Annotated in this window: 42 protein-coding genes and 4 pseudogenes; 23 read left to right on the top strand and 23 right to left on the bottom strand. The window is 70.1% G+C overall.

All coding sequences use genetic code 11. The annotated features are described in order from the left end of the window. The first annotated feature begins 202 nt into the window (after positions 1-202). Positions 203-502 (top strand): helicase associated domain-containing protein, encoded by a 300-nt coding sequence (locus IE260_RS42920; RefSeq protein ID WP_308434742.1) that lies wholly within the window; start codon positions 203-205, stop codon positions 500-502. Positions 503-532: 30 nt separating this feature from the next. Here IE260_RS42920 and IE260_RS38800 read toward each other — a convergent pair whose 3' ends face one another. Together IE260_RS38800 and IE260_RS38795 are read right to left on the bottom strand one after the other, a co-directional pair. Then, entirely contained in the window at positions 533-1075 is a 543-nt protein-coding gene (locus IE260_RS38800; protein WP_189880619.1) for a GNAT family N-acetyltransferase, read from the bottom strand. Beyond that, on the bottom strand, positions 1072-1266 hold the full coding sequence (locus IE260_RS38795) for a hypothetical protein (protein ID WP_189880626.1): 195 nt from the start codon (positions 1264-1266) through the stop codon (positions 1072-1074). The genes IE260_RS38800 and IE260_RS38795 overlap by 4 nt, the downstream gene beginning before the upstream one ends. 103 nt (positions 1267-1369) lie before the next feature. Between IE260_RS38795 and IE260_RS43295 the strand changes: the two genes are divergently transcribed. From IE260_RS43295 to IE260_RS38775, 4 genes are all read left to right on the top strand, one after another. Beyond that, the gene (locus tag IE260_RS43295; protein WP_189880624.1) at positions 1370-1633 is read left to right on the top strand and encodes a hypothetical protein; all 264 of its coding nucleotides are present in this window, start codon (positions 1370-1372) and stop codon (positions 1631-1633) included. Between the two features lie 169 nt (positions 1634-1802). Then, positions 1803-2720: an NADP-dependent oxidoreductase gene (locus IE260_RS38785; protein WP_189880618.1), complete on the top strand. Its 918-nt coding sequence runs from the start codon at positions 1803-1805 to the stop codon at positions 2718-2720. Between the two features lie 244 nt (positions 2721-2964). Then, positions 2965-3438 carry a VOC family protein gene (locus tag IE260_RS38780; protein WP_189880616.1) on the top strand — a complete coding sequence of 158 codons (474 nt, stop codon included), beginning with the start codon at positions 2965-2967 and terminating at the stop codon, positions 3436-3438. A gap of 68 nt (positions 3439-3506) precedes the next feature. Continuing rightward, on the top strand, positions 3507-4976 hold the full coding sequence (locus IE260_RS38775) for a dihydrolipoyl dehydrogenase family protein (protein WP_229881742.1): 1470 nt from the start codon (positions 3507-3509) through the stop codon (positions 4974-4976). 55 nt (positions 4977-5031) lie between these two features. On the opposite strand, the gene IE260_RS38770 is transcribed toward IE260_RS38775, so the two are convergent. From IE260_RS38770 to IE260_RS38750, 5 genes are all read right to left on the bottom strand, one after another. Next, complete coding sequence (locus IE260_RS38770) at positions 5032-5679, bottom strand: RraA family protein (RefSeq protein WP_189880614.1); 648 nt, start codon at positions 5677-5679, stop codon at positions 5032-5034. A 31-nt stretch (positions 5680-5710) separates the two neighbouring features. Continuing rightward, on the bottom strand, positions 5711-5983 hold the full coding sequence (locus IE260_RS38765; RefSeq protein ID WP_189880613.1) for a DUF6510 family protein: 273 nt from the start codon (positions 5981-5983) through the stop codon (positions 5711-5713). Between the two features lie 66 nt (positions 5984-6049). Continuing rightward, positions 6050-6802, bottom strand: coding sequence for a ferredoxin reductase (locus tag IE260_RS38760; protein WP_189880611.1), 753 nt, complete (start codon positions 6800-6802; stop codon positions 6050-6052). After that, on the bottom strand, positions 6772-7371 hold the full coding sequence (locus tag IE260_RS38755; RefSeq protein WP_188181269.1) for a sulfite oxidase-like oxidoreductase: 600 nt from the start codon (positions 7369-7371) through the stop codon (positions 6772-6774). Before IE260_RS38755 ends, IE260_RS38760 begins: the two co-directional genes overlap by 31 nt. 97 nt (positions 7372-7468) lie before the next feature. Then, a complete protein-coding gene (locus IE260_RS38750; protein WP_189880609.1) occupies positions 7469-8677 on the bottom strand; it encodes a cation:proton antiporter in 1209 nt (402 codons plus the stop codon). Positions 8678-8833: 156 nt separating this feature from the next. Here IE260_RS38750 and IE260_RS38745 point away from each other — a divergent pair, with 156 nt between their 5' ends. The 3 genes from IE260_RS38745 (at position 8834) to IE260_RS38735 (ending at position 12391) form a co-directional block, all read left to right on the top strand. Continuing rightward, a complete protein-coding gene (locus IE260_RS38745) occupies positions 8834-9739 on the top strand; it encodes an NmrA family NAD(P)-binding protein (RefSeq protein ID WP_189880608.1) in 906 nt (301 codons plus the stop codon). A gap of 646 nt (positions 9740-10385) precedes the next feature. Then, positions 10386-10544, top strand: coding sequence for a hypothetical protein (locus tag IE260_RS38740; protein WP_373303464.1), 159 nt, complete (start codon positions 10386-10388; stop codon positions 10542-10544). Positions 10545-10618: 74 nt separating this feature from the next. Then, positions 10619-12391: an MOSC and FAD-binding oxidoreductase domain-containing protein gene (locus tag IE260_RS38735; protein ID WP_189880606.1), complete on the top strand. Its 1773-nt coding sequence runs from the start codon at positions 10619-10621 to the stop codon at positions 12389-12391. Positions 12392-12462: 71 nt separating this feature from the next. On the opposite strand, the gene IE260_RS38730 is transcribed toward IE260_RS38735, so the two are convergent. Continuing rightward, on the bottom strand, positions 12463-12681 hold the full coding sequence (locus tag IE260_RS38730; protein ID WP_373303466.1) for a DoxX family protein: 219 nt from the start codon (positions 12679-12681) through the stop codon (positions 12463-12465). 66 nt (positions 12682-12747) lie between these two features. Here IE260_RS38730 and IE260_RS38725 point away from each other — a divergent pair, with 66 nt between their 5' ends. Then, entirely contained in the window at positions 12748-13215 is a 468-nt protein-coding gene (locus tag IE260_RS38725) for a nuclear transport factor 2 family protein (RefSeq protein WP_189880602.1), read from the top strand. Positions 13216-13376: 161 nt separating this feature from the next. Here the strand turns inward: IE260_RS38725 and IE260_RS38720 are convergent, their stop codons facing one another. Then, positions 13377-14426: a hypothetical protein gene (locus IE260_RS38720; RefSeq protein WP_189880601.1), complete on the bottom strand. Its 1050-nt coding sequence runs from the start codon at positions 14424-14426 to the stop codon at positions 13377-13379. 300 nt (positions 14427-14726) lie between these two features. On the opposite strand from IE260_RS38720, the gene IE260_RS38715 reads away from it, so the two are divergent. Further along, positions 14727-15491: a DUF3592 domain-containing protein gene (locus tag IE260_RS38715; RefSeq protein ID WP_189880600.1), complete on the top strand. Its 765-nt coding sequence runs from the start codon at positions 14727-14729 to the stop codon at positions 15489-15491. Between the two features lie 28 nt (positions 15492-15519). Here IE260_RS38715 and IE260_RS38710 read toward each other — a convergent pair whose 3' ends face one another. The 3 genes and pseudogenes from IE260_RS38710 to IE260_RS38705 all read right to left on the bottom strand — a co-directional run bounded on the left by IE260_RS38710 (position 15520) and on the right by IE260_RS38705 (position 17550). Next, positions 15520-15858 carry a hypothetical protein gene (locus IE260_RS38710; protein ID WP_189880598.1) on the bottom strand — a complete coding sequence of 113 codons (339 nt, stop codon included), beginning with the start codon at positions 15856-15858 and terminating at the stop codon, positions 15520-15522. 85 nt (positions 15859-15943) lie between these two features. After that, positions 15944-16221: pseudogene (locus IE260_RS42305) on the bottom strand (IS5/IS1182 family transposase); the annotation flags it as partial. Positions 16222-16551: 330 nt separating this feature from the next. Then, positions 16552-17550, bottom strand: coding sequence for a GlxA family transcriptional regulator (locus tag IE260_RS38705; protein ID WP_417847141.1), 999 nt, complete (start codon positions 17548-17550; stop codon positions 16552-16554). A 147-nt stretch (positions 17551-17697) separates the two neighbouring features. On the opposite strand from IE260_RS38705, the gene IE260_RS38700 reads away from it, so the two are divergent. After that, positions 17698-18582 (top strand): NAD(P)-dependent oxidoreductase, encoded by an 885-nt coding sequence (locus IE260_RS38700; RefSeq protein ID WP_189880594.1) that lies wholly within the window; start codon positions 17698-17700, stop codon positions 18580-18582. A gap of 196 nt (positions 18583-18778) precedes the next feature. On the opposite strand, the gene IE260_RS38695 is transcribed toward IE260_RS38700, so the two are convergent. Continuing rightward, positions 18779-19702, bottom strand: a complete 924-nt coding sequence (locus IE260_RS38695) for a LysR family transcriptional regulator (protein WP_189880592.1) — start codon at positions 19700-19702, stop codon at positions 18779-18781. A gap of 301 nt (positions 19703-20003) precedes the next feature. On the opposite strand from IE260_RS38695, the gene phnA reads away from it, so the two are divergent. The 3 genes from phnA to IE260_RS38680 all read left to right on the top strand — a co-directional run bounded on the left by phnA (position 20004) and on the right by IE260_RS38680 (position 23888). After that, positions 20004-21248, top strand: a complete 1245-nt coding sequence (gene phnA / locus IE260_RS38690; protein ID WP_189880590.1) for a phosphonoacetate hydrolase — start codon at positions 20004-20006, stop codon at positions 21246-21248. Between the two features lie 124 nt (positions 21249-21372). Further along, positions 21373-22686, top strand: coding sequence for an MFS transporter (locus tag IE260_RS38685; protein WP_189880589.1), 1314 nt, complete (start codon positions 21373-21375; stop codon positions 22684-22686). 68 nt (positions 22687-22754) lie between these two features. Beyond that, entirely contained in the window at positions 22755-23888 is a 1134-nt protein-coding gene (locus tag IE260_RS38680; protein WP_189880588.1) for a TIGR03364 family FAD-dependent oxidoreductase, read from the top strand. 55 nt (positions 23889-23943) lie between these two features. Here IE260_RS38680 and IE260_RS38675 read toward each other — a convergent pair whose 3' ends face one another. Continuing rightward, positions 23944-25401, bottom strand: a complete 1458-nt coding sequence (locus IE260_RS38675) for an aldehyde dehydrogenase family protein (protein WP_189880587.1) — start codon at positions 25399-25401, stop codon at positions 23944-23946. A 455-nt stretch (positions 25402-25856) separates the two neighbouring features. Here IE260_RS38675 and IE260_RS38670 point away from each other — a divergent pair. Next, a pseudogene (locus IE260_RS38670) lies at positions 25857-25988 on the top strand (IS5/IS1182 family transposase); the annotation flags it as partial. A 9-nt stretch (positions 25989-25997) separates the two neighbouring features. Here the strand turns inward: IE260_RS38670 and IE260_RS38665 are convergent. Then, positions 25998-26897, bottom strand: coding sequence for an aminoglycoside phosphotransferase family protein (locus IE260_RS38665; protein ID WP_189880586.1), 900 nt, complete (start codon positions 26895-26897; stop codon positions 25998-26000). Between the two features lie 268 nt (positions 26898-27165). Between IE260_RS38665 and IE260_RS38660 the strand changes: the two genes are divergently transcribed. Then, positions 27166-27624, top strand: a complete 459-nt coding sequence (locus tag IE260_RS38660; RefSeq protein WP_189880585.1) for an SRPBCC family protein — start codon at positions 27166-27168, stop codon at positions 27622-27624. Positions 27625-27643: 19 nt separating this feature from the next. Here IE260_RS38660 and IE260_RS43290 read toward each other — a convergent pair. The 3 genes and pseudogenes from IE260_RS43290 to IE260_RS38645 form a co-directional block, all read right to left on the bottom strand. Further along, positions 27644-27853, bottom strand: a pseudogene (locus IE260_RS43290) (hypothetical protein); the annotation flags it as partial. A 621-nt stretch (positions 27854-28474) separates the two neighbouring features. After that, the gene (locus IE260_RS38650; RefSeq protein ID WP_189880583.1) at positions 28475-28711 is read right to left on the bottom strand and encodes a chaplin; all 237 of its coding nucleotides are present in this window, start codon (positions 28709-28711) and stop codon (positions 28475-28477) included. Between the two features lie 586 nt (positions 28712-29297). Beyond that, positions 29298-29477 (bottom strand): hypothetical protein, encoded by a 180-nt coding sequence (locus tag IE260_RS38645; protein ID WP_189880582.1) that lies wholly within the window; start codon positions 29475-29477, stop codon positions 29298-29300. Positions 29478-29610: 133 nt separating this feature from the next. Here IE260_RS38645 and IE260_RS38640 point away from each other — a divergent pair, with 133 nt between their 5' ends. From IE260_RS38640 to IE260_RS38630, 3 genes are all read left to right on the top strand, one after another. Next, positions 29611-30366, top strand: a complete 756-nt coding sequence (locus tag IE260_RS38640; protein ID WP_229881740.1) for an IclR family transcriptional regulator — start codon at positions 29611-29613, stop codon at positions 30364-30366. Between the two features lie 186 nt (positions 30367-30552). Then, positions 30553-31809 carry an MFS transporter gene (locus IE260_RS38635; protein WP_189880578.1) on the top strand — a complete coding sequence of 419 codons (1257 nt, stop codon included), beginning with the start codon at positions 30553-30555 and terminating at the stop codon, positions 31807-31809. Positions 31810-32252: 443 nt separating this feature from the next. Further along, positions 32253-34910 (top strand): SpoIIE family protein phosphatase, encoded by a 2658-nt coding sequence (locus IE260_RS38630; RefSeq protein ID WP_229881739.1) that lies wholly within the window; start codon positions 32253-32255, stop codon positions 34908-34910. A gap of 817 nt (positions 34911-35727) precedes the next feature. On the opposite strand, the pseudogene IE260_RS38625 reads toward IE260_RS38630, so the two are convergent. Then, a pseudogene (locus IE260_RS38625) lies at positions 35728-36224 on the bottom strand (transposase); the annotation flags it as partial. Between the two features lie 97 nt (positions 36225-36321). After that, positions 36322-36708: a hypothetical protein gene (locus IE260_RS38620; RefSeq protein WP_189880574.1), complete on the bottom strand. Its 387-nt coding sequence runs from the start codon at positions 36706-36708 to the stop codon at positions 36322-36324. Positions 36709-36905: 197 nt separating this feature from the next. On the opposite strand from IE260_RS38620, the gene IE260_RS38615 reads away from it, so the two are divergent. Continuing rightward, a complete protein-coding gene (locus IE260_RS38615; protein WP_189880573.1) occupies positions 36906-37904 on the top strand; it encodes an ArsR/SmtB family transcription factor in 999 nt (332 codons plus the stop codon). A 146-nt stretch (positions 37905-38050) separates the two neighbouring features. Here the strand turns inward: IE260_RS38615 and IE260_RS38610 are convergent, their stop codons facing one another. Both IE260_RS38610 and IE260_RS38605 read right to left on the bottom strand, forming a co-directional pair. After that, complete coding sequence (locus tag IE260_RS38610; RefSeq protein ID WP_189880571.1) at positions 38051-39082, bottom strand: ankyrin repeat domain-containing protein; 1032 nt, start codon at positions 39080-39082, stop codon at positions 38051-38053. Positions 39083-39686: 604 nt separating this feature from the next. After that, positions 39687-40136, bottom strand: a complete 450-nt coding sequence (locus tag IE260_RS38605; protein WP_189880569.1) for a universal stress protein — start codon at positions 40134-40136, stop codon at positions 39687-39689. Between the two features lie 288 nt (positions 40137-40424). Here IE260_RS38605 and IE260_RS38600 point away from each other — a divergent pair, with 288 nt between their 5' ends. Next, positions 40425-41003, top strand: a complete 579-nt coding sequence (locus IE260_RS38600; protein ID WP_189880567.1) for a dihydrofolate reductase family protein — start codon at positions 40425-40427, stop codon at positions 41001-41003. Here IE260_RS38600 and IE260_RS38595 read toward each other — a convergent pair. Continuing rightward, entirely contained in the window at positions 40985-41695 is a 711-nt protein-coding gene (locus IE260_RS38595) for a helix-turn-helix domain-containing protein (protein ID WP_189880565.1), read from the bottom strand. The genes IE260_RS38600 and IE260_RS38595 overlap by 19 nt on opposite strands. A gap of 169 nt (positions 41696-41864) precedes the next feature. Here IE260_RS38595 and IE260_RS43285 point away from each other — a divergent pair, with 169 nt between their 5' ends. Continuing rightward, entirely contained in the window at positions 41865-42545 is a 681-nt protein-coding gene (locus IE260_RS43285; RefSeq protein ID WP_189880564.1) for a transposase, read from the top strand. Between the two features lie 271 nt (positions 42546-42816). Next, a complete protein-coding gene (locus IE260_RS38585; RefSeq protein ID WP_189880562.1) occupies positions 42817-43632 on the top strand; it encodes a S1 family peptidase in 816 nt (271 codons plus the stop codon). Positions 43633-43850: the final 218 nt, after the last annotated feature.

Here is a 43850-nt window from a genome sequence, read left to right as displayed (position 1 = left end):
GCCGGAGTCCACCTCGCCGCACTCATCCTCTGGCTCCGCGAACCCAACCAAGATCCTTTGTCAGACAGGACCTAGCCGGTCCGGAGAGTTCGAGAGGGGAGCCGTTCCGCTTCGGCGGTGTCCGAGGGGCGACCGCGGCGGCGGGCGAGGAGCTCCTCCAGCGCGAGGACCTCGGAGGAGGCCGAGCTACGGCCCGTGCGGCGTGCGCAGAGCGACCGACCTCGCCGCGGCCCGTCAGTTCCACGCCCGCGAAGGCCACCTCCGAGTGCCCCGCAAGCACGTCGAACACGTCGGCGGGGAACCGGTCCGGCTGGGCTCCTTCCCGGACAACAGCCGCAGGCGCGCAGCGCGGCTGGGCGAGCAGCGTCGGACCGATCTCGATGCCCTCGGCATGCGCCGGCAGCAGTTGCTGGACGATGCGGGGCCCGCACTCGGGTTTCAGGGCCCCTCTGGCCCTTGCGCATGGGTACCAGTCGAACGGATCCCGCTCGCGTGCAGCTGAGATCACCGGTCGAGAGCGTATCGACGGTGGTCAAGTCCTGTGGATCGTTGAAGTTGTCGCCCCACTACTCCGGTGCCATCGGATCTCGCCTTCGTGCCATTCGTCGGTGGGTATGAGCCCGGCGGCGGTGGCGACAGCAGCGGAGGCCCGATGCTCCGGGTGGATGTGGGCGATGACGGTCCGCACCTGCTGCCCGCCGAGCCAGTCGACGAGTCCTCGGGCAGCTTCGCCGGCGATGCCTCTTCCCTGCCACGGGGTCCCCACCACCCAGGCAATCTCTGCGATGAGTCCGTGGCCGGAGGGGCCGACCGTCGCCTGGACGGTGCCGGTCGCACAGGACTCGTCACGGAGCCGGATCACCCAGTTCAGCCAGGAGACGGCCGGGTCGGGAGAGCCTGCGGTCAAGCGCTGGTAGCGCGAGCGCAGGGCTTGCGGGGATTCCGGCGTGCCGCCGATGAAGATGTGCAGGGCGGGGTCGGACAGCACGGCGGCCATCTCCTCGGCGTGCTCGACGCGCAGCGGCAGGAGGTCCAGTCGCCGGGTGCTGATGGCCTGGGCCGCGAGGGGGCTCACGCCGTGACCGCCTCGGGGCGTTCGACGAGCCGGCCGCGTTCGAAGAGGGCTCCGGCCCGGAGGAGGTGGACGAGGTGGGGTGCGTTTCCAAGCGGGGCGGCCGGCATCCACCATGCGCCCTCCCGGACGATCTCATCCGGCAGCGAACCGCCGCTCGGTGTGGTGCCGTCCTCGTCGACTGCCGTAGGCACGGGCGCGCCTTCCCAGCCGACGCGGCAACGTCGGCCTTGCTCGATGGCGTATCGCAATACTGAGCATTGCTCGGGCGTGGCCACCCGCGACCGCGCTTCCCCGGTGACCTACCGTCAGAACACACCCTCGGAACCTGGTCTGACAACGGAGCAGTGTCCGTGTGCTGTCCCCACACGACGCCCGCGAGCATCACCGCGGCCCCCCATCGCTCCCGACCTCGGCGAGCGCTACCTCGACACCACCTACCGGACCAACTGGCTGCAGGACGTCTACGACGACCAGATCCTCGCCCCGGAGCAGATGACCGCCACGATCAAGACCGAGGAGCCTGCGCCCCGGGATCCGGACCGCCGCGCGCAGTCGTAGCCCTGGCCGGCCGCGGCCCGGCGGCCTCCCGTCGAGGACGTGCCGGATGTGAGTCCCGACGGCTTCGGGGCGGCCGGATCGGAGGTGCGTCGTCCCGGATCGCCCCGAGGGCGCCACGCCCGCATCCTGGAACGGTAGGGGTACTCGCTCGCTGCCGGAAGGAGGGGCGATGAAGGCCGTACGAACCCACGATCGTGATGCGGCCGTGGACAGCCTGGTTGTGGAGGAGGCACCGTACCCGTACGCGGGGGAGGGCGACGTCGTCGTAAGGGTGCGTGCGGCCTGCTTCACCCCGGATGAGCTGGCCTGGCCGGCCACGTGGGTCGACCGGGGCGGCAGGGATCGAGCGCCCGTCATTCCGGGACACGAGCTGTCGGGCGAGGTGGCCGAGGTCGCGGTCGGCACGACCGGGCTTTCGGTCGGCCAGCGCGTCGTCGGACTGACCGACTGGAACCGCGACGGCACTCTCGCGGAATACACGGCGGTGGAGGCCCGCAATCTGGCGCCGCTGCCCGCGGGAATCGACCACGTGCAGGCGGCGGCTCTGCCGATGCCGGGCCTCACCGCCTGGCAGGGCCTCTTCGTACACGGAAGGCTGGAGGCAGGGCAGAGCGTGCTGGTGCACGGAGCGGGCGGCGGTGTGGGCATGGCCGCGACGCAGCTTGCCCGTGACGCCGGGGCGCGCGTGCTCGGGACGGGGCGCGAGGGGAGCCGGGACCGGGTGCTGGAGCTCGGTGCAGAGGTCTTCATCGACCTCGGACAGCCGGCGTGGGAGGAGGCGGTGGGCCGAGTCGACCTCGTCTTCGACGCCATCGGCGGGGAGGTGCTCGACCGCTCTGCCGCCGTGCTCAGGCCCGACGGCACCCTGGTGACCATCGCCCAGCCCCCGACCGTGCGTCCCGAGGACGGCCGGGCCATGTACTTCATCGTCGAACCCAACCGTGATCACCTCCTGGAGATCATCGGCAGGCACCGAGGGGGCCGGCTGCGCCCGTTGGTGGGGGCCGTCCATCCCCTGGACCGTGCCCCGGAGGCGTTCCGCGCGAAGAAGGGAACAGTCGGCAAGACCGTCGTCCAGGTCGCGTGAGTGCCGCCCAGCCCGCCACGGGACGACGTGGCCTCCCGGAGCTCGACAACGGACCGGAGCGTCGCTGCGGAGTCGCACATCGTGCGTGCCTCGTTCGGCAGGCCCCCGTGGCGGCGCGCGGTCGGACCTTCTCCGCCGCGTGGCCCGGGTGACAAGAGCGCCCCTCAGACCGTGACCACTTGTCGAACCGTGACGCCCAGCACCCAGGCACACCGTTGCCGAGAAGAAGAAAGACGGACCTGACATGGATCTGAAGCTCGAACTCATCGTGCTGCCCGTCTCCGACGTCGATCGGGCCAAAGCCTTCTACGAGGCCGCGGGATTCCGCCTGGACCTCGATGCCGCCGCCGGTGAGGACTGGCGTGCGGTGCATTTCACGCCGCCCGGCTCGGAGTGCTCGATCATCTTCGGTAAAGGGCTCACGCACCTGGCGCCGGGCTCCGTCCAGGGCCTGTACCTCATCGTCTCCGACATCGAGGAGGCCCGCGCGGATCTCGTCGGCCGCGGCATCGAGGTGAGCGAGGTCTTCCACGACGCAGGAGGCATCTTCCACCACGGCCACGACGCCGGACGGATCGTCCACGACGGCCCGGGCCAGGAGCGGGTGGCCGGCCCGCACCCCGATCGCGACTCCTACGGCTCCTACGCCACCTTCAGCGACCCGGACAGCAACGGCTGGGTGCTCCAGGAGGTCAAGCAGCGGGCCCCCGGCCGCTGACGCCACCTCAGACACCGGACTCCGCTCCCGCCGAAGTCCGGAACACGCATCGAGGCACAGGAACAGCGATGAACCGACCAATGACGAACGAGGACCGGCGCACCTACGACGTGATCGTCCTCGGCGCAGGCCCGACCGGCGAGAACGTGGCCGAACGCACCCGTGCCGCCGGGCTCAGCACCGTCATCGTGGAGCGCGAACTGCTGGGCGGCGAGTGCTCGTACTGGGCCTGCGAGCCCAGCAAGGCGCTGCTGCGGCCGGTGCTGGCCCGGGCCGACGCGCGACGCGTGCCCGGGCTGCGTCAGGCGGTGGGCGGGCCACTGGACGTCGCGGCGGTCCTCGCCCACCGCGACGAGATCGTCTTCCACTGGAAGGACGACAGCCAGGTCGGCTGGCTGGATTCGGTCTCCGTCGACCTGATCCGCGGCCACGCACGGCTCGACGGTCCCCGGCAGGTGGCGGTGCAGACCCCGGACGGTGACACGGTGCTGCTGACCGCACGACACGCCGTCGCCGTGTGCACGGGGACCGCCGCGGCAGTGCCCGACATACCCGGGATCGACTCGGTACGTCCCTGGACCAGTCGTGAGGCCACCGGCGCCGGTCGGGTACCGGGCCGACTGGCTGTGGTCGGCGGGGGTGTGGTGGCCGTCGAGATGGCCACCGCCTGGCAGGCGCTCGGTTCCCAGGTGACCATGCTGGTCCGCGGCGACGCCGGACTGCTGGCGAGGATGGAGCCGTTCGCCGGCCACATGGTCGCGGACGGTCTGCGCGAGGCGGGCGTCGACGTCCGGCTCGGGGCCTCCGTGGCGTCCCTGGCGCGCGAGGACGGCGAAGTGCGGATCACGCTGGCGGACGGCGGGGAACTGGCCGCGGACGAGATCCTCTTCGCGACCGGCCGGGTCTCCCGGACTGCCGACCTCGGCCTGGAGACCATCGGACTCACACCGGGCGACTGGCTGACCGCGGACGGCACATGCCGCGTGACCGCCGTCGCCGACGGATGGCTCTACGCGGTGGGCGATGTCAACCACCGGGTCCTGCTGACCCACCAAGGGAAGTACCAGGCCCGCATCGCCGGTGCCGCCATCGGGGCCCGGGCCAGGGGAGAGCAGGCCGACGAGACACGGTGGGGTGCGCACGCCGCGACCGCCGACGTCGCGGCCGTGCCGCAGGTCGTCTTCACCGACCCGGAGGTCGCGGCCGTCGGACTGACGACGCGTGAGGCGGAGCGGGCCGGGCGCCGGGTCGAGGTGGTGGACTACGACATCGCAGGCGTCGCGGGTGCTCACCAGTACGCCGACGGCTACCGCGGCCGTGCCCGCCTCCTGGTCGACGCGGACCGTGGCACCGTGGCGGGTGTGACATTCGTCGGCCCCGGCGTCGGGGAACTGCTGTACTCGGCCACCGTCGCGGTCGTGAGCGAAGTACCGCTGGAGAGGCTCTGGCACGCCGTACCGGCCTTCCCGACGATCAGCGAGGTGTGGCTGAGGCTGCTGGAGACCTACCGGGACCGGCAGCAGCCGGGCCCGTCATGACATCGCCGACGAGCGCGGGCAGCGCGCCCGTCGGCCGCAGCGCGCCTCGATCCGGCTACTCGGCGGCGGGGGTTTCGTCACGGACCCTGTCGACGAACGCTGCCTCGTTCTGCGCGATACGGTCGGCTTCTTCGAACACGCTGAGGACCTGTGCGGCAGGGATGACGGCCGCGCCGGATGCGTCAGCGAACACGTAATCACCTGGGCGGACGGTCACGCCGGACACGACGACCGGCCGGTTGGCCTCGTAGGGTGTCACGGTATCGCCGCCCCACTTGGCCGTCTGACCCGAGCAGTAGGCGGCGAAGCCGTAGTTCGCGATCTCGGGGAAGTCCCGGAGACGCCCGTCGGCCAGGACGCCCGCGAGACTGTGTGCCGCCACCAGCGAGAGCTTTGTTCCGCCTCCGAGCGATACCCCGGGATGTCCGTTGCCGGCCAGGACCAGCACCCGCCCCCGCGCGCCGTTCTCGATGGCGTCATGGAACAGCCGGGAGAAGTTGTATTGCTCGGGTGGGAGTGCCTTCTCGCAGGAGGGAAGGAACGACATCGTTATGGCGGGGCCGAGGAGGACACGGCCCGGGGTCGGGGTCACCAGGTCATCGATGTGACACCGGTGGCGGTGCATCCGCCCCATGGCATCGGTGACGTCGGGGGTGCGTACTCGCGAGGCGAGACGTTGCAGGAGCTCTTCCTTGTCTGCCATGAGGCCTCCAGTCCGGTCGTGCAGACGTACGTCAGGCCGGTGCGGGCATCGTGACGTAATCCAGTCCGCCGGCGTCGAGCCACACCTGGGTGGGGGAGTGGACCAGGCGCAGCAGGACGCCCTCGCAGCCGGGGCAGCGCAGCACCATCCCGGGACCACCGAGGTAGGCGTGCGTCTGGGCCAGCATCATCTGCTCGCCGCACCCACGGCATCGTCCGGAAGCCATGGTCATGTCGGTTCCGAAGAGGAACTCGAGATCCCCGGCGGCCGCGTTGCCGTCGAGGAAGTCAGGCGTCAGGGTCATGGAACTCACCTTCCGTTGGGCCGACGCACCCGAAGAGTCCTCGCCACCGCAGACACCTGCCCTGCTTCATCTGCTGGGTCCGAAACGCTCGGTTCGGATACGACCGGGGTGGTGGCCGAGGGCCACGAGCAGTCCGGCGGCCCTTTCGACGAAGCCGGTGGAACCACAGACGTAGCAAGTGGGTTCGAAGTCCGGTGGCCACCCGGCACCTGACAGGTCGGAGGCGGTGAACCGCCCGGGGGGCCGCGGCCACTGCGGTGGGGTGGAGCGGGAATAGAGGTACGTCTTGTCGAGGCCCGGGTCGTCCCGCCTCAACTCCGAGCCGAAGAGCTGGTACTCAGGGCTGCGCACGGAGTACACCAGCCGGAAGGGTGTACGATTGCCGATCGCTCGGCGCATGCGGATCACCGCCATGAGTGGCACCAGGCCCGAGCCGCCGGCCACGAGCAGAATCGGCTCCTTCTGCTCGGGACGCCACACGAACCATCCGCCGACCGGTCCGCGCAGCTCCACCACGTCGCCCACGGCGAGTTCGTCCGTCAGGTACGGGGAGACCTCGCCGTCATCCACGCGCTGAACGGTCAGCTCGACGCTCTCGCCGTCGGGTGCCGACGCCACTGAGTAACTGCGCTGCGTGCTGTAGCCGTCCTCCGCCGTGAGCCGCACATCGACGTGCTGTCCCGCCAGGTGACCCGGCCAGCCGGGCACCTCGAAGACGAGGGTGCGCGCAGTTGCGGACTCGACGCGCCGATCGGTCAAACGGGCAGCCGTCCAGCGCAGCCGGTCGCCTAGTCGCCTTGGTACCGCTGCTCGCGCCATGGGTCCCCATAGTCGTGGTAGCCGATGTTCTCCCAGAAGCCCCGCTCTTCCACGTCGAGCAACTGGATGCCGCGCACCCACTTGGCGGACTTCCAGAAGTAGAGGTGCGGAATCAGCAGCCTGGCGGGGCCGCCGTGCTCCGGCGGGAGTTCCTCGCCGTCGTATCGATAGGCGATCCATGCCTGCCCGTCGAGGAGATCCTCCAGCGGGACGTTGGTGGTGTAGTCGCCGTAGGAGTGGACGAGCGCGTACTCGGCACTGGTCTCCACGTCCTCCAGAAGGACGTCCAAGGAGACTCCCTGCCACTCCGTCTCGAACTTCGACCACTTGGTGACACAGTGCAGGTCGACGGTCTTCGTTTGGCTGGGCAACGCCATGAACTCCGCCCAGTCCCAGATGTGCCGTGCGCCGGTCTCGGTGCGGACGGTGAACTCCCACTGGTCGAGGTCCACCGCGGGGGTGGGCCCTGCCGACAGAACGGGGAAGTCTGCGGTCTCGTACTGCCCGGGAGGCAGTCTGTGCCGTGCATCCCGTGCTCGGCCGTGGAAGCCGCGTGAAACGATGGGCATACCGCGCCCCCATTCTTCGCACGATGCGGTTTCCATTCTCCAGGACATCGCGCGGCACAGCATCTCGAGCCCGAATCAGGCGGTGTTGTTCTGAGAATCAGTCCGGCTTGCCCTCCGCCGTCGATTTCGCGGATGTCCGTGTGCGGTTCAGCAAGGGCAGCGCAAGCAAGGGGAACACGATCACGGACAAGAGGCCCGCCGCCACCAATGCGGCCGCGTTGGCCGGTTGGATCGCGTTCAGCTTCAAGCCGATCGTCGTCGCCGCCACGATCACGGGGAGGGAAGTGGCCTGCAGGAGTCCACTGGCCACGATCTCGGCCCGTGAGAGACCCGCGTTGCGGTAGGCCAATGCCGGCAGTCCACGAACGAGGAGCAGCCCGGCAAGGAACATCGGTACCCGCAGCACCGTCGCGGCGTCCGCGAACAGTGCGCCGAGGTCGAACTGGATTCCGCTGGTCACGAAGAAGACCGGAACGAGGAATCCATATCCCAGGCCCTCCAGTTTCACGTGGAACTGCGGATGGGTCCGTTCGGCGTCGGGGTCGACCAGCCGCAGTACGGCGCCGGCGATGAAGGCACCCAGAATCGCCTCGAAACCTAGATGCATGGCGACCGCGGACAGGCCGACGATCAGAAGCATGGTCAGGCGAATTCGGACTTGGGCGCTGGTGTCCGCCAGATTCACTACGGCCCGGGACAGCCACATCGAGCGCCCCGCACGTATCGAGGTCGCCGCGATGAGCGCCGTCAGGCAAGCCAGGCCGAGCAGCAGAAGCAGCCTGGATCCCGGGCCCGAAGCGTGTTCGGAGAAGAACAACGACAACAGCAGCACAGCGCTGATCTCACCGGCAGAGGCCCCACCGATGGTCAGTTGGCCGACCGGCCGGTCGATTGCGTCGGCGTCCTTCAGGATCGGGACCAGAAGTCCCAAGGACGTCGCCACCAGCGCGGTGCCGATCAGCAGTGGGCTCTCGACCAGCCCGGCGAGGCCCAGTACCCAGCCGACGATCCCGGCCAGCACGATCGTGCCCGCCAGGCCGAGGGCGACGAGCCGCGCCCGTGGGCCGTGCAGTTGCTGGAAATCGATCTCGAGCCCGGCAAGGAACAGCAGGAAGCTCAGGCCGATGATCGACAACGCCTGGACGGTGGCGTCCGGCTGCACCAGATTGAGCACCGCCGGACCGATGATCACGCCGGCCACGATCTCGAGGACCGGGCCCGGGAGGGGGACTCGGGGCACCAAGGCCAGGAGGAACGGGACGCCGGCGCCTACCGCGAGAACGATGACCAGATTGTCGTAGGACATGGTGACTCCGGTGTCCGGTAGGCGGTGCGCTGGCCGTGACCAGTTTTGCCCTCCTATGTGATGCTATGGGCTGCTGGTCCTTCTAGGCTGATGGCAGGAACTCCTCGGCGTGGGCGTGCACGTGATCACGCTCCCACTCGGCTAAGGATGCGATCGATGAGTGCGGGCAACCTCGTTCTCCTGGGCAACGCCGGTGGTGTGGGCCGCGCGGTCCTGGAGCAACTGCGCGCACGGGGTGTGCCTGTGCGCGCGATGGTCCGCCGCGACGACGATCGTGCGGCCGAGCTGCGCGGACTGGGCGCGGAGGTGGTCCTCGGCGATCTGACCCGGCCCGAGAGCGTCGCGGCCGCGCTGGAGAGTGTCGACAGGATGTACTTCGCCATGCCCGTGTCGCCGGACCATCTGCTGGCCGCGACCGTGGTGACCGCGGTCGCGCGCGAGCAGGGAGAGCTAAACGCCCTGGTGAGCATGTCTCAGATGACGGTGTCGCAGATGACCGCTACGAGTACCGCGGAGTCGCATCAGCAGCGCCTGCACTGGCTGGCGGAGCAGGTAATGAACTGGTCGGGCCTGCCGGTGGTGCACATCAGGCCGACGTCCTTCCTGGACAACCCCCTGTTCACCGTGCTGGCGGCACGCTCGATCCGGGAGAGCGGCACGATCGCGCTGCCGTTCGGCACCGGGCGCACGTCGCCGGTCGCCGTGGAGGACGTCGCCCGAGTGGTCGCCACCGTGCTGCGCGACCCGGCACGGCACATCGGACAGGTCTACGAGCTCACGGGCCCGCGCTCGGTGGACATGACGGAGATGGCCGAGGAGTTCTCACGGGCGTTGGGCGCCCCGGTGTCCTATGTCGACGTTCCGCTGGAGCAGTGGCGGACCGAAGTCCTCGCCGGCGTGGGCCTGCCGCCGCACACCGAGGAGCACATCGCCACCATGGCCCGACTGCACCGTGAGAATCGCTACGACCGCGCGACGGGCGACGTACAGAGCGTCACGGGCGTACCTGCCCGATCGGTCGAATCGTTCGTGGCCGCCCGCAAGCAGTTCTACCTGGGCTGAGTCGCACCGGACGACAGCCGACGGCATGCCCGGCGGACCTGATCAATTCAAGTATCCCTCCGGGTGTTTCTGCAGGTAGCCCTGATGTTCGAGCACACCCTGCACCTGTCCGGTCGGGCCGCCCTGGAAAGGACCCCTGGTGGGCATTTCCGGCGACGACGACCGCACCGGTCGCGGCGTCCACTTCATCCCGCAGCGAGTGGTGGCCGGCCAGTCGTCGCCATTGCAGGTCGGCACCGCTACGGCCGCGCCAGACGGGTTTCGCCGCCGGGTGGGCGGCCACTCGGGGGCCAAGGACCGACGACGTACGTGCACCGACCCGTCGGTGAACAGACCGTAGAACCGAAACGATCCACCATTTGTCTACTGGCGCATGCTTTGGGTGGCTGGCACTGGTCGCGTGGCGGACGGCCTGGAGCAGCGCGACGCGTCGGCCTGGTGCGGTCATTGCAAGAGGGGCCACAGTGCGTGCACCGGCACCAGGTGGTGCGCGCACCGGCAAACGCTGGCCGTGCGCCTTCCTGCGCTCGGAGTAGCCGGCCGGCGTTGGGTTGAGCGGCGCCCGCCGGTTGTACGGGCCGCCTCCAGGTTGCGGGCGCATCACAGCGAGCACATGGCATTCCGGCCGGAAACAGGGATGAACATCATGAGCAAGCCGATTCTCGAACCCGCTGCACAGGAGATCGCGGACGCTACGTCGAATCCCCCGTTCCTCTACGAGCTGGGTCCGGAGGGAGCCGGCAAGGTGCTCAACGCTGCGATCGAGCAGGCCGTCCGCACCCTGCGGACGGCGTTCGGGAACTGACACACGCGCCTGGCCGGTCCGGGACCGCACCGGCCACGGGCCGAGAGCGTGTCTGCCCCTGAAGGTGGTGAACCATGGCAAAACTGCTGTCGGTCAATGTGGGCCTGCCCAAGGACGTCAACTGGCGCGGCCAGACGGTGCGCACGGGAGTCTGGAAAACGCCGGTGACCGGTCCCCGAACGGTACGGCGGCTCAACGTCGACGGCGACGGTCAGGGAGATCTCGCCGGCCACGGCGGTGAGATGCGCGCCGTCCTGGTCTACCAGCTCGCCTCCTACCGCTACTGGCAGGAGTTCCTGGACCGTGACGACCTCGCTCACGGACACTTCGGAGAGAACTTCACCGTCGACGGGCTGGCTGACGACGAGGTGTGCATCGGAGACCGCTACCGGATCGGGACCGCGGTCTTCGAGGTCACCCAGCCGCGGGTGACCTGCTACCGCGTAGGGATCCGCCTGGGCGAGCCCCGCATGCCCGCGTTGCTCGTGAGCCATGGGCGGCCGGGTTTCTACCTGCGGGTGCTCACCGAGGGTGAGGTGCAGGCCGGCCAGGACATCGTCAAGATCTCTGACGGTCCGGAGCGGATGACCGTCGCGGAGGTCGACGCCCTGCTCTACCGCCCCCCGCATCCCCCGGAGCGCCTGGAGCAGGCCCTGCGCATCCCGGCTCTCAGCCCGGGCTGGCAGCACTCCTTCAATGCCCTGCTGGACCAGGCCGAGTCCGGCAACGGGGCACGGGAGGGGAACGCGGGCCTGAACCAGGCCGCAGCTCCGCGGCCCGCCTGGGAAGGCTTCCGGCCGCTGAGGGTGGACCGCATCGACGAGGAGACTCCGAGTATCCGCTCCCTGTGGCTGGCCGGCCAGGACGATGCGGCACTGCCCACTGCGCCTCCGGGCCAGTACCTCACTGTGCGCATCACTCCTGGCATCGGCGCACAACCGGTGGTGCGTTCCTACTCGCTGTCCGGGCAACCCGGCGCAGACTGCTACCGCATCAGCGTCAAGCGGGAGGACCGCGGACTGGCCAGCACGTGGCTGCACACCGATGTCCAGGTCGGCGACAGCATCGAGGCGGCCGCCCCCCGCGGAGTCTTCACTCTGCAGCCCGGGGCCGGGACCGTCGTCCTCGCCTCCGCAGGAGTGGGGGCAACACCGCTGCTCGCCATGCTCCGTGCACTTGCCGACGCCGGATCGCCCCGCCCTGTCTGGTGGCTTCACGGCGCCCGCAACCACCGTCTGCACGTTTTCGCCCGAGAGGCGGGAGAACTACTCGCTCAGCTCCGGCACAGTCACAGCCGCATCTTCTACAGCCGCCCGGAATCCGGGGACGTTCTCGGGAGTCATTACACCGCTTCCGGCCGCCTGACGGCCGATGCTGTCGCAGGTCTCGGACTGCCCGCCGACACCGACGCCTACCTGTGCGGCCCGTCCGGCTTTCTGAGCGAGGTCACCGATGGCTTGCTGCGGCAGGGCGTGGTACCTCAGAACATCCATACAGAGATCTTCGGATCCGGCCCTGCCCTCACCCCTGGCCTTGTCCCGTCCGAACGCCGTGCACCGCACCCGCCCCCGGGGCCTCCGGGCACGGGTCCCGCCGTGCGATTCGCACGCAGCGGGCTGGCCGCTGCCTGGAGCGACCGCTACGGCAGCCTGCTCGAACTCGCCGAAGCCTGCGACGTGCCGGTGCGTTGGTCCTGCCGCACCGGAGTGTGCCGCACCTGCGAGACGGCGTTGATCGACGGCCACGTCTCCTATTCGCCCGATCCCGTCGAGGAGCCCCCGTCCAGTACCGCCCTGATCTGCTGCTCGAAGCCGGAGCAGGAGCAGGAAATCACGCTCGACCTGTGAGGCTGCCGCACACGGCGTCCCGCCTGGCTCGCAGGGAGGAGATGCGCGTGTGCCGCGGCCGCTCAGGGAGATCAGAAGGTGTGGTGGCCGAACCGGCCCCAGCCGACAGCCACGCAGAGCACGATCAGTACCAGATTGGCACCGATCATCGGGAACTCCCGGCGCCGCCCATGGACCACCGCCGCACCGAGCATGGTCACCGCCAGGCCCATGGCGGCCCAGCACACCAGCATCCCAAGCCATGACGGAACCTCATTCCCCCGACGGCGAGGACGCCGCAAAAAAGGCACCGCCGACCGCCCCGAGGCCGACACCCAGCGCGACCGACGCCGCGCCCGCTCCGAAGGAGAGATCACATGACCCAGCGCCCTCCGCTTCCGCCGTTCACGCGGGAGACGGCCATCGAGAAGGTCCGCCAGGCCGAGGACGGGTGGAACACCCGAAACCCAGAAAAGGTATCCCTCGCCTACAGCGAGGACTCACGCTGGCGCAACCGAGCCGAGTTTGCCAACGGCCGCGACGAGATCGTCGCCTTCCTGACCCGGAAGTGGAACCGTGAACTGGACTACCGGCTGATCAAGGAGCTGTGGGCATTCGAGGGTAACCGCATCGCGGTCCGCTTCGCTTACGAGTGCCACGACGACTCCGGTAACTGGTTCCGCTCCTATGGCAACGAAAACTGGGAGTTCGACGACCACGGCCTGATGCGCCTACGGTACGCGTGCATCAACGATCTGCCGATCGAGGAGTCCGAACGCAAGTACCACTGGCCGCTCGGACGGCGACCCGATGACCACCCGGGGCTGAGCGATCTCGGCCTGTAAGCAGGCCGCATCCGGGAGGGGCAGCCTGCTCTTCCGACTCACAGAGGCCAGTGATGAGCTGAGCCTGCAGGCGTTCGCACAGCCGGCTCACCCGTTGCCGAGTGGAGGCGGCATCGGTCCCGGCCATCCGCGACGGGCGGATGGCCGGGACCGCTCCATACTCAAGGCTGGGCCAGCCTCTGGAAGAGCACACTGATCTCCGCGGGGTCCGCGACCAGCGGGAGTGTGTCGAAGTACAGCTCCCACTCGCCGCCGGGGCCGAAGCGCTCCACGATCCCGAATGGGATGTCCTTGCCTTTCGGGCCGGAGACCGTGCCGTGCCACTCCACATACGTCGTCGTCCTGCCGAAAGCAGCCTGGCCGGCCTTGAGGCGGACGTCCGCCGTGTCGAAGAACCGCTGGAGATAGGCCCGCTTGCCGGCTGCCGTCTTGAGTGGTGCGGCCAGTCCCGGGCCCGCCAGCCGAGCGCCTCCCATGCGGGTGAGCAGGGCGTCGACGTCCTCGCTGTTCCAGGCCGCCAGGCGGGTCGGTATCTCCCTGGCTCGGAAGGGCTCCTGCGCCGCGCCACCGGAGGCGGTCGGCGCACCGGCACTGTCCGCGATGCCCTCGAACAGGCCCTTGGGGGCCAACTCCGGGACGGTGTCGCGAAACAGCTCGTAACGGTCGTAGTAACGCCGCGCCTGGAGAGTCTTGCCGTCGTCACCGAGCACATTGCGGGCGACCTGTGGGTAGGCCACCGTACGGCCCTTCAATGCGACTTCGTTCCACTGGCCGAACATCATCGCGCTGCCGTCGGCCACCACGTCCGTGCCCCGGTAGCGCAGGTCCGGCGCCAACCGCAGCGAGCCCGTGATGGAGGTGCCGATCACGTCATGGCCGTGCTGTGGGTCGGCTCCCGCCTCCCAGAGGGTGGCGTCCTCGTCGAAGATGTCGAGGTAGGCCTTCACCCGAGGATGGTTTGGATCACCGATGGCGGGCGGGTTACCCGTGGGCATCTCACCGAACGCGATCTGGCGCATCATGAACGCACAAGCATTCGGGGTGATCCGGCCCTCCAACCGCTCGACCTTCGCGCGTACCTCAGGGCAGTCGCCCAGACGGGCGGCCTCCCCACCGTCCGGCAGCGCCGCCGCGGAGGTCGCCACTCCCGCGACCACCACCGCCACCACCGCCACCACCGCCCCAACCAGACCACGCCGACCCGTAGACATGCCCCGCTCCTTCACTTGGCGCCCGCCGCGGCCTGCTGCTGCTCGGGCGCCATCAACATGCCCGACTGCCGGCAGAAGGGCGATTACCTCTCCGGTAATGGCGAACGCCTCGGTGAAACGGGAGGCATTCGAAGGCACTGCGACTAGGGTCCGCATCGGGTCGTGGTCATTGGGCGGGCGGCTGATCTAGGATCACCCTGATCGATGAGACGGGGGCAGGGTGATGGGTGGCTACGTCGTGGGGAACGCCCGCGGGGGTTCGAGATGACGGCGCCTCAGCTCGTTTTGCGGGGCGGAGGCGTGGTGGCGCGGCTGGTTCATGACGGGGTGTTGCTGGAGCGGGCGGGCGAGGAGTTGGCCATACCGCTTACGGCGATCGAACGGGTCGTGGTGGACGGGCGGCGCGCCGCGATCGAACTGACCGTGCCGGATGGCACGGCGCCGCACGTCCACTGCGCCGAGGACGAGAGTGTGGTCGCGGTCGCCGCGTTCGCTGACGCGGTGAACCGCTTGCTGCCGACGCGGGCGCAGGGCGAGCCGCGTGCCGACGGCTCCACGCTCGTCACCGTCCGCTCGCTTGCGGTTCAGGAACGACGGATGACTGCGGGAGGCGCAGCCCTGATCGTCCTGCTCCTGGCAACCGGCGCTGTGATGATGGCCGTGGGTGTAGCCGGGGGAGCACGCTACTCGGCGATGCTGGTGCCCGCATTCATCGGCATCCTCATCGGCTGGCTGACGGCCTACCTGCCTAGTCGGAGCCTGCGCCGGACATGGTGGCTTCGGAAGCACGGCATCGCTGTGATCGCGCAGTTCTCGCACAACACCGACCGGATGAGGGCGTACCGCTATTCGGACACAAGCGGCGAGAGTCACTTTCACACCACCACCAGTCACGGACAGCGGATCGAGGTCATTTACGACCCGGGCAATCCCTCCCGGGCAGTGGTCCGCGAGTCCCTCGCGATGCGCTGCATGACGACCGTCTTGGCGCTCGTGGGGCTTGCTACCCTCGCCGGCGCTCTCTGGTACGCGTACACCGTGATCACTGACGCGTTCACCGGCTGAAGGCTGGTGGTACGTGGGGCTGGTGTGATCATTCCACTGCTTCGGAGGCTCCCTGCACGAACGCGAGCCGGCAGCGTTCAACCTGCTCGGCCACCTGGTCCATGAACCAGTGCATGATCTCGTAGGGGATGACGTGCTCGTCGTGGCTGCGGATGTGGACGGCCGGCTCCAGGCGCGGGTCCTCGTCGGGTATCACCGCCACCACGAAGGCAGCTCCAGGCAGGTGTGTCGCTGCGTTGGGAATATCAGCCCACGAAGCCGGCGCCGGGACGGCCTCGCTCAGCTCCACACACCAGGCGTCGTCCGGCAAGGCGTAGTGGAACTGGATGGCGTAGTGGCGGCCTGCATGAACGCGCAGCTCTGGCATGGCCGCAGCCTGCCACAGCTGCCACGTCGGAGTCTCGCGGGTATCCGCTCGGCACCTGGTTGCGCGTCCCACCCACCATTTGCGGGACCGCGGCATCCGCGGGGTCGAAGAAGCGTTGATGACCTCGATCCGGCGTTCGCAGCAGTGGGCCGGCCGGTCGAAGGCGTTCTGCCAGACGTGGGTGCTTCCACGTGCCAACGCCGGGTTGCCTGGACGAAGGCCGTCTCGCCTTTGTACGCGATCCGGCCCTGGAGGTCGCGTGCGCCGAGCGTGGTGCGGCTCTTGCCGGAGTCGTAGCCGGCGTTCAGGTGCACGGCAGATGTCGTCGGTCAGTGCGCCGAGGTCGTCCAGAGGGTTCAGGCTTCCTCCAACCGGCTTGAAGGCTGAGCGAAATGAAAAGACTTCGGAGAACCAAACGCTCACTTGTACTGTCCGGTCAACACGGACGGCTCGCGACTCACCACAGCCGGTGACATATGCCGCACTGCGCTTCTGGGACCTTCAACCGCCGGGAAGACACGCAGTCCTTCGGCCCCTTCCCGGTCACTGCACGCCGAACGCCGGCTCCCCCACGATTCCCTCCGGCGACCGAAAACGGACTCAGGGGCGGGCGGACCGCTCACCCTGGCAGCCGTATGCCCCGCGAGCCGGAGCACGCTCACCGCGTGCACCGGTTCCCAACAGGCCCGCCAGTCACTGAGGCAGACCCGCCTGCGGCTGCTGAGGGAAGGCGCGGCGGTAGTCGGTCGGGGCGACGCCGATGTGCTTGAGGAAGTGGTGACGGAGGTTGTTCGCCGTGCCGAGTCCGCTCAGTTGCGCGATCCGTTCCACCGGCAGGTCCGTCGACTCCAGCAGGCTCTGGGCCCTGCCGAGCCGTTGGTTGAGCAGCCACCGCAGGGGTGTCGTCCCGGTGGCCTGCCGCAGCCGCCGGTAGAAGGTGCGCGGGCTCATGGCGGCCCGCCGGGCCAGGTCCTCGATCGTCAACGGCTGGTCGAGGCGCGCCTGCGCCCACTCCAGCACGGGCGCCAGCCCTTCGTCGTCGGTGCCGGGCACCGACAGGTCGATGAACTGCGCCTGGCCTCCGGGCCGGTGGGCGGGCACGACCATGCGGCGGGCCAACTGGTTGGCGACGTGCGCACCGAGGTCGCGGCGGACCAGGTGCAGGCACAGGTCGAGCCCGGCGGTCATGCCGGCGCTGGTGAGCACATCGCCGTCGTCCACGTAGAGCACCGAGTCATCCACCCGCACCTTCGGGTAACGCTCGGCCAGCTGGACGGTGTGCATCCAGTGCGCGGTGGCGCGGCGGCCGTCGAGCAGTCCTGCCTCGGCCAGCGCGAACGCGCCGGTGCATAGGGACACCATCCGGGCGCCCGACTCGTGCGCCCGGCGCAACGCCTCGATCAGCCGCGGCGGAAGCGGAACGCCCTCTTCGACACAGGGGTCCGGCACCGACGGCACGATGACCGTGTCGGCGCCGACCAGGTCCTCCAGCCCGTACGGGGTGCGCAGCCCGAAGCCCGGCGCGGCGCCCGCCGGGCCGGGCGAGTGCGACGACCGGTCCCCCGTGCCGCACAGCCGCAGGTCGTACCACGGGTCGGCGAGATCGGGCTGCGGCTTGCCGAAGACCGTGGCGGGGATGCTCAGCTCGTACAGGTCCCAGGACGGGACCTCGATGTCCTCAGTCACCACCAGGGCGACGGATCCGGCGCTCATGTCCGCCATCGTAGGACCGCCAAGTGGCAGGATTTTAGTGAGAGTCGTCACCAGTGCCACTGGTCGGATCAGGCCTCCGCTGCGAATCTCGTGCGCAGGTGATCAACCGCTCAAGGGAGAACCGACATGACGTCTGCCCCACAGCCGGTGACCGTCCTCGGGCTGGGGAACATGGGCTCCGCACTGGCCGCCGCCCTGCTGGACCGGGGCCATCCGGTGACCGTGTGGAACCGAACGCCGCAGAAGGCCGCGCCGTTGACCGACCGGGGCGCACGCCTGGCCGCAACACCGGCGGAGGCGATCGCGGCGAGCCCGCTCGTCATCCCCTGCGTCCTCGACTACGACACGCTGTACGCCCTCCTCGACGGAGGAACCGACTCCCTTTCCGGCCGCGCGGTCGTCAACCTCACCTCCGGCAGCCCGGAACAGGCGCACGAGGCGCTGGCGTGGTTCCGCTCGCACGGCGCCGACTACCTCGACGGCGCGATCATGACGACCCCGCCGGGCGTCGGGAACCCCGAGGTCATGTTCCTGTACAGCGGCCCACGCGAGGTGTTCGACGCCCACCGCGCCACCCTGGCGGCCCTGGGCGACCCCCTGTACCTCGCCGCCGACCCCGGCCTGGCGTCCCTCTACGACGCTGCCCTGCTGGGCCTCATGTGGTCCACCATGACCGGCTGGCTGCACGGCGCCGCGCTCGTCGGCGCCGAGAAGGTCACTGCCACGGCGTTCACGCCCGTCGCGATCCGCTGGCTGAGCACGGTGAACAGCTTCCTCACCCGGTACGCCGAGCAGGTGGACGCCGCCCGCTATCCGGGCGACGACGCCACCGTGGACGTACAGATCGCGACCATCGACCACCTCATCCACGCCGCCGCGGCCCGCGGCCTGGACACCGCGCTGCCCGCACTCCTGAAGTCCACCATGGAACGGGCCAAGGCCGCCGGCCACGGCTCGGACAGCTTCGCGAGCGTCATCGAGGTGCTCGCCGAGACGGCCCCGGAGTCATAGCCCAGACACCGGGGGAGCAAGCAACCGCCAGCAGATGAGGACGGGCCTGCCCATACCTTGATCGGCTTTCCGGCTCGGCTGCCGAGCAGGCTGGCGCCTCGCGCATGCTGACCGGCCGGTCCAGGCCGATGCCGGCGCGGGAGCCAACCGATCCGCCTCGTCGTGTCAGCCGTTGCAAGAGCCTCCGGCGGGCCCATCAGGGCGCACCCACCGCCGGCAGCTCACGCGGCCACTCGCCGACGGAGCGCAGCAGTTCGATGAACGCGCGCTCCGCCGGCGACAGCAGGCGATCCCTGCGGCGGACCAGGTTGACGGGCCGGGAGCGCGGCACCGGACTGACCGGCAGTACCGCGAGCGTCCCGGCCCGTACGTCGTCCACCACGGCGTGCTCGGAGATGAGGGCGAGCCCGAGACCCGCCACGACGCACTGCTTGACCGCCTCGGGCCCCCAGACATCACCCCGCGAGACATCGGTCAGCTCCCAGTCCGCGAGAACCTGTTCCTGGAGCTCACGCGTCTGGGACCCCGGCTCGCGCAACAGGAAGCGGCAGCCTGCGAGATCCCGCGGGCACACCTCGTCCCGCACCGCCAGCGGATGGCCCGGCGCCGCGATGAGCACCAGACGCTCACCGAGCACCGTCTCCGGCACCAGCTGGGACGCCGTCGGAGCACCCGCGACCACGGCGACACCGATGTCCCCGGCCAGCAGACGCTCCAGCACGGCCTCGTTGTTGCCGACGAAGACGTCGCACTCGATGCCCGGATACCGCTCCTGGAAGCGCGCCAGCAGCGGCGGCAGCAGATACGTGCCGACCGTCGTCGAACCGCCGACCAGCAGCCGCCCCGACGCCAGCCCGCTCACCTGCTGCACCGCCGCCACGGCCTCCTCCGCCAGCAGGAACACCCGCTTGCCGTACTCCGCCAGCACCTCGCCCTCGGCCGTCGGCCGCGCCCGGGAGCCCGAACGGTCGATCAGGGTGACCTTCAGGGACTGCTCCAGCCGGCGCACCTGGTTGGAGACCGACGGCTGACTCATGTAGAGCCGGTGGGCCGCCGCCGAGAAGCCCTGGTGCTCCACGACCTGCATGAAGATCCACAAACGGTGGAGGTTGAGTTCCACGTTCCTCCCCACGCCGCCGGCGATCACCGAGCCGCCGACTCTAGCCCCGGGACGCCCTGGTGGGGAGGGTGCGGGACACGGTGATTGCACCGGCCGGTGTTCTGCCCTGGTGAAAGCCACCCCCGGCAGCTGCCACCGACGGTCCCTGCCCTGGTCGACCACGGACGCGTCGAGGCGGCTATGGCGCTCATAGCGAATCCGGTGGTTCTGTCCCTCGTCGGCCCGGTGCTACCCATGGAAGCACGGGACGGCGAACGAGGCCGCCGTCCCGGCTCCTTCGACCTCAGGGGTGGATCCGCACATGACCGAACCGCTGACAGTGAACGGGCGCCGCTACCACCGGCCCCGCCGGCCCGTCGTCGTGGTCTGCATCGACGGCAGCGAGGACGCCTACCACGAGCGGGCCGTCGCGGACGGCCGCATGCCCTTCCTGGAGCGCATGCTGCGCACCGGCAGCGACTTGCGCGCGGACTGCACGATGCCGTCCTTCACCAACCCCAACAACCTGTCCATCGCCACCGGCGTCCCGCCGTCCGTCCACGGCATCTGCGGCAACTACTTCTACGACACCGTCAGCGGCACCGAGGTCATGATGAACGACCCCGAACTGCTGCGCGCCCCCACGCTGTTCGCCGCCTTCTCGCAGCAGGGCGCCAAGGTCGCCGTCGTCACCGCCAAGGACAAACTGCGCCGCCTCCTCGGCAGCGGCCTCGTCGACGGGATCTGCTTCTCCGCCGAGAAGGCCGACCAGGCCACCGAGGAGGACAACGGCATCGGCAAGATCCTCGCCCGGACCGGCATGGACCTGCCGTCCGTCTACAGCGCCGAGCTCAGCGAACTGGTCATGGCCGCCGGGGTCGACATCCTCGACAAGGAACGCCCCGACCTCGTGTACCTCTCGCTCACCGACTACATCCAGCACAAGCACGCACCCGGATCGCCCGTCGCCAACGACTTCTACGCCATGCTCGACCAGTACTTCGAGCGCATCGACGCCCTCGGCGCGGTCCTCGTCGTCACCGCCGACCACGGCATGAACGCCAAGGCCGACGGCGAGGGAACCGCCCAAGTCGTCCACCTTCAGGACGTCCTCGACGCACGTCTGACGCCGGGAACCGCCCGCGTCGTCCTGCCCATCACCGACCCGTACACCGTCCACCACGGCGCGCTCGGCTCGTACGCCACGGTCCACCTGCCCGACGGCGCCGACACCGGCTCCCTCTCCGCCCACCTCGCCGCCCTGGAGGGCGTGGAGGTGGTCCTCACCCGCGAAGAGGCGTGCGCACGCTTCGAACTGCCCGCCGACCGCATCGGCGACCTCGTCGTCATCGCGGAACGCAACACCGTGCTCGGGACCACGCCGGCACGCCACGACATCTCCGGCTTCACCGAGCCGCTGCGCTCGCACGGCGGACTGACCGAACAGAAGGTGCCGTTCCTGGTGAACGCCCCCGTTGCCGGACTGCCCGACGGGCACCGGCTGCGCAACTTCGACGCGTACTGGGTCGGCACCGCCATCGCGGCGGGGGAGCCGCTCACCGCCTGAACCGATTCCGACCCGCACACGACCCGGCCCCGGCGCGCCGCCGAGGCGCGCCGGGGCCGCGCCATGCCTGCTGCCGCCCCCCACGCCAGCCAATCCGCCTCACCACGAGGGACAGGACACAGCTATGGCCGACCTCGCACCACCGCATCCGCACCGCAGACCCCTGACCGGCACGACGGAGGCGGACGTCCTCCGCTGGCGCCGCCGGATCTTCGCCGTCACCTGGCTCGCCTACGCCGGGTTCTACTTCGTACGCCAGGCCTTCTCCGTAGCCAAGCTCGGCATCCTCGACGACCCGGCCGTCGACACGGTCCTCACCGAACGCGCCCTCGGCGTCATCGACGCCGTCTACCTCGCCGCCTACGCGGCCGGGCAGTTCCTGTGGGGCATGTGGGCCGACCGCTTCGGCCCCCGGGTCGTGGTCATCGGAGGCATGATCGGCGCCATCGCCGCGGCCCTCGTGATGGGCCTCAGCAGCGCGCTGCTCGTCTTCGGGGGCGCGATGGTCGTCCAGGGCCTCGCCCAGTCGGCCGGCTGGGCACCGCTGTGCAAGAACATGGGCAGCTTCTTCCCGGTACGGCAGCGTGGCCGGGTCCTCGGGCTGTGGAGTACCAACTACGCGTTCGGGGCCCTCGCCGCACCCCCGTTCCTGGGCTGGGTCGCGTACTCCCTCTTCGACAACTGGCACGTCGCGTTCCTCGCGGGCGCCGCGACCCTCGGCGTCGTACTGGTGGTGTTCGCGGCGCTCCAGAAGAACTCGCCGCGGGACGCGGGCGTCGCCGAGGAGCACGTACCCGGCGAGGAGCCGGGCCCGGAGCCGGGGCGGCGCGGCGGGCTCGCGCTCTACCGCGAGACGCTGCGCGACCGCATGGTGCTCACCCTCGGCGCCGCCTACTTCCTGCTCAAGCCCGCCCGTTACGCGATCCTGCTGTGGGGACCCGTACTCGTCAGCCGGCGGCTGCCCGACATCGACAAGGTCGGCGCCGTCCTCATCCCGATCGCCTTCGGGGTGGCCGGTGTGCTCGCCCCGATCGCCGTCGGCTGGGTCTCCGACCGGCTGTTCGCCTCGCGCCGCGTACCACCCTGCGTCCTGGCGCTCGCCCTGCTGACCGTGACCCTCGCGCTGTTCATGCCGCTCACCGCGACCGGCAGCATCCCGGTCATGATCGGTGTCCTCGCCGTGATCGGGCTGACCGTCTACGCCGCCGACTCGATGATCTCCTGCGTCGCCGCCGTGGACTTCGGCACCGACAAGGGCGCGGGCACCGCTGCCGGGCTGGTCAACGGCTGCGGCTCCGTCGGCGCCATCCTCGGCGGGCTGCTGCCCGGCTTCCTGTCCGGGGGCGCGCTGTTCACCGGCTTCGCCGGCGCCGCGCTGCTGGCCGGGCTGCTGATGCTGCCGCACTGGAACCGGCTGCCGCGCACGGCAGGCGTGTGAACTCCCTTCGCACGAACCCGCGTCACCCCGCGCCGTACCAGACGTACCGAGAGAGGAACCGAGACCTCATGACCGTCAACCAGGCCGACACCGTCGTCGTCGGCGCAGGCATCGTCGGACTCGCGCACGCCCTTGCCGCCGCCCGCCGCGGCGAGCGCGTGGTCGTCTTCGAGCGCGACGACTTCGCCGTCGGCGCGTCCATCCGCAACTTCGGGATGATCTGGGCCATCGGCCAGGAACGGGGCGCCGTCTACGAACGCGCGCTGCGCAGCCGGGAGATCTGGCTGGAGATCGCCGCCAAGACCGGTCTGTGGGCCGAACAGACCGGCTCTCTCCACCTCGCCCACCACCCCGACGAGGTCGCCGTCCTCGAGGAGTTCCTCGCCACGACGCCGGCGGCCCGCGAACGCGGCGTCACCCTGCTCACGGCCCAGGAGGCAACACGGCGCAGCGCCGTCGCCCGGCCGGACGGCCTGCTGGCCGCGATGTGGAGCCCGACCGAGGTCAACGTCGACCCCCGGCGGGCGATCCCCGCCGTCGCCGAGCACCTCGTCGCCGAGTACGGGGTCGACATCCGCTTCGGCACCACCGTGCGCTCGGTCGACCCGCCCACCGTCTCCACGACGGCGGGGGAGTGGCGGGCCGGGCGGGTCATCGTGTGCAGCGGGAACGACTTCGCGACCCTCTACCCCGACGTCTTCGCCGAGAGCGGCCTCGTGCGCTGCAAGCTCCAGATGATGCGCACCGGCGTCCAGCCCGGCGGCCGACAGCTCGGTCCGATGCTCTGCGGAGGGCTCACCCTGCTCCACTACGCGGCCTTCGACGGCCTCGGCGCCCGCGCGCCGCTCGCCGAACGGATGGCGGCCGAGCTGCCGTTCCACCGCGAGCACGGCATCCACGTGCTGCTCTCCCAGACCGCGGACGGACGGCTGACGATCGGCGACAGCCACGCCTACGGCACGACCCACGACCCCTTCGAGAACGAGGAGATCAACGAGGCCGTCCTCGCCTACCTGGCCACCTTCGCCACCCTCCCCGACGCCCGCATCACCGAACGCTGGACGGGCTACTACCCCTCCCTGCGGGACGGACGCACCGAACTCGTCGTCTCCCCGGAGCCGTCCGTCACCGTCGTCAACGGCGTCGGCGGGGCCGGCATGACGCTCTCCTTCGGACTGGCAGAGGAGGTCGTCGGCGCGTGAACGCGTGGAAGGGCCCCGGCAGGAAGGTCCTGCCGGGGCCCTTCGCCGTGCGCCGTCAGTAACCGATACAGGCCGAATGCCATGCGGTGTAGAACTCCCACACCTCCGGCGAGCACTCCGGCGGCCCGTACTGGGACGCCTTCGCCCCGGTGTGCGGCAGATGCGCGTACGCGCCGACGCCGGGACGGTTCACGTGCAGCATCCCCGCCTCGAACCGCTCCACCGCTTCGAACGCCCGCGACTGGGAAGCCGTGAACACCGTCCCGCTCATCCCGTATCTCACCGAGTTCGCGATGCGCATCGCGTCGTCGAACCCGTCCGCGTCGACGACGGCCAGCACCGGCCCGAACACCTCCTCCTGGGCGAGCTCGCTGTCCCACGGCACGTCCCGGATCACCGTCGGCTGCACGTAACACCCCCGCGGCAGCCCCTCCCGCTCCTCCGGGCCGCCGCCGCACAGCACCTTGCCGCCGTCGCGCTGGGCCCCGGCGACCGCCTCGAGCGCGGCGTCCCTGCGCACCGTGTTGACCACCGGGCACACCTGCGAGGCGGGGTCGTCACCCGGCCCCACCCGCAGGGCGGCCACCCGCGGCACCAGCCGCTCCAGGAACTCCTCCCGCACCCGTACGTCCACCACCGCGCGGCTCGTCGCACTGCACCGCTGCCCGGCCTGCCCGAACGCGCCGTGCACCACCGCGTCCACGGCACGGTCCAGGTCGGCGTCGTCGCACACCACGACCGCGTTCTTGCCGCCCAGCTCCAGCTGCGTCCGCAGGAGCCGGTGCGCGCCGCCGGTGTGGATCGCGGTGCCCACCGCGAGGGAACCGGTGAAACTGATGCCCGCGACGCCCGGGTTGGCGACGAGCGCCTCACCGGCCGCGACATCGCCCTGCACCAGGTTGAGCACCCCGTCGGGCACCCCGGCCCGCTGGAACACCTCCACCAGCAGCGCGGCCGTGAGCGGGGTGAGCGGCGACGGCTTCAGCACCGCCGTGCACCCCGACAGCAGCGCCGGTGCCACCTTCCACATCGGAATGGCGAGAGGGAAGTTCCACGGAGAGACGAGACCCACCACACCGATCGGGCGGCGGAAGGTGTACGCGAAGGTCCGCTCGTCCTCCGCGGGCGCTGTCACCCCGCCGAGCAGCCGCGCCTGGCCGGCCGTGAAGTCGAGAACGGCCCGCGCCCTGGCCACCTCGCCGCGCGCCTCGGTGAGCAGCTTGCCCTGCTCCCGTGTGATGACGGCGGCGAACTCCTCGGCGCGTTCGGCGAGCAGCGCTCCCGCCCGCGAGAGGTACGCCGCCCGCTCGATCGGACCGAGCCCGCGCCAGCCGGGCAACGCGGCCAGCGCCGCGTCGACCGCCCGGTCCACGTCGACGCCGCCCGATTCGGCGAACTCGCCGACGGAGTCGGTGAAGTCGGCCGGATTGATGTTCTCCCTGGTCTGTCCCGACTCGGCCGGGACCCACTGTCCGTCGATGAAGTTGAGCCGAAGGTGCTGTGACTGAGCCATGCCCTCCCCTTCGCTGGACGACGTCGGCACTGCTGCCGGACCCGGCCAGGCTCTCCGACGAAGAGGGCCGTCACAACGCGCGATTGCCGAATGCGGCCGATAGCCCCGGCCTATCGGGGCGTGTTCCCACGGCGGGAGGGGTCGGCCGGCCCTGCCCGGGGCGTGGCGATGCTGCCTCGTGGCCGGCTGGGACCAGCATGGGGGACACCACCCAATGGGCGACACACGACAGGAGAAACGGCATGGAGTGCGGTGAGTGGAACGCTTCGAGCGCGGGCCGACTTCGCCACCTGTGGTGACCCGGGCCGGCCTCCGGTCACCGCTGACGCCACCAGGTGAAGCACTGGGCCGTTCCGGACGGTCACCTGGCCGACGACGACACCTCCGACGGCGGTCGCAACATCGTGCGGCATGGGCGCATCCTGGCGGGCTCGGCCGACCGGCGAACTGGAGCAGAGCGGAGCCGACTCGCGTGGCTGCACGGCTTCCGCTGCCTGCGGAGCCGCTGGGAGCGGCGAGCCGAGATCCGCGAAGCTTTCCTCAAGCTCGCCGGCCGGCTGATCAGTCACCGGCAGCTACGGTCAGTGCTGCCGTTGTCAGCCGATGAGGGCTTGGGTGATCTGTCGGGTGGTCTGCGCGGCGACCCGGGGGCTGACGGCGGCGTAGGAGGTGTAGGCGTTCAGGCCGGTGGCCAGGGCCCAGCCACGCCCCCGCATCCAGGTGGCGTCGTCCACGCCGAGGGCGTCGCGGAAGACGGCTCGGCTGTCGGCCGACATCAGGGTGAACGCGATCATCAGGTCACAGGCCGGGTCACCGGTGCCGAGCCCACCGAAGTCGATGGCGGCGCTGAGGTGGCCGTCGACGGTCAGCAGATTGCCGGTGTGGAAGTCGCCGTGGAACCACACCGGCGAGCGGTCCCATCCGGGGGCGCTCAGCGCCGCGTCCCACAGTTCGGTCATCGCTGCTGTGTCGAACACGCTGTCGACCTTGGCGATGGCGACCCGCGTCGCGTGTTCCCGGTCGGACAACGGCTTGCCGGTGAGGTCGTCCCGGATGGTCTCGCCGGGGATGTCCTCGGGTGCGAACCGCTGTAGGGCGGCCAGGAACCGAGCCAGTTCAACGGCGGCCCTGGAGGAGTCGGCCAGTGCCTCGACGGTCGCCACCTCCCCGTCCAGCCAGCGGGACACCGCCCACGGCCACGGATAACCGAAGGCGGGGGCGCCCACCCCCACCGGTACCGGGATGGCCAGGGGGAGGTGCGGGGCGAGCCTGGGCAGCCACTGGAACTCCTTCCGGGCCTGCCCGATGGCTCCGGCATGGCGGGGCAGCCGGACGGACAGCTCCTCGCCCAGCCGGTAGATCACATGGTCGGAGCCGGCGGGGTTGAGCAGCCTCAGGGGCAGCCCCGCCCACTGTGGGAACTGAGTGTCGACCAGACGCCTGACCAGTGCCCCCTTGATCTGCGGGCGAGTGTCCGCAGTTCTCGCGGTTGCCAAGAGCAGCTCCCATGGCCGGCCCGCTGCGTGCGACGGGCAGTCGGAGCCATCACAGTGGTTCGCGGCCCGCCTGTCGACCGAATTTGCCACACCCGACAACCTCGTCGGAGCGGGGCCGGCATGCCGGCACCACGGCCGCTCGGTGATGCAACGGGACCCTCCGATCGATCAAAGGGCCGGATGCCGGACCGAAGGCAGTTTTGCGCCCGACGCTCCGGTAGGTGGCGTCCCTTCCGGGTACTCGCCGCAGCGTGAAAGGAGGTCCGCTATGAGCACCGTCAAGGAAACAGTGGAAGTCGAGGTTCCGGTCCACACCGCCTACAACCAGTGGACCCAGTTCGAGGAGTTCCCGAACTTCATGGAGGGCGTCGAGGAGATCACACAGCTCGACGACCGCCACAACCACTGGACCACCAAGATCGGCGGGACACGGCGGGAGTTCGACACCGAGATCGTCGACCAGCTCCCTGACGAGCGGATTACCTGGCGCACCACCAGCGGCGACATCCAGCAGAAGGGCACGGTCCGCTTCCAGCGCGTGGACGACACCCACACCCGGGTGGAACTGGTGATGGATGTCGAACCGAGCGGCGTCGCGGAGAAGGTCGCGGACATGCTGGGGACGATCGACCGGCGGGTCAAGGGAGACATGCGGCGCTTCAAGGACTACATCGAGCAGCAGGGGGATGAGTCCGGAGCCTGGCGCGGCCGCATCACACCCGGCTGAGCGCGGTCGACTCGGAGATGGTGCGTTCGACGATCCATCGGAAGGCGCCCAGGTCGGTGCCGTGTCGGGCCGTCGCCGGGGTCGTCCGACGACGTCGCCACCGCTGGAACCTTGTCGAGCAGGGGCAGAAGCTGGGTGATGTCGTTGCGGTTCCCGCCGGTCAGCGACACCGGACGTGGTGTTTGCTGCCCGGCCGTGCGGGTCGACCGGGCGGGCCCGCATTTGGGCCCTACGGGCGGCCGGACCGCTCCTTCAGCAGCACCATGTGCAGCCGGTCCGGCACCCGAGGCCGGCCCGCCACCTGCTTGGGGCCCGGATCCGGAAACAACGGCTCGATCAGCAACCACAGTTCAACGGAGATGACCCACAGCCACGACTGTCTCTACTCCACGCCGAGAGGCGGGAGGCGGCGGTCTCGCTCGGCTCGTCGCCCCCGGCCTGCGGTCCCAAGCCGGGGGTGGGTCCGGCGGGGCCTGCTGAAGGGTCGCACCGACAGACCGGTCCCCGGGTACCCACCTCTCGGTCTTTACGCAGGTCACGCCCAGACGTGGCTACAAATTCGAAAATCTTGCCAATCGAAGTCATGGCCCGCAGCAAACACGACTACTTCACCGTCACGCAGCAGGAGGGACGAGCACGCGTCTGGGGGGCGCAGGCCGGCGCCGCCCGGTGGGCTACCTCGGACTGCGGGCGATCCGGCACTGACGTTGGCTTTGGGTCGGTGCCGGAGTTCTTCCGTACCCGCTCGGTAATCGCCGCTGCCGAAGCTGGTGCCGGCCGCTCGCCGGGGATCGCCGCGACTTCTCCCGGTCCAGGTGGCCATCGGCGTGCAGGTCGGGTCAGCCGGGGCTCAGTTGTTCGTGCAGATGTTGTCGGTGGCGTGGTTGAGGGCGCCGACGACGTTGACCGTGTTGCCACAGGCACTGACGGGGACGTGTACCGGGGCCTGCACCAGGTTGCCACTGCCGATGCCGGGCGAGTTCGACGTGCTCCCGTCGGCGTAAGCGTCGGCCAGAGCCGTGCCGGCGCTCCCGAGGGCAGCGGCAACGGCCAGAACGGGCACGGCGAAGATGCTGGGCTTGCGCATGTTTTTCCTCCTGACGAGCCGAGTTGCTCGCGGAGGAGCCTTGCGGTGGGAGGCGTGCCGCAGCAACTTCCGTAGACCAACCGAGGGACCAAGATCCCCCTCCCCGGGTCGAAGGACTCGCCTCAAGTTGACGTCATGCACCTGTGGCCACCACCGACCCGGCGCCCGCGTCACCCTCACCGACGGGGAGATCGGCCCTCTGTGGACGAACTGGCGAGACCCCCAGTGATCGTCTGCCATGCTGCCGGTATGTCTCACCGCGCGCCTCATGCCGGCGGTTCTTGGACAGGGGTGTGCTCGGGAATTCGCGATGCGTGCGCAGCACGCAGGAGGCGATCGTGTGGAGAGGGTGGGATCGTCCAGCTCCTTGCAGTGTTCGCCCGCTAACGGACCGGCAGGAATGGGCCGGTTGACGGCGCTGGGCACCCCGTACACCGCTTGGGCGAGGACGTTCTCCAGCGAGCGGGGGAGACATCAGAGCCGAGCCCGGCGACGATCGGAGCGATCCGCGCCCCGGTGCGATCATGAGCGGGCGGCGCCGACTGATCAACCTCGGCTATCGACTCCCCGAGCCTCTTGCCGACGCCTAGGACGTCGTGCAGGAGATCGATGCCCGCTGCCAGCAGAGTGCGGCGAAGATCTCGGCGACCTCGCCGAAGAGATAGCGGAAGACATCGCTATTCCGGGCCCCGCCTTGATGGCCTGCTGTTGTGGACATGGCGTGCCGCCGCCGGGTGCGGACGACGATGTCAGGCATGACGATCACGGGGAGATTTTCCTGTGGAGAACACACGGCCGTTTACAATTCCTCTATGAGGAACTTCCCGGCACAGGCAGACGCGCCGAACGGCACAAAGGCGGGCACAGTCGCATCCGCTTCAACCGACTCGGCCACCGGCGTGCCGAACGCTTCCGGTGCGGGCCACGCCCCAGGCCTGGAATCCGTCGAGAACGCCCTGACGCTGCTGCTCCTGCTCCGTAAGAACGGCCGCCTCCGGCTCAGCGACGCGGCCGACCAACTCGGCGTCGCCCGCTCCACCGCGCACCGACTGCTCGCCACCCTGCGCGGCCGTGGTTTCGCGGTCCAGGGTGCCGACAGGGCGTACCGGCCGGGGCCCGCCCTCTATCACCTCGGCATGTCGCAGCGCTCCGAGTACGAACTCATCGAGACCGCCCGGCCCCACATGCTGTGGCTCAACGGCAAACTGGGGGAAACCGTGCACCTCGTGGTGCGCTCCGGGGCTGAGGCGCGCTTCCTGCACAGCATCGAAGGCACGCACGCACTGCGCGTCGGCAGTCGCGCGGGTGCCGTTCTGCCCGCGCATCTCGCCTCGGGTGGCAAGGCGCTGCTCGCCGATCTGACCGTGGCCGAACTCGCCGAGATCTACGGGGCCAAGGGCGACCAGGGCGAGGCGACGGACCCCGAGGCGCTGCACCGGCGGCTCGCCGCGGTACGCCGCCGGGGATACGCGATCAACATCGGCGACACCGAGCGGGGTTTGTCGGCGGTGGGCGCCGCCGTCCGCGAGCCCGGTGGGCGCGCCGTTGCCGCGCTCACGGTGTCGGCACCCTCCCTGCGTTTCACGCGTACGCACCTGGACGAGGCAGCGGTGGTGCTGCTGGAGGCGGTACGGCGAATGGAGGCAGCCCTATGACGTCCGATGCCCGTGCCGTGAGGGAGTAGTTCCGCTCTGCGGAACTGATGGCCTTCAATGGTTGCTCTCTGCGTAACCGCGCTGATTCCATCCGGTCACCGACAGGTCGCCCGCGCGGCGCCGGGGGACACCGGGGCGCGCTCACCGCGTCCTGAGGTTTTGGCTCCCCCGACAGGATGTGGCTGCATGACCATCGACGCTCAGGCTCCCGCCCACCACTCCTCCGCCCCTTCGCGATCACCGGCGGCCTGGGCGGTCGTCGCCCTGTGTACGGCGGCGATCACCGTGGAGGGGTTCGACCTCATCGTCTACGGCGTGGCGCTGCCCGCGATGCTCGGCGACGACGCACTGGGGCTCGACAAGTCCCTCGCCGGCACCCTCGGCAGCCTGGCCTACGTGGGCATGCTCATCGGCGCCCTGGTGTGCGGCACGCTCGCCGACCGGCTGGGGAGGCGCCGCCTCCTGGTGGCCGCGGGCACCGTCTTCACCGTGTTCACGGTGGCGTGCGCGCTCGCCGCGGAGCCCTGGCAGTTCGGCCTGTTCCGGCTGCTCGCCGGCGCCGGCATGGGCGGTGTGATGCCGTCCTGTGTCGCGCTGAGCAAGGAATACGCGCCGCGCGGCCGTTCCGCGCTGGTGGCAACCGTGGTGCTCGCCGGCATCCCCGTCGGCGGTGTCCTGTCCGCGCTGACCGCTACCACGTGGGGCGAAACCCTGGGCTGGCGCGGTCTCTTCGGCGTCGGCGGCGTCCTGTCGGCGCTCGTGGTCGCCGCCGCGTACTTCCTGTTGCCGGAGTCCCGGCCGCTTCCCGCCGCCGCGGCCATCGCCGCCGCTGTCGACGGCGGGCAGCGCGAAAGCGAGGCGGCCGGTGTCCGGACCGTGCTCTCCAGAGCCTATGCCCGGCACACCGTCCTGTTCACCGTGGGTAACTTCGCGGTCCTGCTCGCCTGGTACGGCCTGAACACGTGGCTGACCCAGCTGATGCGCGAGATGGACTATCCGCTCGGCTCGGCCCTGCGCTTCACACTGGTCCTGAACCTCGGAGCCGTCGTCGGCTCCTTCGCACTCGCCGTCCTTGCAGACCGGATCGGACCGCGAGTGGTCACCGCCGGCAGCGCCGTGCTTGCCGCGGTCGCCGTACTGGGTCTGTCGCAGGGCGGCAGCACGGCCGTGATCCTCGGCGTCACTGCACTCGCCGGTGTCGGCGCCCAATCGGCGCTGACGATGCTCAACGACTGGGTCGCGTCCAGCTATCCGGCCTCGGCCCGCGCCACGGCGCTGGGCTGTGTGTCCGGCTTCGGACGTGGCGGTGCGATCGTGGCACCGTTGCTGGGCGGCTGGATTCTGGACGCCGCGATGGGGCCGACCACTGTGTTCTACGTGTTCGCTGCGGCCGCGCTCGTGTGCGCTGTGGCACTGCTGGCGATCCCAGCGCGTCGGGGCTGACGGTTCGACGAACGTCAGGGTGCGGCGGCGGGCCTGTTCGCCAGATGGACCAGGCGGGTACCGAGCCTGTAGTGGGTGCAGGCGCGGAGCCCGCCCTCCAGGATGCGCGACGCGGCTGACCGACACGTCGTCCGGCCGGCTGGACGGACCCGGCCACCGCGTCTTGCCGCGATCGGAGCACGGTTCGCCGACCGCGGGAACGGTCTGGTCGCGGACGCCCTCATCCCTTCTCGTGCTGACAGACTGAGAAGATGGACGAGGCAAGAGGTTGCCGTCGGTTCCCGGCACCGGCTTCCCGCTTTTCCCGTACACGGATCCGGGGAGGGGTTCCTCCCCCGGAATCCGGGCCGCCGGTCCCATCCGCGGGCGGACGGGATGTCCCGCACCGGTCGCCCGGGCAGCGGCTGCGGTCCCTGCTGAGCCCACGCAGCGTCGCCGGTCAGGTGTTTCTCCTGCAGCTGGCGGTGGCCGTGCTGCTCATCGCCGCGACGGTGGTGGCGCTGGTGCTGCAGGCCCGGCACCAGAGCACGGAGGCGGCCCGCGCCGAGGTGGTGGCCGCCGGCGAGGCGTTCGCGAACTCCCCGGGCGTGGCGGAAGCCCTGGACGGCCCCGACCCGACAGCGGCACTGCAGCCGCGTACCGAGGCGGCCCGCAAGCGGTCCGGCGTCGACAACATCGTGGTGGCGACGCCGGACGGGATTCGCGTGACCCACCGGGACCCGGGACTCATCGGGAAACACGTCGTGGGCCCCTACAAGGCGGCGGCGCGGGGCAAGACCTTCACGGAAGTCGAGGTGGGTCCCCTGGGCCTGTCCGTGTACGCGGCAGTCCCCGTCTTCCGGCCGGACGGCTCGGTCGCCGGCATCGTGTCCCCCGAGATCACGGTCCAGAACGTGAACAAGGCGGCGGAACGGCAGCTGCCGATGCTCTTCGGCGCCGCGGCCGGCGCTTTCGTCCTGGCCACGGGCGGGTCGGCTCTGGTGACCAGGCGGCTGCAGCGTCAGACCCGAGGCCTCGGCCCGGTCGAGATGACCCGGATGTACGAGCACCACGACGCGGTACTGCACTCGGTCCGCGAAGGTGTGCTCATCGTCGGAGGCGACGGGCGGCTGCTGCTGGCGAACGACGAGGCACGGCGGCTGCTGGATCTGCCCCCGGATGCCGAGGGGCGCCAGGTCCGCGATCTCGGCCTGGCTCCGGACGTCGGCGAGGTGCTGGCCGGCGGGCACACGGCCACCGACGAGGTGCATCTGGCCGGGGACCGTCTGCTGGCCGTCAACGTCCGTCCCGTCGATCAGCGCGACGGTCCGGCGGGCAGCGTGGCCACACTGCGCGACACCACCGAGCTGCGGGCGCTGACGGGGCGGGCCGAGATCGCCCGGGAGCGGCTGCAACTGCTCTACGAGGCCGGGATGCGGGTCGGCACCACGCTGGACGTGGTGCGGACCACCGAGGAGCTGGCCGAGGTGGCGGTGCCACGGTTCGCCGACGTCGTCACCGTCGAGTTGCTGGACCCGGTCCTGCGGGGCGAGGAGCCGGACGGCGTGAGCACGGACATGCGCCGCACCGCCGTCGTCGGCCTGGAGGGCAACCATCCTCTCAGTCCCGTGGGGGAGCTGATCCACTTCGCCCCCGCCACCCCCATGGCTGCCGGCATCACACGCGGACACGCGGTCCTGGAGCCGGATCTGTCCTCTGCCGATGGCTGGCGCGCCCAGAACCCCGAGCACGCCCGCAAAGTTCTCGACCACGGCTTCCATTCGCTGATCACGGTGCCGTTGTGGGCACGTGGGGTGGTGCTCGGGATGGCCAACTTCTGGCGTTCGCAGAGCGAGCCGTTCGGACAGGAGGACGTGGCTCTCGCCGAGGAGCTGGCCGCCCGGGGCGCGGTGGCCGTCGACAACGCCCGCCGCTACACCCACGAGCACGCCATGGCGGTCACCTTGCAGCGCAGCCTGCTGCCGCAGGTCCTGCCCCAGCAGTCCGCTCTGGAGGTCGCTCACCGCTACCTGCCGGCCCGGGCCGGGGTCGGCGGGGACTGGTTCGATGTCATCCCGATGCCCGGCTTCCGGGTGGCACTGGTGGTGGGTGACGTCGTCGGCCACGGGCTGCACGCCGCGGCCACCATGGGCCGGCTGCGTACCGCGGTGCACAACTTCTCCTCCCTGGACCTGTCCCCCGATGAGCTCCTCAGCCACCTGGACGAGCTCGTCGCCCGCATCGACCACGACGAGGCCGCCGAGGACGAGGCGCGGCGCGTCACCGGCGCCACCTGCCTGTATGCCGTCTACGACCCGGTCACCGGGCACTGCACCATCGCCCGGGCCGGGCACCCGGGACCGGCCGTGGTGTATGCGGAGGGCAGCGTGGAGTACCCGGAGGTGCCCGTATCGCCGCCGCTGGGCGTGGGCGGCGGCCTGCCCGTCGAGACCGCCGAGTTGGAACTGCCCAGAGGCTCCCGACTGGTCCTGTACACCGACGGGCTCGTCGAGGACCGCCACCGCGACATCGACACGGGCTTGGACCTGCTGCGCACCGCTCTGGTCGGCGCCGCCGACCGCACCCCGGAGGAAACCTGCCAGGCGGTGGTCGATGCGATGCTGCCGGCGCGCCCCAGCGACGACGTCGCCCTGCTGGTGGCCCGGACCCGGCTGCTGGACCCGGAGCAGGTCGCGGACTGGGACGTGCCCTCCGACCCCGAGGCAGTAGCGCCGGTGCGCGCCGACGTCACCCGCCAACTCGAAGCCTGGGACCTCGACGATGTCGCCTTCGCCACCGAGCTGGTGATCAGCGAGTTGGTCACCAACGCCATCAGGTACGGCGCCGCACCGATCCGGCTCCGGCTGCTGCACGACCGCAACAGCCTGATCTGCGAGGTCGCCGACGGCTCCAGCACCTCCCCGCACCTGCGCCGGGCCAAGACCACCGACGAGGGCGGACGCGGGCTGTTCCTCGTCGCCCAGTTCACCCAGCGCTGGGGCACCCGCTACACCGGCCGCGGCAAGGTCATCTGGACCGAACAGTCCCTGCACGACAGCGCCGAAGCCGGCGGAGACCTCGGCGACCTTCTGCTGGATCAGTGGACCGACGCGGAGGTGTGACGCCGCACGGGTGCATGACGGCGCTCGGCCGCGCCGCACGGGTTCCGACGCCCATCGCCTATGCGCAAGGTGCACAGCCGGTCGTCGCTGCCTCCTGGGGACCGTGGACGAACCGACTCGTTCGAGAACGGCTGGCGCATCGAGGACTGGGAGAGTGGCGAGAAGGTCAGCCTGCCGGGCGGCCTGGTGGATCATCCCGCCGGTGACCGCATGACACTCTGGTGCACGCGTGCCACCCGCAACCAACGCACCCCACCCGAGACTGGCCACGGCCTCGTCAACAGGACGACCTGGAAGTGCGGCCCGGGCGGGTCCTGCTGTGCGACCTCTGCCTCCCTGCGGCGCCGGCGAGGTGGGCCGGCTTGGAGCTCCTGGTGCTGGCGGAGCTGCGCCAGCATCAGGGCGAGGCGCCTGCGGGGGCGCACGGAGACCACACCGATGGACAGGTCCGTCGCCGGCCCACGGCCCCGAATATTGCGTCGGCCCTCGACTGTGGCGGCCAAGGCCACGTAAATGGGCCGCTTGAAGACCGTGCTGTAAGCGACACCGAGCCTTCCCACGGCAACATCACGCAGCCGTCGTTCGTACCGGCCGTGCACTCGTTGAGAGTCCCGGCCGCACCGGCAGACCGCGGTTGTCGCCCGTACCCGCGTCCTGAGCACTACCTTGTCCGGCTGCCTCTCGACCCACCCCGATCAGCAGCGCGGACAGATGCGGAAACAGCGCCGAAAGCGCATTGCGAGAGCACGCGACGCGTGATCACTAACAGCCAGTGCGAGCCGTTCAACCGTCCGGATCGCAAGATCGGCGACAGAACCCGGATCTTCACGTGAATGGCGTCGATGAACACCGGATCCACCGCGTCGAGCGGGGAATTCCGCCAGACGGCCATGCCGTACATGACTATGTCGGTGATCGTCGAGATCGTCTGGCGGGAGACCCCGGCGCCACAGACATCCGACAGGTGAGCCTGGACCTCGCCCGCGGTCAGCGCTTTGTGACAGGGAGATGACCATCTCGTCCACGCCGGTCAGAAGCTCCTGCCGCTTCATGACGATTTGCGGGTCGAACGATCCATCACGGTCTCGCGGCACGGACATCTCTACCGGCTCGACGTCCGTCAGGACGGTCCTGCCCGGGTGCCGTCACGGTTGTTGCCGCCGTTCTTTCCGGCCGGTGTTCGGTGATCCTGACCTCCAGCGCGGACTCCAGCAGCCGCTTGGTCAGCTGCTGGAGCAGCCCGCCCTCGCCGGTCAACTACAGGTTCTCGGCCTGGGCGCGGGACACCAGCTCGTCGATCAGCCGGTCGTCCACCGCCTTCGCCGGCCATGGCTCTGCCGGCTCGACGGTCTCGGCCTCAGTCCCGCAAACAGCCGTTGAGGGGCTGCCTGCTGCTGAGTCGACAGGACCGTTAGCCGGCCCAAATGCCAGAGTTGTACGCGCCCGAGGCGAAGTGGAACTGGAATCGGGTGCCGTCTCTTACGTCGGTGGCCACCACGGTCCACTGACCTGCCGGTGCGTACTTATAGGAGTTGCACGTGCTGCCCCCTGACGTCGGGTAGAAGCACACCTCCACATAGGCGGACTGGTTGGGCTTGATGTTGATGTCGGCGCAGTTGCTCGTCGTGGTGAGTCGGCCTGTGCTGGGGTACCACCTGACATCTGCTGGTTTGGTGTACGACTTCGCGCTGCCGTAGCAGGACGTGACTGCGGCTTGTGTGGTCGGCGCGACCACGAGAGTGCTGCCGATGAACGCAGCGGAGAGCAGGCCTACGGTCAAGTGTTTGCGCAACTTCATTTCTCCCTTTCTCACATGCGGCAGTGAGCCGGCTTTCCCGTTGGTCCCGTGTCGCCATAGGCGGCTCCATCGGTCACCAAACTGTGGGCCATCAGCCTGCGCCGATCAGGCGCGCCGCCGCGACGTTTTGTGCCACGATTCGATCAGGTTCGAAGGGTTGTCGTCGCGGGACCGCGCGTCCGGACAGTGGGAGGGGCATGATCGAGCTCACCGTGGACGCCGTCGGACTCGCCCGGTCCCGCTTCGCCGTCTCGCCGTTGCACGAGGTCGTCGCGACGCTGTTGTCCTGGGGTCTGCAACCGGCCCCTGATGCCGACCCTTGGGTCGCCCGGGCACGGCGCGTGCTGCGCCGGGCCCGGCTGCCGCTGCTGTCCGAACTCGCCCTGGACGGGGCAGGGTATGTGCCCGACTTCCTCAGTCCGCACCCCACCGGGCCCTCGCCCACCGTCGAGGAGGAGCTGGAGCGGGTCCGGCGCACACCGCCCGAGCGTGTGCTGAGCGAGCTTGAGGCGTTACGCAACGGGCGGCCGCGTAACGGCCTCGCCGGTTCCGAACTGTCGACCGGCGTGCAGCGGGCCATGGCACGAGGTGGTGCACACGTGGCCCGGCAAGCCGCGGACGAGCTACGCCGCTACTGGGCGCTGGCCTTCGCCCCGCACTGGGAGGCCGCCAAGACCACACTCGACGCGGAGGTCGACCGATGCGCCGGCGTACTGGCCCGGCAGGGAGCGGCCAGGCTTTTCAACTCCCTGCATCCCGGCATCCGGTGGGCTGAGGGCACCCTGCGCGTCGAGAGCCAGTTCCGGATCGCGCTGTCGGTGCCCCTGGTGGTCGTCGTGCCGTCACTCATCGCACCCCGGCCGGCCGTGGCCGTGGACCCCACACGCGACGGAGGCCGGCCCCCCATGCTCGTCCATCCCGTGCGCGACAAGGCCATGGCCGGCACCATCGCTCCAACGGCCCCCTCCACCGAGATGGCCCAGCTACTCGGCCCCACCCGCGCCGGACTGCTCGCCGCGCTCACGCAACCGGCCTCCACCACGCAGCTGGCCGCACGTCACTTCCTCAGCCCCGCCACGGTCTCGTACCACCTCGGCGTACTGCAGCGGACCGGCCTCGTCGCCCGCACCCGATCCGGCCGATCAGTGCTCTACCGCCGCACCTCCGAAGGATCCCGACTGACAAAAGGCCGGTAGGTGGGGCGGGACAGGCTCCCGGGATCACCCGCCTGTCTTCAAAGGGCGTTGCAGAAGGCCGTGAACAGGGAACCTACCCTGTATTGGTCGGGGTGTTGATGGCTGAGCGGGTGGGGGCGGAGGCGTTTCACCGGACTGCAGGTGGATCAGTTCGGGGGCTGCTGAGGGCGGTCCTGCGTTCTGGAGCGGGGAACTCCACGCTTGGGGGCACGGATGAGCCACTGTTCGTCGATGCGCACCCCCGTGTAGGCGGTCATGAAGGCGAGGGCCCGTGCCTCGTGGGACGAGGCGTGTGCGTGGTGGCCGAATCGGTGCAGCCATTCCTCGGGCCAGGGGTCCGCGGGGTAGCCGGCGGGCTCGGACTGCCGCACTGTACGGCCGTCGGCCCAGCAGTACACATAGCAGGAGCCCTTCGGGTTGAAGAACACGGTGGCCAATCGGGTGCCCGCCGACATCCGGGCGCAGAGGGAGTCGGACGACGCCGCGGCGCCGATCAGCACCGCACCGCCGTCGCGCTGTGCCACCCACGCCTCGAAATCGAAGTCCGTCGGCGAGTGCTCAGGCTCGCCGTCGTCCTCGTCGTCGGCCCAGTCGGCGTGTGAATCCTCGACCATCGCCATGAAGGGGCTGTCCGTGAGCGGGCACCGCGCCGGTTCCCCACCGAGTCGCCTGATCAGCTCGTCCTCGTCGACGTCTGCGACGAACGCCAGGTCGAGTCCGGCCCAGTATCCCGCCCACTCATAGGAGGCGATCAACGCGTCCGCCCGAGTCTGCTGGTCCCGTTCCCTCACACTGATCGACGGCGCTCCAGGCAGACCGGCGAACAGGTCAGTGAGCGGCCCGTCGAGGCCCAGGTGGCCAGGAGACCGCCCCGCAATGGCAGGAAGCCACGGATCGGCCCCCGCCCGCAGCAGGGCTTCGGCAGCGCTCCGGTTGCCCCAGCGCACGGCTTCCCACAGAGGCGTCGCCCCCTCTGCGTCCGCCGCGTCGACGTCGGCCCCGTGCGCGACCAGGACGTCGACGACGTCACCCGGCGCCTCCGCGGTGACGGCCTCATGCAGCGGCGTCACACGGAGTGCGAACAACCGCGCGTTCGGATCGGCGCCTGCGACCAGCCGACGACGCACCTCGGCCGGATCACGCCAGTTGAGGGGAGTCATGCCCCACGCATCAGACATGTGATTCCTCTTCGACGGTGTCCGGGACCCGCTCACGAGACGACCTCATCCTGCAGACGAGGCGAGCCGGGGAAGTGGCTACAAGAGCGAAGGAACTCATCGGTTGTCCCTCAGAGGCGGGCCGGACGGTTGGTGGTGATCACTGGTGGACGGCACCATAGCCGGGAGGACTGACAATCCGGGCTCCTCATTTCTCCGGCCAACGTGGTCGCCGTGGCCGATGGCCCATATCTCCCCGTGTCGTACGGTCGTTGATCCCCGCGCCCGAAGGGCCGGGCCCGATCACGCCGAACACTCCACCCGGTGCCGTGCCTGGAGGACGCACAACCTCAGAGAACGGGCCGGGGGCACCGGCCCTGACGCCGCTGACCCGCACTTGCAGCCCTGAGAGCAAGTGGTGGCCTACTCCCGGCCAGCGGCCCTGGCGGGATGGCGGAACGAAGGCCGGCGTCCGACAGCGGTCGTCGGCAGCAAGGTGGATCTTTGTGTTCAGCAGGTCGCCGATCACGGGCAACGCCCTGACACGGCATCCTGAGCTGCCATCTCCTCGCTCTGTTCCGTCTTCCACCTCGTGAGCCGGCAGACGGGTGTCCGGTGCCCTGGGTCAATGGACGCGATCCTGCTCCTGACCCACCACTACCACTGGGCACGCCGCGTGCTGGGCGCAGCGCTGGCTGACCGATCCCAGCATGGCCCGGGCGAAGCCGCCCCGGCCCCGGCGGCCCACGACGAGGAGCTCGGCCCCCTCCGACGCCCGGATCAGCACCTCCGACGGGTCGCCCTCGACGAGGTGCTCCGTCAGTCCGGGAGGGCGCTCGCCAGGGAAGACGGCGCCCAGCTCTTCCGCGAAACGTTCCCGGGCCTGCTGCAGGTCGAAGTCGGGATCGATCGCCGGTCCGCTCCAGCCGCGGGAGGACGGCGTGTCCCAGACGTGGATCGCTTCCACGGCACAACCGGTGGTACGCGCGTAGCGGTCCGCCCACCGCAATGCCGCGTACGACGAAGGGGATCCGTCCACACCGACGACCACCCGTGGCCTCTCGGAGGATTCCATTGCCACCTCACTCTGCACTCGTGCGCCTGCGCAATCCACGCTGCCCGCACCCGCACCGCCGCGCCAGCCGGGGATGCGCCGATGGCGGTCAATGACCCGACGACCCGGAGACGGGTCCGACGCTGCTCAGCCACTGAGATGTGAAGAAGGACGTCCCCGAGGGCCGGCCGGTCGCGGCGGTGCTCCGGTGCGCGTTGTGAACCCGCTGTCGTTTTCGTCCAAGACAGCCCCGCGGCCGCCGATCTAGCGTGGACCCAGCAGCTCGCCCGAGCATGAGGAGACAGCATTATGCGTAACCTGGTCTACACCGGTTTCATGTCGCTCGACGGCATCGTGGACTCGCCCGGCGGCGGACCGGGGGAGGAGCACCGCAGCGGCGGCTGGGTGGTCAAGGACCTCGAGTTCGTCCCAGAAGCATGGTCGCTGAAGGGCGAGGAACTCGCCGACACGACGGCGCTGATGTTCGGCCGCCGCAGCTACGAGGCGTTCGCGCCGGTCTGGCCCGGCTCGCAGGACCATGCCGCATACAAGGAGTTGCCCAAGTACGTGGTGTCGACCACGCTGTCCGACGACGCCCTCGTCGACGGGTGGGGGCCGACGACCATCCTGCGCTCGACGCAGGACGTCGCCGCGCTCAAGGAGGGCGAGGGCGGCGCTATCTTCATCCACGGGAGCGCGGAGCTGGCCCGGCGGCTGTCGGACGCGGGCCTCATCGACCAGTACAACCTGCTCGTCTTCCCAGTGCTGCTCGGTGCCGGCAAAAGCCTGTTCGGCCGGGCCGACCGCGACAAGCAGATGCTGACGCTGCGGGAGTCGGAGAGCTACTCGAACGGGATCCTCAAGGTGGTCTACGACGTCAAGCGCTGATTCAGGTCGAGGGCGATCGCGCCGCCGGTGCCCTCACGCAGCTGCCTGGCAGTGCGCCCGACGTAGGAGCGTAGTGCCCGGGCCAGGTGCGGCTCGTCGAAGTAGTCGAGCTTGGTGACGACGTCGGCGGCCGGGTCGCCGGCCGCCAGCAGCTCCGCCGCCGTGCACGCCCGCTCGATCTGCCGGACGGCGCCCCGCGTCAGCCCGGTCGCGGCGCGGAACCGGCGTTCGACCGTGCGTCCCGAGACGTCCGGGCGGTGCCCCCGCAGCACCTCGGCGACGAGCGGGTCACGGGCCACCGTCCCGGCCCGGACGAGACGCTCGACCAGGGCCTCGGCGTCGTCGGGGCCGGGCGTCTCCCAGCGCGCGCCGTCCAGCCGGAACGTCCGGCGCGTGGTGTCGGGGAGCTCGACACCGCCGTCGACCAGCATCGGCGTGGGCACGGCCCGCAACGAGGTGCCCACGGCGAACTCGATGCCTGTGAAGGTCGCGCCCTCAGGCACCGGCGCCGTGCCGGTCCGGGTCTCGGGACCAGTGATGGCCGCGTACGCCCGGCCGTCCTGCTCCCAGAACACCAGGCCCCAGCGCACCCCTGCGACGGACGTCATCGCGGTGACCTGCTCGCTGGTGCAGGTCCACACGGTGTCGACCCACGGCGAGTCGGACCGGCGCGTCTCGAAGCGCAGTTCCACGGGCGCAGGATACGCCGCGGCGGAGTCGTACGGCAGCGTCCATCTCCCGCGGGACCGCGCCCAGGCGATGATCGCGGCGTACGAGTCCGGGTTCGTCTCCCCGGGCTGAATGTCTGGGACTGTCCGGCCGATCATGTGACTACTCCGTGCCCGAGTCGTTCCTGTGGGCATGGGGCGGGGTGATCTGGGTGATGCCGAGTGGGAACGGCTTCGGCCGGTCCTGCCGGTCAGCAACGGGCGTTGTGGCAGGTGGCGGGATCACCGGCAGGTGATCGACGGGATTCTGCACCGGGTGCGGGCCGGGGTGCAGCGATGTGATCTGCCTGGATGTTTCGAGCCGTGGCAGACCGTCTGCGAACGCCACAGCCCCGGCCCCGACCCAGGGGTCAAAAGGGACCAAACGGATCGGACGTCAGGACGAGACGCCGTGGCAGGGTCTCGTCGCCCGCCTGGTGGAGGTGGTGCGGGAGGCGAGGGCCTGGGCCGCTCGCGGGGCGGGTCCACCAGCAAGCCCCACCTGAGCGCGGACGGCCGCTTCCGCCCACTGTCGACGAGGTACTGGAAGACGCGGTGCTTCATGGCGAAGAACTCGTGCGAACCGTGCGTGGCCTCGCCGAGGCCCACCACTTTCGCGCCTCCGACCATGGCGCCCAGCGCCCGCAGGTCCGCCGTCGAACCGCCGGGATCCGTGCGGCACAGCGGGTTCGCGGCCCGCTCCAGGGAGCGTACGACGCCTGCGGGGGACGCGGGGGACGCGGGGGACGCGGGGGGTGCGCCGGGTACGAAGGGTGGGGACGGGGTCGCGGAAGCCACCGGGGCGGCCACCGCCGTGGCGGTGAGCGCGCCGTGAGCGCGAGCAGTTCTCGCCGGCCGATCGACTTCCTGTACCCGTGCATGGTGATCACTCCTCGTATGCGGCGGCTTCCCGAGCCGATGCAGTGATCTTCATGCGCTGCGGCGCGGACCGCGCTGAGGCCTCCCACCGTCCTGCTCCGGGGGTCGTCCCCCGCAACCGGCGGGGGAATGTCCCCACCGTCTCCGGGTGCCGGCCGGATGGTCCGGCCGGCCTCGGGACGAACAGGGTTGGAACATTCAGATGTACGAAGGAAGGGAACCCCTGGATGTTCAGCATGAAGTCGGTCCGCCGCCGGGCGGCCCGCACGGCCGCGGTCGGCACACTCGCGGTGGCAACGTGCGCCACGCTGATGGCCGGCAGCGCCGGAGCCATCGTCAACGGGACCGAGCCGACGGAGCACTACCCGTTCATGGCGGTGATCCCGGAGTCGGCGCCCGAGCAGGGGCTGTACGACGGCAACTGCGGAGCCTCGCTGATCGATCCGCAGTGGGTACTGACGGCGGCCCACTGCCTGCAGGGGGACGGGCTTCAGCTGGACGGCCTCGTCCGGATCGGCAGCACGGACCGGAAGTCCGGGGGGACCGTCCGGGCCATCGAGCGGACCTTCGTCCACCCCGGCTACGTGAACGGTGACGGGAAGGCCGCCAACAGGGACGACCTCGCCCTGGTCCGTCTGGACCGCCCCGTCTCCGAGAAGCCCGTCAGGATCGCGGAACGGGCCGGACGGCCCGGCACCCCGACCCGGATCCTGGGATTCGGCACCACCTCCGACACCGAACTGAAGTTCCCGGAGCGGCTGCGGGAGCTCCAGACGCGCCGGGGCGCCGAGACCGAATGCGCCCCCGGATACGCCGACCGGACCCGGCTGTGCACGATCAGCCGCGTGCCCGCGGCCATGGCGTGCTTCGGGGACTCCGGCGGGCCGCAGCTCCAGAAGGGCCGACACGGGCGGTGGGAGCTCATCGGAGTGACCTCGGGTCCGGGCACCCCCGGTGTCCCGTGCTCGGCGGGGCCGGGCCTCTACACCAGCGCGCCCGCGTACGCGGGCTGGATCCGGCAGACCATCAGGCGCAACTCCTGATCCCGGCGGTCGCCGGGCGTCGCACCGCAACCCCTGCGGCGCCCGGCGGCAACTGCGGGGCCCGGTCGGGCGCCTCGCGGAGTGGAGTCACCCGGGTGTTCACCGCGCTGATGGCCAGGTACCAGGCCCGAGGTCGTCCTGGCCGACAAGACATCCCACGCGGATAAGCGTCAAGCCGCCGCTGCTTGGAGCTCTGCTGGAGCCTGTGGGAAAGCGAT

This window comes from Streptomyces viridiviolaceus (assembly GCF_014650995.1).
Taxonomy (GTDB): domain Bacteria; phylum Actinomycetota; class Actinomycetes; order Streptomycetales; family Streptomycetaceae; genus Streptomyces; species Streptomyces viridiviolaceus.
The sequence above is the reverse complement of the archived record's forward strand: the minus strand, read 5'-3'. Positions and strand labels throughout refer to the sequence as shown.

Excerpts from the sequence above, each read along its gene's own strand:
- IE260_RS38785 (WP_189880618.1), top strand. The coding sequence starts at position 1,803 with ATGAAGGCCGTACGAACCCACGATCGTGATGCGGCCGTGGACAGCCTG.
- IE260_RS38780 (WP_189880616.1), top strand. The coding sequence starts at position 2,965 with ATGGATCTGAAGCTCGAACTCATCGTGCTGCCCGTCTCCGACGTCGAT.
- IE260_RS38775 (WP_229881742.1), top strand. The coding sequence starts at position 3,507 with ATGAACCGACCAATGACGAACGAGGACCGGCGCACCTACGACGTGATC.
- IE260_RS38770 (WP_189880614.1), bottom strand. The coding sequence starts at position 5,679 with ATGGCAGACAAGGAAGAGCTCCTGCAACGTCTCGCCTCGCGAGTACGC.
- IE260_RS38765 (WP_189880613.1), bottom strand. The coding sequence starts at position 5,983 with ATGACCCTGACGCCTGACTTCCTCGACGGCAACGCGGCCGCCGGGGAT.
- IE260_RS38760 (WP_189880611.1), bottom strand. The coding sequence starts at position 6,802 with ATGGCGCGAGCAGCGGTACCAAGGCGACTAGGCGACCGGCTGCGCTGG.
- IE260_RS38755 (WP_188181269.1), bottom strand. The coding sequence starts at position 7,371 with ATGCCCATCGTTTCACGCGGCTTCCACGGCCGAGCACGGGATGCACGG.
- IE260_RS38750 (WP_189880609.1), bottom strand. The coding sequence starts at position 8,677 with ATGTCCTACGACAATCTGGTCATCGTTCTCGCGGTAGGCGCCGGCGTC.
- IE260_RS38745 (WP_189880608.1), top strand. The coding sequence starts at position 8,834 with ATGAGTGCGGGCAACCTCGTTCTCCTGGGCAACGCCGGTGGTGTGGGC.
- IE260_RS38740 (WP_373303464.1), top strand. The coding sequence starts at position 10,386 with ATGAGCAAGCCGATTCTCGAACCCGCTGCACAGGAGATCGCGGACGCT.
- IE260_RS38735 (WP_189880606.1), top strand. The coding sequence starts at position 10,619 with ATGGCAAAACTGCTGTCGGTCAATGTGGGCCTGCCCAAGGACGTCAAC.
- IE260_RS38725 (WP_189880602.1), top strand. The coding sequence starts at position 12,748 with ATGACCCAGCGCCCTCCGCTTCCGCCGTTCACGCGGGAGACGGCCATC.
- IE260_RS38720 (WP_189880601.1), bottom strand. The coding sequence starts at position 14,426 with ATGTCTACGGGTCGGCGTGGTCTGGTTGGGGCGGTGGTGGCGGTGGTG.
- IE260_RS38710 (WP_189880598.1), bottom strand. The coding sequence starts at position 15,858 with ATGCCAGAGCTGCGCGTTCATGCAGGCCGCCACTACGCCATCCAGTTC.
- IE260_RS38700 (WP_189880594.1), top strand. The coding sequence starts at position 17,698 with ATGACGTCTGCCCCACAGCCGGTGACCGTCCTCGGGCTGGGGAACATG.
- phnA (WP_189880590.1), top strand. The coding sequence starts at position 20,004 with ATGACCGAACCGCTGACAGTGAACGGGCGCCGCTACCACCGGCCCCGC.
- IE260_RS38685 (WP_189880589.1), top strand. The coding sequence starts at position 21,373 with ATGGCCGACCTCGCACCACCGCATCCGCACCGCAGACCCCTGACCGGC.
- IE260_RS38680 (WP_189880588.1), top strand. The coding sequence starts at position 22,755 with ATGACCGTCAACCAGGCCGACACCGTCGTCGTCGGCGCAGGCATCGTC.
- IE260_RS38675 (WP_189880587.1), bottom strand. The coding sequence starts at position 25,401 with ATGGCTCAGTCACAGCACCTTCGGCTCAACTTCATCGACGGACAGTGG.
- IE260_RS38660 (WP_189880585.1), top strand. The coding sequence starts at position 27,166 with ATGAGCACCGTCAAGGAAACAGTGGAAGTCGAGGTTCCGGTCCACACC.
- IE260_RS38650 (WP_189880583.1), bottom strand. The coding sequence starts at position 28,711 with ATGCGCAAGCCCAGCATCTTCGCCGTGCCCGTTCTGGCCGTTGCCGCT.
- IE260_RS38635 (WP_189880578.1), top strand. The coding sequence starts at position 30,553 with ATGACCATCGACGCTCAGGCTCCCGCCCACCACTCCTCCGCCCCTTCG.
- IE260_RS38620 (WP_189880574.1), bottom strand. The coding sequence starts at position 36,708 with ATGAAGTTGCGCAAACACTTGACCGTAGGCCTGCTCTCCGCTGCGTTC.
- IE260_RS38615 (WP_189880573.1), top strand. The coding sequence starts at position 36,906 with ATGATCGAGCTCACCGTGGACGCCGTCGGACTCGCCCGGTCCCGCTTC.
- IE260_RS38610 (WP_189880571.1), bottom strand. The coding sequence starts at position 39,082 with ATGTCTGATGCGTGGGGCATGACTCCCCTCAACTGGCGTGATCCGGCC.
- IE260_RS38605 (WP_189880569.1), bottom strand. The coding sequence starts at position 40,136 with ATGGAATCCTCCGAGAGGCCACGGGTGGTCGTCGGTGTGGACGGATCC.
- IE260_RS38600 (WP_189880567.1), top strand. The coding sequence starts at position 40,425 with ATGCGTAACCTGGTCTACACCGGTTTCATGTCGCTCGACGGCATCGTG.
- IE260_RS43285 (WP_189880564.1), top strand. The coding sequence starts at position 41,865 with ATGGGGCGGGGTGATCTGGGTGATGCCGAGTGGGAACGGCTTCGGCCG.
- IE260_RS38585 (WP_189880562.1), top strand. The coding sequence starts at position 42,817 with ATGTTCAGCATGAAGTCGGTCCGCCGCCGGGCGGCCCGCACGGCCGCG.